Here is a 57671-nt window from a genome sequence, read left to right as displayed (position 1 = left end):
TTAGCATTTTCTAATAGTGGTGAAACAGGAGAAATCATTAGTATTTTGCCGTCTCTGCGCCGCATAGGAGCTAAATTAATCTGTGTTGTAGGGAAACCAGAGTCTACATTAGCAAAAAATTCTGATATTGTATTGTTGGCAGAGGTAGAACGAGAAGCTTGTCCATTGGGTTTAGCACCTACTACAAGTACTACTGTTGCTCTAGCACTAGGTGATGCATTAGCAGTATGTTTATTGGAACGCCATCATTTTACTCCAGAAAACTTTGCTGTATTCCATCCAGGTGGTTCCTTAGGTCGCAAATTATTGTTGACTGTAGAAAATATCATGCATGGTGGCGATGATAATCCAACAGTATTTAGAGGGGCTACCGTTCGTGATGCACTCTTTGTAATGACAGAAAAAGGGTTAGGTGCTACAAATGTTATTGATGAAGAAGGACATTTGTTAGGTCTAGTGACTGATGGTGATGTTCGACGTGGACTTGATTCTGGCAGCAATTTTTTAGAATGGCCCGTAGAGGATATGATGACGTCTATGCCGCGTACGATTACAAAGGATAAATTGGCCGCAGAAGCGCTTCATTTGATGGAGAAAAATCAACCTCGCCCTATCACCGTATTACCTGTGGTTGATACTAATAATGTATGTCTTGGCATTGTTCACATTACGGATTTATTGCGTAGAGGCATTGTATAATGAATATTCAATGGATTGTTCTCGATGTTGATGGAGTTTTATCAGATGGCACTCTAATTTATACATCGACTGGAGAAGAGCTCAAAGCCTTTTCTGTAAAAGATGGTTTAGGCTTGACTGCGGCTCGTAAATCAGGGATAAAGTTAGCAATTATTACGGCTCGTGTATCTCCTATGGTAGAGCGCCGTGCAAAGGAATTGCATTTTGATGAACTTCTTATGGGGCATGCTAATAAAACTGAAGTATTAAGAGCTCTTTGTAAAAAACATCAAATCGACTTAGCTTCGGTTGCTTACATGGGTGATGATCTTAATGATTTAGGAGCTCTTCAACTCGTAGGTTTGCCGATGGCACCAAATAATGCGGTATTAGAGGTTAAATCAATAGCTAAATTTATTTCTACCGTCAATGGTGGACATGGTGCTGTTAGAGAGGCTGTAGAATATATCCTGAAGAATCAAGGTTTATGGGATTCTGTTGTTGCAGATTATGCGCGAGAGGCCCATGCTCATGGACAATAAAGGAGGTGGGCAGAATGAATAACGAATGGCAATACCATTTAGTTAAAGGCATTAGTTGGCTTGTTTGTCGACTACCATACAAGCTCATTTTGCTCATAGGCGCTTGTTTAGGTCCTGTATATGGGCTAATAGCGAAGAAGCAAAAGCTTAGAGGCATAAATAATATTAAAATTGGCATGAATATGAACGATCAAGAGGCGGAACAATTAATTAATAAGTTGTTCAAAAATCTTGGTCGCAGTGTTATGGAAGTATTATACATGCCAAACCTGACGAAATCCTTTATCAATAAACACATAGAGATGCGTGGTGTTGAACATTTAGAAAAGGCCATTGCTGAAGATAAGGGAGTTATCGTTCTTACTGGCCATGTAGGCAACTGGGAATGGATGGGGGCTGCTATGGCGGCTCATGGATATCCTTCCACTACAATTGTTAAGAAACAACCTAATGCTCAATTCACACGCCTTATGAATGAATATCGTGAGATGGTGGGGCTTGACGTATTTGCTAGTGGTGGCAACGAAATCGTTTCTGCTGCTAAGGCTTTAAAAAAGAAAAAACTTCTTGGATTCTTAGCTGACCAAGATGGATATATAAATGGTTTACCAGTTCCGTTTTTGGGACAAGATTCATCAGCTGTTATGGGACCAGCAACATTTGCAAAGAAATTTGGCTCTCCTGTAGTACCTATTTTTGCATCTCGTAAGCCTGAAGGAGGACATATCGTTCATATCTTGCCGGCATTACATTATGAGGAAACTGGCGATGAAGATGTTGATATGTATCGTCTAACTGAAGCCTGTGTACGTGTTACGGAAGAATTTATTCGTGAACATCCAGATGAGTGGCTTTGGTTCCAACATCGTTGGATGACTAAGATGGATCAAATTATTGATTACGATAAGAAGATAGCTATACGGGAGAGAGCGCATGAAAAACAATAAAAAGTTAATTGCCATTGTGGTCGCTATAGTATTAGCTCTAATCGGTCTTATTGTATTTATTATGAAAGACTCTAATGAGGCTAATTCCACTCAAAATCAAAGTGGACAACTCGTTAATTTCCAAGGTGCGGACTTGCAAGAGGAAAAGGATGGCAAGTTAGTATGGGCATTATCGGCTGAGAAGATTGAATATGACCCGCGTACAAAAGCTATCGTTCTGACCAATTTGAAAGGTCTGTTCTATCAAGATGATGTGACTACTACGATTACAGCTCCTCATGCTGTACTGACGGGTGATCGAAACTCTCTTGATATTGATCAAGGCGTTACTGCTACCAATACGGAAGGTGCAGAATTTAAAACTGAGGCCCTTCACTTTGATAATAAAACGAAAACATTGACATCTAAAACGGCTTTCACTTATAACAGCAAGGATGTAACCCTCACAGGTGACAAACTTGAGGGCAATATGTCCTTAAAAATTATTAAAGCCATTGGACATGCGAAATTAACAAAGAAGTAATTGAGAGGAAATATGATGAATAAGAAAAAACAGATTGGTATGGCTATATTAGCTGTACTCATGACCGCATCTGTTACAGTTTGGGCAGCAAATGATCCGTTGACTATCAGCGCTGATACATTGTCTTATGATGGCAATTCAGGTCGTGCAGATGCAACAGGTAATGTTGTTATTACCCAAGCGGATAAAACTATGACTGGTGCCAAGGGTTGGTACAATACAAAAACTCAAGAAGCAAATCTTGATGGTGGTGTATCTATGATTGGTTCTGATATGGCCATGTCTGCTCAAACGGTTCACAGTTACAATAATAATAAATTCACTGCTAATGGTAGCGTTCATTTACAACGTGCTGATCGCCAAATCTTTGGCGACAGTGTTGAGTATAGTACTGACTCTGAATACGGTCTTGTTACAGGCAATGCCCGTTTGATTGCTGAAGGGACAACCTTAACCGGTGATAAGGTAGAAGGATGGATGAAGGAAGTTCGTGCTGTAGCGCAAGGTAATGTTACCTTCTCTAATCCTGAACGAAACGTGTCTGGTTCTGCTGACCGAGCTACATATACACAAACGCCAAACCAAAATGATGGAGTGGTACTCTTATCGGGTTCTGCGCATGCCGTTCAAAATGGTAATGTACTGAATGCACCGGAACTGAAAATTCGTTTAGCTGATGATTCTGCTGAAACATTAGGTGGACGTAGTACACTCGTCATTGTTCCGAATAAATAAGGATAATATATGTATATAGAAACCAAAAACTTAGTTAAAACCTTTAGCGGACGCAATGTGGTAGATGGTGTAAGTCTACGCGTTGATAAAGGCCAAGTTGTAGGTCTATTAGGGCCTAATGGGGCCGGTAAAACTACGTCATTTTATATGATTGTAGGCATTGAAAGACCAAGTTCTGGTATCATTACCGTTGATGGCAAGGATATAACAAATATTCCTATGTATAAGCGGGCGGCTGAAGGGATTGGATACTTACCGCAAGAGGCATCAATCTTTCGTTCCATGTCTGTAGAGGACAATATTCGTGCCATGCTACAGATTACGGCAAAAAAATCTGATGAGATTGAAGCTATCGTGGAATCATTGATTGAAGAATTTCATATTGGACATGTCCGTGACCGTATGGGGCTGCAATTATCTGGTGGTGAACGACGCCGTGTAGAAATTGCGCGTTGCCTCGCCTTAGAACCTAATTTCATCCTTCTTGATGAACCTTTTGCAGGTGTCGATCCAATTGCGGTTGCTGATATTCAGCAAATTATCTTACACGTTAAGAACCGAGGTATTGGTATCTTGATTACAGACCATAATGTTCGCGAAACATTGGGGATTGTAGATAAGGCTTATATTTTGAGTAATGGTAAAATCCTCCTAGAGGGTACCCCTGATGAAATTGCGAATGATCCAATCGCTCGTGAACATTATTTAGGGGATAACTTTAAATTATAGGAGGGGCTATGCGATTATTAGATAAATATATTTTAAAAGCTTTTGTAGGCCCATTCCTATTTGGGGTTTTTGCTTTTACTAGTATTTTTATTGGTACAGGCACATTGTTTAGGATTGCTCAATATATTACTGAATATGGAGCACCATTGTTGCTTGTTATGCAAGCATTTGTCTTGGCTTTACCAAGTATTGTTATTTTAACATTCCCAATGTCAGTACTATTGGCTTCTCTTATGACTTTTAGTCGTTTGAGTAGCACTAGTGAAATCGTTGTTATGCGTGCTGGAGGTCTAAGCTTTTTACGCTTGGCCATGCCTGTATATATTATTGCCCTCATCATTTCCATTGGGGCAGTAGCATTTAATGAATTTGTTGTACCTCGTACAAATCATATGTATCAAACGATTGTGCGCGAACAAATTATGAAAAATGCATCACCTCAAACACAAAATCATATTGTGTTAAAAACGATGAATGGTGACGAGCTAGGCACATTGCTCTATGCTAAGAGCTATGATGCTGAAACCAAACAGTTGTCCATGATTACGGTTCAACAATTTGGGGAGGGCGGCAAGTTACAACAAGTTGAAAATGCTGATACAGCTATCTGGAATGGTCAATATTGGGTGATGCAGAATGGTATCATCTATGATCTATCAGCTGGTAATGGTGTTGAACGTACCGTGAAATTTAAGGAGCAATCCTTGCCGATTAAGTCTGCCCCAAAAGATATTCAACAAGATCAACGTAAACCTGAGGAATTAACGATTAAGGAGTTACGTCATCAAATCAGAGCTTATAAGGCTGCTTATACTAATGCTAATAAACTTGAAATGGAAATGTACCAACGTTTTACAATTCCGTTGGCAAGTTTTGTATTTGCTCTTGTAGGTGCACCTTTAGGCCTTCAAAAACAACGTTCTAGTTCATCTATCGGCTTTGGTATTAGTATTCTCATCATCTTTATTTATTATGGGGTGATGACCTTTGCTGGTGCCTTAGGGAAAGGTGGAGCATTGCCAACCGTATTAGCTGCATTAATACCGGATACATTAGGTATTATTGCAGGGTTGTATTTGAATTGGCGCGTATCGAAATAACAGATTGTATTCTTAGGAGAAAGGAGGGACATGATGTTAGTAGGTGTCAAAATCTTAATAATTATCGCTCTTATGGGTGGTCTCATTGCTTACATGGGGGATAAGCTAGGCACTAAAATTGGTAAACGTCGTATGTCCCTCTTTGGATTACGACCTAAGCACACATCTATTATAGTTACTATTGTGACAGGCCTTTTGGTTGCAGCAGCTACAGTTGGGGTATTAACCTTTACGTCTCAAAGTGTGCGAACCGCATTGTTCGGTATGGATCAGTTGCGAGCTGATATAAAGCAGCTGAATAATGAGGTTGCTGCAAAGACGCAAGAACTGATTCGTGGGCAGGCTTTGTTAGAACAAAATAAACAAGAGCTTGAAGAACGGATGGCTGAGATCGAACAAATTCGCCGTGAAGTAGAGGCTACTAAAGCTGAATTGGCGAGTGCACAAGCTGCTAAAGACGCAACAGAAGCCGAATTGGCATCTTTACAAGCCTCTTATGCAGAGGTGTCTCAAAAGGTAGCTGAGCTTGAAGCAACACGTGCTAAGATGGAAGCGCATATTAAGAATCTACAAAATACACAAGAACAATTGCAGAATGGCATCATTCATTTACGGGAAGGAACCATTCTCTTCCAAGTAGATCAGCTATTAGCACAAGCTGTTGTACGACCTGGTTTAAGTGAAGAAGATAGTAATAATGCTATTAAACATATTATCGATGATACAAATAAACTTGTTTTACGTCGCTTAGGTATAGAAGATAATGGTCAATCCGTTGTATATGTAGATCGACAAAATGTTGAGGTAGCTACTCAAAAGCTAATCAATTCCAAGACTCCTATGGTGGTTCAAGTTGTGGCAGCCGGAAATATTATTTCAGGTGAACCTGCAGTTGCAGTTATTCAAGTATATCCACAACAATTTATCTATAAAAATGGAGAGGTAATTCACTCTACGGTAATTGATGGGGGGACTAATGCTCAATCGTCTATGCTTCAATTCTTGAAACAAGTAAATGAGCGTGCTAAGGCAAAGGGGATTATTCCTGATTCCTTATCAGGTGATATTGGAACGATACCTGGTGATGATTTGTTTACAGCTATTAAAAGAATAAGTACTATGCGTGGCAAGGTTCATGTAGAAGCTTATACTGATGGAGATACATATTCATCTGGTCCTGTTCACCTCAAGTTGCGTATTACTCAAATGCCAGATTTCAATGATAAGGCAAAAATGTAAGCTAATTAATATGATGAAGATATGCTGTTTTCATACATTATAAAAGAAGGTCTTATGTAATTTTCAACATAAGACCTTCTTTTTATGTTAAAATATAACTACTGTACTTACAAAGGGGATAATCAAATGACTGAAAATACATATATTTTAGCAGTGGATCCAGGAAATGAGAAAACTGGCGTAGCTATACTTTCACCTTCCGGTGAGATGATATGCCGTAAAATTATTTCTTCAAATACTTTCAATAAAGATATTGAGCGTATTTTAACTGAATATTATGGTATTGTTCATATTGTTTGTGGAAATGGTACAAATCATAAACACTTGTATCCTTCTCTTCAACAAATTGGACGTAATCATAAAATTACAACTAGTTTAATCGACGAATCTCACAGTACAGAGGAGGCCCGTAAATTATATTGGCAATATAATCCTCCTACAGGGTGGCGCAAGATTATTCCTACATCTATGCAATTTCCACCAGAACCTGTAGATGATTTGACGGCGCTCGTTATTGGCTTACGCTATACGAAGCAATTAGCTCAGAACGAAGCGGCAATCAAAGAAGAAACTATGAGTTCAAGTGAGTTAGAAGAGAAAAGATTACATGCTATGGAGCAGTTATACGGAAAAGGAGATAATCATGACGAATGAAACTTCAACGCGTAACTGGTCAAACCTTATTATGCGTTGTGTAATGATGATTTTAGGGGCCTTCATCTATACGGTGGGCTTAGATTTATTTTTAGTACCCAACAGCATTATCGATGGTGGTGTAGTTGGTATTTCATTGATGGCTGCGGAACTATCTGGTATATCTTTTAGTATTTTCGTAGTACTTATCAATTTACCATTTTTGTATTTAGGCTATAGAGCAATCGGTAAAGGCTTTACCTTATCTACATTGTTCTCCATTGTCTGGATGGCTATATTTTCTAACTTTGCTCATGATTTTACACCGATTACGACAGATCCATTCTTAGGATCTATCTTTGGTGGTATAATCTTAGGTATTGGGGTAGGTCTTATCATTCGTAATGGCGGTTCATTAGACGGTTCTGAAATTGTAGCTATTATTTGGGATAAGAAGTCTACCTTCTCCGTAGGTGAAATCGTAATGGCTATGAACTTGGTCATTCTTGGGGCGGCAGGCTTTGTCTATAGTTGGAATAGTGCAATGTATTCATTAATTGCTTATTTCATTGCTTATAAGATGATTGACGTAACAATTACAGGTCTTGAAGAATCTAAAGGGGTTATGATTATTACTGATGCGGATAACTCTAAAGATATTGCAGATGCCTTAAATGCTAATCTTAATCGTGGTGTTACTATTATGTACGGCGAAGGCGGGTATTTAAAACAACCAAAACATGTATTGTATTCTGTAGTAACGCGGCTAGAAATTACAAGATTAAAGGATACCGTTTATGAAGTAGATCCTACAGCATTTATTACGATCCAAGACGTACATGATGTCTTTGGTGGGAGATTTACGAAAGGTGGTCATTAAGAGGAAACTATGAGTAATAAGTTAGGTAATACAATAGTAAAAGAAATATTAGATTGGATTTATGCTATTGCATTGGCATTAATCATTGCTATGGTAATTCATATTTTCTTGATTCAACCTACTAGAGTATCTGGGGAATCAATGGATGATACATTACACAATGGACAATATTTGATTGTTACCAAATGGCATCACATAATGAATGATATGCCTGAATATGGACAAATTGTTATTATTGATAGTCGTGTTAATCGTGTTCGTACATGGGTGGATGATGTAAAAGAACCATTGATGAACTATGCATCTGTTTTCAATAAATCAGCTCAAACAAATGATGTATGGGTAAAACGTGTAATAGGTAGACCTGGTGATGTACTAGAGTTTAAAGATGGGTATGTATGGCGTAACGGAGAGAAATTACAAGAACCATATACAAAAGATACAAAAATGAATTATACTCGTTCTACACCTGTAACAGTTCCTGAAGGTCATGTATTTGTGATGGGGGATAATCGCAATCATTCTAGTGATAGTCGTTTTATCGGCCCAGTTCCCGTTGATCATATTTTAGGATTTGTTTCTTACGCAATTTAATAATCGTGAAAGCCTATCTATGATGTTTTTCATCGTAGATAGGCTTTTTTTATAAGTTAAGAAGGATTAAGTTACGTTGTATCTTGTGAAATGTATACTAAATAAAATATACCGAGACGGCTAGGTTGAATCTAAATATATCACTTAGTAATCTTATAGAAAATAAACAATTCAAATATATAAATTAACTATAATTTATTAAATGATTTATATTTAATAAGTAATAATTATTAAATTTATGGATGTAGATAAGAAAATTATCTATTTTTTTAGTCTATAAAATGAAATTTTGTAAAATTAAATTTTCAAAAATACAGTAAAAATCTATGTTTTTAGGATAATTTTTATTCATGAAAGAAATTTCATAAGATTTAGTTGTGTAAAATGCTTTACAAAGTTTTGGGGTGGTGGTATATTCACATCAACAGAAAGGCTACGCTACAAAGAAGTGGAGCTAAGATAGATAATTTAGTTGAGGAAACATGGACACTCCTAATACATCTTTCATAGTGATACTACTTATGTAGTGAACGTCTTCTGCAAATATAAATTCTTATTTATAAGAAAGAAGGAATTCATTATGAAAAAACAATTCGCAACAATGTTAGCAGCAACAGCAGTGTTAGGTGTAACAACAGCATTTGCTGCAAATCCATTCTCCGATGTAACTCCAGACAGCTGGGCATACCAAGCAGTATCCCAATTGGCACAAGCTGGTATCGTTAATGGTTATCCAGATGGCACTTTCAAAGGCCAAAACAACATCACTCGTTATGAAATGGCTCAAATGGTAGCTAAAGCTATGGCTAACCAAGACCGTGCTAACGCTGAACAACAAGCTATGATTAACCGCTTGGCAGATGAGTTCTCTAACGAGTTGAACAACCTCGGCGTTCGAGTATCTCGCTTGGAAGACCGTGTAGGTAATGTAAAGGTAACTGGCGATGCTCGTATCCGTTACCAAGGTTCTGAAGACAAAGGTGTTTACAAAGCTAATAGTAAATCCTTAACTGACGGCCGTGCACGTGTACAATTCAATGCTAATGTAAATGATAAAACACAAGCAGTTGTTCGTGTAAAAGGTAATTACGAATTTGGTGACTCTACTAAAGGTTCTCAAGCAACAATTGATCGTGCTTACGTAGATCACAAATTTGGTAGTAACGTATCTGCTAAAGCTGGTCGTTTCCAACAAACAATTGGTGGCGGTTTGATGTACGATGATACATTTGACGGTGCACAATTGAATGTAGGTAATGATAAAGTTCAAGTACAAGGCGCGTATGGTTATATGATTGATGGTGCTGCTGATGGCAACTCCAAATCTGATAACCCATCTGTATCCTATGTAGGCTTAAAAGGTAAAGTTGGTAAAGAATCCTCCGTTGGTGGTTTCTACTCCAGATTATCTAGCGGCAACTTGAACCACAATGGTGTAACAGTTAATTCCGATAAACAAGATGTTTACGGTTTCAATGCGGACTTCCGTAAAAATAAATTGTGGGCTGGCGGTGAATGGTTGAAAGCTTCCAACGTAGATAATTCTCAAGCTTGGACAGCAGGTCTTGGCTATGGTAACTACGACATCGCTAAAAAAGGTACATGGGATGTGAAAGGTCAATACTTCAACCAAAAAGCTAATGCACCAATCGTAAGTTCCACTTGGGATCAAGCATATGATTTAACAAATACATCTAATGGTTACAAAGGTTACATGGCTAGCGTAGACTACGCAGTACAAGATAACGTAGGTTTATCCGCAGGTTATGGTTTCAACTCTAAAGACCAAAGCGGTAATGATCTTTCCGATTTCTACCGTGCAGAATTAAATTACAAATTCTAATTCCCTCACAAACAAAAAAAGACTTCTTCGGAAGTCTTTTTTTTGTTGCATAAAAGTATTATGAATTATTTTATATATAATAGTATATATAATAAAATGTTTTATAAATACATAATATTAAAAGTAATCGAATAATTTAGTGGTTATCAAGAATTATATCCCTTATATTGTAGGATATATTTATAAAATCTTTCTGTATAGAATGATAAATTTCTTATTAATTATATATATATTAATAAGTTTAACTTAATAAAAAATATAATAAAAATTCTCAATTAATAAAAAGGGATATAAAATTAAATTTTTTTATGAAAAAAGTTATACCCTATAAAACTAGATACAATCTAATCTTGAAGATATTTTAAGTTATAAAAACAAAATATTGAGAATACAATTGAGAAAAAAGGGTTTACATGAAAAAATGGTTGTGCTAATATCACCGTACAAGAAGTAGCAAACATATGAAACGAAGAACTTCGATGTAGAATATAGCGAGGAAACATGGACACTCCTAAAATTCTTAATCTGAAGAACGAGTAGAATGTGAATGTTATGACTTGTAACATTTTATTTTCTATTTTTTTCAGAAAGAAGGAATTCAACTATGAAAAAACAATTCGCAGCAATCTTTGCAGCAACAGCAGTTTTGGGTGTAACTACAGCTTTTGCAGCTAACCCATTCTCCGACGTAACTCCAGATTCTTGGGCATACCAAGCAGTTTCTCAATTGGCTAACGCTGGTGTTATCAATGGTTACCCAGATGGCACTTTCAAAGGTCAAAACAACATCACTCGTTACGAAATGGCTCAAATGGTAGCTAAAGCTATGGCTAACCAAGACCGCGCTAACGCTGAACAACAAGCTATGATTAACCGTTTGGCTGATGAATTCTCCAACGAATTGAACAACTTGGGCGTTCGTGTAGCTCGCTTGGAAGACCGCGTTGGTAATGTAAAAGTTACTGGTGATGCTCGTCTTCGTTACCGTGATGCTGAACACGCTAAATCTAAATTTGATGCTCGTGCACGTGTACAATTCAACGCAAAAGTTAACGATCGTACAGACGCTGTAGTTCGTTTGACATCTGGTAATTTCGAATTGGGTAATTCCAAAGATGGCGGTAATGCAAACGCTACAATCGATCGCGCATATGTTAACCATAAATTCGGCGAACGCGTATCCTTGAAAGCTGGTCGTTTTGGACAAGTATTTGGTGGCGGCTTGATGTTCGACGGCACATTCGACGGTGCTCAATTGAACGTTGGCAACGACAAAATCCAAGCTCAAGCAGCTTATGGTTACATGGTATCCGGTGAAGCGGCTGGCTTGACTAAAGAAGAAAACGTAACTGATACTTACCTTGGCTTAACTGGTAAAGTTGGTAAACACACTACAGTAGGCGGTTTCTATGATCGTGTAAACCAATCCGATGATGTTAAAAATATCTATGGCTTCAATGCTGATGCTAACTTTGACAAAGTTTGGGTTGGCGGTGAATGGTTGAAAGCTTCCAACCTTGAAAAATCTCAAGCTTGGACTGCAGGCGTAGGTTATGGTAACTACGATATCAAAAAAGCTGGTACATGGGATGTGAAAGGCCAATACTTTAACCAAAAAGAAAATGCACCTATCGTAGATACTACTTATAATCATCTTTACACTCAAGATGCTAAAGGTTGGATGGCAACTGTTAACTATGCATTGCAAAACAACGTTGGCTTGTCCGCTAACTATGGTTTCGACTGGAAAACTCAAAGCGGTTCCGATCTTAGCGATTTCTACCGTGCAGAACTTAACTACAAATTCTAATTTGATAGTTAATCATACAAAAGAGACTCCTTCGGGAGTCTCTTTTTTTTTGTAGTTTGAAAATTAATATACACGGTGAATAGCCTAGAATATTATCAATTTAACATAGAGAGCAAGTAGGGTATTCTTTTTTAGCATATAAATATAATGATAATATAGCCTTATATTCATTCTATATATTAATAAATAAATTATCATTTAATTAGTAGTGTTAATTAAAATTAGGATTTTAAATTTGCTAAAAAATTTTTTGTGTATAAAATTATAAAATGAAAAAATATTCATGAAGTTAGAAAATTACTGGGTTCATGAAACTTTTAAAATAGAAAATATTCATTGATAAGACTGAACATAGGTGTTAAGGCTTTACACAGAAAAAAGGTTGTGATACTATCACCGTACAGGTCATGATACATACATGAAACGAAGATCTTCGATGTAGAATATGGTGAGGAAACATGGACACTCCTATACATTCTTAATCTGAAGAACGAGTAGAATGTGAATGTTATGACTTGTAACATTTTATTTTCTATTTTTTTCAGAAAGAAGGAATTCAACTATGAAAAAACAATTCGCAGCAATCTTTGCAGCAACAGCAGTTTTGGGTGTAACTACAGCTTTTGCAGCTAACCCATTCTCCGACGTAACTCCAGATTCTTGGGCATACCAAGCAGTTTCTCAATTGGCGAACGCTGGTATCGTTAACGGTTATCCTGATGGTACTTTCAAAGGCCAAAATAACATCACTCGTTATGAAATGGCTCAAATGGTAGCTAAAGCTATGGCTAACCAAGATCGTGCTAACGCTGAACAACAAGCTATGATCAACCGTTTGGCTGATGAATTCTCCAACGAATTGAACAACTTGGGCGTTCGTGTAGCTCGTTTGGAAGACCGCGTTGGTAACGTAAAAGTTACTGGTGATGCTCGTCTTCGTTATAAAGATGCTGAACACGCTAAATCCAAATTCGACGCTCGTGCACGTGTACAATTCAACGCAAAAGTAAACGATCGCACTGATGCAGTTGTTCGTTTGACATCTGGTAACTTCGAATTGGGTGACTCCAGAACTGAAGGTAAAGCAAATGCTACAATCGATCGCGCATATGTTAACCATAAATTCGGTGAACGCGTATCCTTGAAAGCTGGCCGTTTTGGTCAAGTTGTTGGTGGTGGCTTAGCATTTGATGGTACTTTCGATGGTGCTCAATTCAATGCTGGTAATAACAAAGTTAATGCACAAGTAGCTTATGGTTACATGGTATCTGGCGATGCAGCTGGCTTGACTAAAGAGGAAAATGTTACTGATCTTATCGTAAATGTTAATGGTAAAGTTGGTAAACATGCTATGGTTGGTGGTTTCTATGACCGTATCAACCAAGATGACGATGTTAGAAACGTATATGGTTTCAATACTGACGTTAACTTCGATAAAATTTGGGTTGGTGGCGAATGGTTGAAAGCTTCTAGCCTTGAAGAATCTCAAGCTTGGACTGCAGGCGTAGGTTATGGTAACTACGACATCAAAAAACAAGGTACTTGGGGCGTAAAAGGTCAATACTTCAACGCAAAAGAAAATGCTCCTATCATTGATACTACTTACAACCACATCTACACTACAGATGCTAAAGGTTGGATGGCAACTGTTGACTATGCATTGCAAAACAACGTAGGCTTAACAGCTAACTACGGTTTTGATTGGAAAGATCAAAACGGTAATGATAAAGCTGACTTCTACCGTGCAGACCTTAACTACAAATTCTAATTTGATAGTTACTCATATGAAAGAGACTCCTTCGGGAGTCTTTTTTTTGTGTTTAATATAAAATTATATGAGGCTTTTTATTATAGTGTTTTATTAATGCTGTCTAATCAATTAATATAGAATGATTTGTCGATAATAGAGGATTTTGCATTTAATGAAAGTTTCATGAGTAAACTTTCTTATCATTATTAGGCTTATTACTGCTTATTTCTATCTATAGTGCCACTATTAATGGTATAATAAAGAGTATTTAAAATTTCTATAAAGGCGGCGAACATGAATCCTTCTTTTTCTCATATCAAAATGATTGCCATCGATTGTGATGAAACTTTGGTGCGTAGCGATAATTCTATATCTGACTATACAGTAGATGTATTACATCGGTTGCAGCAAAAGGGTGTTGCTATTACGATTGCTACGGGGCGTATGTACCAAACGGCTAAGCCCATTGGTCAGGCGTTAAAGCTTGGTAATGTGCCGCTGATTTTATTTTCTGGTGGTCTCATTCAAGAATTAGAAACAGGATATAAGCTATTTGAACAGACTGTTCCTATTGTAGCAGTACGTCGTATCTATGAATTAGCAAAACAATATGATTGGCATATACAATCGTATGTGGATGATCATTTATTATGCCATCATAAGACGTGGCAGTCCGCTCTCTATGAAAAACAGACTGGTGCTACGGCAGAATTTTTAGGTGATACGTTATATAGTTTAAACTCTGAACCGAATAAGTTAATTGCTATAGATACAGTAGAAGGAATTGACCGAATTATTGAAATTTTAACTCCTAGAGTTGGTGATTTGGTGACTCTAGTTCGTAGCCAGAAAGATTTTTTAGAAATCATTGCCCCTAATGTGTCAAAGGGGCGTGCTTTGACACAACTAGCTTTAGATAATCATATTAGTTTAGAACATATTATTTCTTTTGGTAATGCAGAAAATGATATTTCTATGCTACGTAAAACAGGTTACTCTGTAGCTGTTGATAATGCTACAGATCATGTTAAATCTGTGGCTCATACAATTTGTGGCCATCATAATGACGATGGAGTAGCCCATTGGATTGAAGATAATCTTTTATAATGGAGTAAAACTATGGAAGCATTTCGTTTGTTAATAGTTACAGGTATGTCAGGTGCCGGCAAAACTCAAGTATTGCAAGCTTTAGAAGATATGGGGTATTTATGTATTGATAATATTCCCCCTGTGCTGATTCCTAAATTAAGTGAAATTTGCCGACAAGGTGGAGAACGGACCAATCGCGTTGCTCTTGTTGTAGATATTCGGGGTGGCGAATTTTTTGAAGCTCTTTCTTCATCTTTAGATACATTAAAAGATATGAAGGTAGATTTTGAAATTGTATTTATGGATGCTACAGATGAGACTTTGATTCGTCGATATAAGGAAAGCCGACGAAGTCATCCATTGGCTCCTAATGGGCTGATTACAACAGGGCTAAAGAAGGAACGCCAAATTCTTAACTCTGTGCGCCATAAAGCAGATTTTATTATTGATACCACTAATATGAAAACAGCCAGCTTGAAAGAGTATTTAAAAACGCGCTTTGCTCAAGTTGATGAAGCTCATGGTATGGCTATTACTGTAGTGAGCTTTGGTTTTAAATATGGTATTCCTCTCGATGCAGATATGGTATGGGATGTTCGTTTTCTACCAAATCCATTTTATATTCCCGAGTTTCGTCATAAAACAGGTCGTGTAAAAGCAGTAAATGAATATATTCATTCCTTTGAAGTAACAGAGGAATTTAAAAGACGTTACTTTGATACTATGGATTTTCTTGTGCCAAATTATGAACAAGAAGGAAAATCTCAATTTATTGTGGCAGTAGGCTGTACAGGTGGTATGCATAGATCTGTAGCTATGGCAGAGGCTCTATATTCCCATTTATTAGAAAAAGGATATCGTGTCACTGTTGAACATAGAGATATGATGAAAAATAATGTAGAAGAAGATTATAATCCTCATGAAATTATAACACTTGATAACTAGATAGGGGGGATTATGTTGCGAAAAGGATGGTTCCGGTGGCTAATTCCGGGTCTAAATATAAAACGTTGGCTTGCCTTATTTAGTTGTGGTGTAGGTCTTTTAATTATTGGCATTTCCTTGATGTTTAACTATCAATGGCTTGCGGTTCTTGAAGATATTGTACTTGCCTTTTCTTATAATATGACGGGCTTTTACAATTATAATGTACTCATTGCTGTAGGGGCTGTAGTATTATCGATTGGCGCTGTATTAATGCTCATCGGTACAAGCAAAGTTATAAAAACGATTATTCGTGCGGTACTACCTAATCCTGACAGTAAGGTATCAGATATTATCTTTCAAAATATCCGACTCGATAAGGGCCCTAAAATTGTAGTAATCGGTGGGGGTACGGGCTTATCAAATTTATTGCGTGGTTTGAAATCACATACATCAAACCTATCTGCGATTGTAACAGTTGCTGATGATGGAGGTTCTTCTGGCCGCTTGCGAGAAGACTTTCAAATGATAGCACCTGGTGATTTGAGAAACTGTTTAGTATCACTAGCTGAACAAGAAGGGGTAATGGAGAACTTATTCCGTTACCGCTTCGAAGGGGAAAATGAGCTTTCTGGACACAGCTTTGGTAATCTCTTTATCACTGCGCTTGCTCAAGTTTACGATGGAGATATTGAAGAAGCTCTTGAAGCGGCTAGTAAATTGTTGCGTGTCCGTGGTCGTGTAATTCCTTCCTCTACAGAGTTCATTAAATTGCGTGCAGAGATGACAGATGGCACTATTGTAGAAGGTGAAAGTAATATACCACACTCGGGTAAACGAATTCGTCATATCTATAGTGATCCAGCATTGCCTAAGCCAGAGGGGGCTGCATTACGTGCCATTGATGAAGCAGATGTGATTATTTTAGGTCCTGGTAGTTTATATACAAGCATTATCCCAAATTTACTAACTGATAAGTTGGCCTCTCATGTACGTGCTAGTAAGGCTAATAAAATCTATATTGCTAATGTTATGACACAACCAGGTGAAACCACAGGCTACACATTAAATGACCATGTAGAGGCTTTAATTGCTCATGGCGGAGAAGGAATTATAGATACTGTTCTTGCCAATGATGGTCCGTTGCCAATTCAAATGGTTGAACAATATAGTGCTGTAGGATCTGAACCATTGGTATTAGATACTAAAAAGTTACAAGCCAAAGGAATCCGCACTATACGAGCTACCTTAATTAGCCCTCAAAAACCAGCTGTTCACGATCCTGAACGGCTAGGTAAAGTTATTATGGATATTATTCATGCTATGCAATCTAACACTGAACCGCATATCTTAGAGTATTATCTTCAACGAGATGATCATTAATGAGAAGGGATGCCCATGTCATTTGCAGAAGATGTGAAAAATGAATTATGCCAATATGAAGCCTCTAGTGATGCGGATGTGGCCATGAAAATTGAAGCGTCTTGCTTATTGCGTATGGGCGGATCTATCATTTTGGGGATGAAAGGTGCCGTCGGTATTCGTTTAGCTACGGCTAATAATGCAGTAGCTCGTCGTTTGCTTGGTATTTTGAAAAAGCAATACGAATTACCTACAAATGTTTTAGTACGACAAGGTTTAAACTTGCGTAAAAAAAATATGTATACGCTATCTGTAGAACCCTCTGTAGAGGGTAGACAGGCTCTAGAGGATCTTGCTTTATGGCCTGTGAGCGAACAAATTCCTCGTAGTTGGCTCAAATCAATGGAAGCGCGACGCGCCTTTTTAAGGGGAGCTTTTTTAGGGGGAGGCTCTGTTAATAAACCACAAAGTGATTATCATCTTGAGTTTATGACGGGAAACGAGACCTTTGCGAGGGAAATTATCCATGTATTACGGCTCTTTCACATTCATGCGGGCTTAACGGAGCGGAAGGAAGAGTATGTAGTATATCTTAAAGAAGGGGACGCAGTAACAAACTGTTTGCAAATCATGGGAGCTCAATCGGCTCTTATGGAATTTGAAAACGTGCGGATTATGAAAACTGTACGAAATCAAATTAATCGACAAGTCAACTGTGAGACTGCAAATTTACAGAAGGTTGTGGATGCAGCAGTTCGTCAGGTAAAAGCAATCCGGATTATTGATAGAGAAATCGGCATTGAAGAATTACCAGAAAAGTTGCGCGTCGTTGCAAGACTTCGGTGGGAGAATCCTGAAGCGAGTTTAAAAGAACTTGAAGAGTTGATGGAGGGGAAACTATCTAAATCTGGAATTGGCCATCGACTAAAGAAGATTGAAGCATTAGCACTTACGTATGACCCGTTGGGGCTCGAAGAAGTATAGAGGTAATAATATATGTTTTCCTATAAATCAAGATATTGTGTAGCTGCGGCTATGGCCGCCATGGCTGCCCTTACAGGCCATGTAGAAGCTCGTGATATAGATTTACAATCAATTGGATATTTTCAGTTTTCTCCGTTGCCACCATCGTTGGTGTCTCAAACGGATACATTGCTCCTATCGGATAGTCCTGAATATGTAGGACCTGTAGGAGGTACGTTAAGTGCAGGTACAATTAATGGCAATGGTCGTATCTATTTCTATCATGTCAATGAAATGGATTTACCTCACAAGATTGCTATCGTCTTAGAAAACCAAACGGCTTATCCAACTTCAGTACATGTCATGAGACAATTAAAATCTGTAGCTACACCTGACTATTTTGCAGCAGGTCGTAATTTGTCGCGAAAGGATTTGGAGCAACCTCTTAATGAAAGCCCAGATGCAAGACCGTTATACTCTCTTAGCATCCCACCACAAGGGCGTCAATTAATCTTTAGTGACTTAGAAAATACACCGGTAAATCGAGATGCATTATTTACGGGTATTGTAGATATTAAAACAGAAGGGCCTATATTTGCGCGTGTCATGATGTTGCCTATGGGGATGGACCCTGTAGATGCGTCACATTGGGTGAAAAACCTTCCTATTGATGAAATACAATTACGCGGTACTTATACTGGTGCTAAACGTAATATGGAGGTTACTACACCATTCGACACCGCTTTAGGTGGTGCCTTTGTAGAAATTGGTAATGATCGAGAGGATACGTTTATCAATGGTGTAGACGAAATGCAAAATAAAGCATTTGTTCGTGACCGTGGTAACTATGGCGTATCGTATACGTTAAAAATTCCAACAAAGGGGAATGAACCGTTTAGACTGTATTTTAACCCTCTTGGGGGACCTTATTCTGGTTCCTTTATGGTAAAAGCATTGCATCAACAAGGTGCTAGACGGGGACAGACCGATACACGAACTTATCACATTGGTGGTGAAGATGGTATTTCCGCATTAGGGGAAGGTACTATATTAGATAGTCGTCTATTAGGGAATTATAATGCGGGCGATTTATTAACATTAAACTTTATGCCAGCCGGTGCATCGAATTTGCCAATTCGTTTCTTGTTGATTCCTGAATCTCTTGCAAATCCACAAAAACATCAAACTATTGCTGTTAATGTGCCGAAAGATGTTAAAGATATTTTAGGGCATCCAACTCAAGGGGGCACACAAATACCTGTAGGCCCTGTAGGTGGTAAAGATGGAGATAAAGAAGCAGTAGATACTAAAAAATCTACTATTGAAAGTCCAGCTAAGCGGGCAGAAACAATTGCTCATGAAGAAACTAAAAAGTTGAGCGATAAAGCTGTAGCAGATGTAAAAAAAGAAGCACAACTTAAAAAGGCAAAAGATGAGAGAGAAGCATTAGCTCGTAAAAAAGCTGAAGAGGCTCGACTAGCTGCAGAAAAAGCCGAAATGTTGCGAAAGGCTGCAGAAGCCAAGCATGCTGAAATTGAGCGTAAGATGGCTGAAAAAGCCGAAGCAGAGCGTAAAGCAGAGGAAGCTCGCAAGGCGGAAGCGGCTCGTAAAGCTGAAATGGCACGTATCGAGGCAGCGAGAAAAGCGGAAGCAGATCGGCTAGAGGCGGCTCGTAAAGCAGAAGAAGCTCGACTAGCAGCGGAAGCAAAACGTCTTGAAGAAGAACGTAGAATTGAAGCTGCTCGTATTGAGGCCGCACGCAAAGCGGAGGAAGAAAGAAAAGCGGCCGAAGCTAAGGCACGCTTTGAAGCGCAAAGAGCAGCAGAAAAAGCTGCTTTAGAGGCCAAAAAGGCCGAAGAGGAACGCTTGGCTGCTGAGGCTAGAGCTCGTTTAGAAGCACAACGTAAAGCCGAGCAGGAAGCATTGGAAGCAAAACGTGCCGAAGAAGCTCGTAAAGCAGCAGAAGCGAAAGCTGCTTTAGAAGCACAACGTGCTGCTGAGCAAGCCGCTCTTGAAGCGAAGCGTCAAGAAGATGCTCGTAGAGCGGCAGAGGCTAAGGCTGCTTTGGAAGCACAACAAATGGAAGCAGCAAGAAAAGCAGAAGAGGCTCGTCGTGCGGAGGAAGCGCGTAGAGCAGAAGAAGCTCGAATTGAAGCGGAACGTAAAGCTGAGGCCGCTCGCGTAGCAGCAGAAGCAAAACGAGCAGAGGAAGCACGCAAAGCTGAAGCTGCGAGAATTGAAGCGGCGCGTAAAGCTGAACAAGCTCGTTTAGAAGCAGAAGCACGTAGAGCAGAAGAAGCTCGTAAAGCAGAAGCAGCTAGACTTGAGGCACAACGTAGAGCTGAACAGGAACGACTCGAAGCAGCGCGCCGTGCTGAAGAAGCTCGTATTGCTGCAGAGGCTAAACGTGCCGAAGAAGTGCGTAGAGCCGAAGAAGCTCGTCGCATAGAAGAAGCAAGACGTGCCGAAGAGGCTCGTAAAGCAGAGGCGGCTCGCATAGCGGCGGAAGCTCGTAAGGCAGAGCAAGAGCGACTTGCTGCAGAACGAGCTGAAGCAGAACGTCAAGCAGCCGAGGCACGACGCCTTGCTGAGGAACGATATAAAGCGCAACTAGAGGCAGAACGTAAAGCTGAAGCTGCCCGTCAACAAGCGTTGGCTCAAGCTGAAATAGAGCGTAAAGCAAAAGAGCGTGCTGAAGCGATTCAACGTGTTCGAGATCAACAAGAAAGCGCTCGTCGTCGTGCAGAACTTGCCCGTCAACAACTTGAAGCCGAACGTAAGGCTGCTCAAGCTTCTAAGAGGACTCCTTCCTTCAGTGAACTTGATGATGTTCATGGGGATACATCAAATGTAACTATTCCAAATGCTGTATCCATTGATGAGTTAACAAAACCTAGACCGACGGCATCCCAAAATACACGTCGTCGTGAGCAACGTCAGCCTCAATTGTTGCCAAATCAGCAAAATGTGCAGATAAATCCTGTAGCGAATGAGTCGCAACAAGATCAAATGCCGTATACTACACAAAATGAACAGCAAAATGATGAAGAAAATCCACCAAGACTATATCCACTAGGTTAAGGTTCTTAATTTCTAAAAAAGAAATGTTAGATTAAAGTTTAAGATATGGTAGTGGCTTAATAGCTGTTTAAATATAGAGAGGATAAGCAATTTTATATGCTTGTCCTCTTTTTAAAATCCATATGAATTTTGTGTTTTACATTGACTTTCAAAGGTGGATTCAGTACAATAAATAAAGAAATGCATACATGGTACGAGAGACCATTGCATAATACAATACCTTTTAATTTAGTCCAGAGAGGCTGAGAAAGGAATATAGTTGAAGTGCCCATAGGGGCTTCTTTGTGCAAACTATTTGACCTTTTGCCCTGGGCAAAAGGTCTTTTTTGTTACGTGAGTTAGGAGGAAATCATGGGACAAGTTAGCCTAAAAGGCAAAGATTTATTGGGTTTGCAAAATGTGTCACCTGAAGAAATCAAATTGATTTTAGATGTGGCAAAGAAAATGAAGAAGATTGTTCTTTCTGATGACAAGAAGGTTCCACTTTTAAAGGGGAAATCCATTATCAACCTTTTTATGGAACCAAGTACTCGTACTCGTAGTTCCTTTGAGTTAGCCGGAAAATATTTAGGGGCTGACGTAATCAATCTTTCTCCTAGTGGATCTTCCATGGGTAAAGGTGAAAGCTTCCGCGATACATTATTAACTATGTCCTACATGGGTACAGATGCTATCGTAATGCGCCACAGCGCAGAAGGTGCACCTTTATACGCTACGAAAGCCGTAGATCCGATTATCATTAACGCAGGTGATGGCGCTCATGAGCATCCAACACAAGCATTACTAGACATGTATTCTATCTTAGAGAAAAAGGAATTTATTGAAGGATTAAAGGTGGTTATCCTTGGCGATATAATGCATAGTCGCGTAGCACGCTCCAACATTTATGGACTTACAAAAATGGGGGCTGATGTACATCTGGCTGGTCCTCGTACAATGGTATATCCAGAACTTGAAAAATTAGGTGTTACCGTACACCACGATATTCGTGAAGCCGTTGTTGATGCAGATGTTGTAAACGTACTTCGCATTCAATTAGAACGCATTCACTCTGCACTATATCCTACAAACAGAGAATATGCACGTATCTTTGGTATTAATAACGATGTATTGAAATTAGCTAAAGACGATGTAATGGTCATGCATCCAGGTCCAATGAACCGTGGTCTAGAAATCGCACCAGATGTGGCGTATTCTGATCAATCAGTAATTCAAGAACAAGTGCGTAATGGCGTAGCTATACGTATGGCTGTATTGTACTTAACTATTATCGGAGGTGACGGTAGTGAGCTTGCTTATTAAAAATGGTACGGTAGTAAATCCGGCGAAAAAACAAAACGAAGTAGCAGACATTCTCGTAAAAGATGGTAAAATTGCAGCCATCGGTCAAAACTTAAATGCTGAAGGTGCTGAGATATATGATGCAACAGGTCTTATTGTAGCACCAGGCCTTATCGATATTCACACACATTTGCGTGAGCCAGGTCAAGAAGCGAAAGAAGATTTCCACTCCGGTACACAAGCCGCTGCTGCAGGTGGTTTCACACGTGTTGTAACTATGGCTAATACAAATCCTGTGGTAGATAATGCTGCGCTCGTAAGAGGGTTGCAAAAGCAAGCCGAACTTACTGGTGTTGTTAAGGTAGAATTTATTGGTGCTGTATCAAAAGGTCTTGAAGGTAAGGAACTTGCTGAAATGGGGGATATGGCAGAAGCTGGTGTAGTAGCTTTCTCCGATGATGGCCACTATGTAGAAAATGCTGCATTTATGCGTCGTGCTTTAGAATACTCGTCCATGTTTAATAAGATGGTTATCGACCATGCAGAAGATATTACATTGACTAAAAATGGTCATATGCATGAAGGTATTGTTTCTTATGAATTAGGTGTTATTGGTCGTCCTGCAGTAGCTGAAGATTTGGCTGTTGCTCGTGATATCTTGTTATCTGAAATGACAGGTGGTCATATCCATATTGCTCACGTAAGTAGTAAAAATACTGTAGATATGGTGCGCCGTGCGAAGGCTAAAGGTCTTAATGTAACCTGTGAAGTTACAAGCCAACATTTGTCTTTCACAGATGAATACTTACGCGAATATAATCCAGCATTTAAAATGGCTCCTCCAATTCGCTCAGAAGATCATCGCCAAGCATTATTAGAAGGCTTGAAAGATGGCACAATCGATGCGATTATTACAGACCATGCACCACATGCATACGAAGAAAAAGACCATGAATTCTGCTGTGCACCAAATGGTTTCAGCGGCCTCGAAACATCTTTGGCAGCGGTTATTACAAATGCATATGGTCCTGATAAACTTAGCATTGATCAAGTTGTGTACTATATGAGTACTCGACCAGCTGAGTTGATGCACCTTGATGCAGGTGTTCTTGAAGTTGGTAAGCCAGCGGATATTACTGTATTCTCTACAACTGAAAAGTGGACAGTAGATAGAAATAAATTTTATACAAAAGGTAAAGTTAGCCCATTTGATGGTATGACTGTTACAGGTAAAGCTAAACTCACAGTAGTTGATGGCAAAATTGTTATGAAGGAGGGCGTAGTCTTATAATGAAAGGCAAGTTAGTTCTTGAAGATGGTTCCGTGTTTGAAGGTTCCTTATTAGGTGGCGCCCCAACGGTAGGGGAAGTTGTATTTAACACAGGTATGACCGGGTATCAAGAAATCTTGACTGACCCATCCTATGCGGATCAAATTATTACATTAACCTATCCTTTAATTGGTAATTATGGTACTTTAAATTCTATCACTCAAGGTCCTAAACCATATTGTAAAGGTTTTATTGTAGGTGAACTGTGTGACTTCCCATCTAACTGGCAAAATGAGGGGTTATTTAGTGAGTATCTTCGTTTGCACGGCATCCCTTGCCTTTATGATGTAGATACACGTGCGATTACACGTGTTCTTCGTAACCATGGTGTAATGAAGGGCGTACTCGTACGCTCTGATTACCCTATGGAAGATATTCAAAAATTGTTTAAACAAGACTTGCCAACAGATCAAGTTATGCGTGTAACTACAAAATGGCAAGGTATGCGTGGCGATAAAAATGCTGAATTCCACGTAGCGGTAATGGATTATGGTGTAAAGGAAAATATCCTTCGCTCTCTAGAAGCTGCAGGCTGTCGTCTTACTGTATTTCCTGCAGATGCTAAGGCTGAAGATGTGTTGGCAGCAAATCCAGATGGTATTTTTTTATCTAATGGCCCTGGAGACCCTCAAGATCTTGGCTATGCAGTAGAAGAAGTAAAGAAAATGTTTGGTAAGAAACCAATCTTTGGCATCTGTATGGGGCATCAAGTATTGGCACAAGCTTATGGTGGCACCACATTCAAATTGAAATTTGGTCACCGTGGTTCTAACCATCCTGTACAAGATTTACGTACTGGTCGGGTATATATTACATCTCAAAACCATGGTTATGCGGTAGATGATACTTCTTTGCCAGATTTCGTAGAAATTACACATCGTAGCGTAAATGATGGTACCGTAGAAGGTATGCGTCATAAAGAATTGCCAATCTTCTCCGTACAATACCATCCAGAAGCATCCCCAGGACCTACTGATAACCTATATTTATTTGACGAATTTGAAGACTTAATGAGAAAGGGAAAATAATATGACCTCAGAAGCAAAAAAAGTACTTGTAATTGGTTCTGGTCCAATTATTATCGGTCAAGCTGCAGAGTTTGATTATGCTGGTACACAAGCATGCCGTTCCCTTCGAGAAGAGGGTTATAAAGTAGTATTAGTTAACTCCAACCCTGCTACTATTATGACTGATACAGATATTGCAGACCGCGTATATGTAGAACCAATTAGTCTTGAATTCGTAACAGAAGTTATAAAAAAAGAACGCCCTTGGGGTTTGTTGGCTACATTAGGTGGTCAAGTAGGTCTTAATATGGCGGTACAATTGTCTGAAGCTGGCGTATTAGAAGAATATGGTGTAAAACTTCTTGGTACAACTCTTGAAGCCATTAAACAAGCCGAAGACCGTGAACTCTTCAAAGAAGCGATGAAGGAAATCAACCAACCGGTCCCTGAATCCGATATCTTTAACGATCTTGAAGAAGCAGTAGCCTTTGCTAATCGTATTGGGTATCCTATTATCATCCGTCCTGCATACACATTAGGCGGTACTGGTGGAGGTATTGCCCATAATGAAGATGAAATGTATGAAATCACACGTCGTGGTTTGAAACTTTCACCAATTCACCAAATTCTAGCAGAACGTTCCGTTGCAGGCTGGAAAGAGATTGAATACGAAGTAATGCGCGATAGTGCAGATAACTGCATCATCGTATGTAATATGGAAAATATTGACCCTGTTGGTGTGCATACTGGGGATTCTATCGTTGTGGCACCAAGCCAAACCTTGAACGATATTCAATACCAAATGCTGCGTACCGCATCTGTAGAGATTATCCGTTATTTAAAAATCGAAGGCGGTTGTAACGTACAATACGCTTTGAATCCAAATAGCAACGAATATATTGTTATCGAAGTAAACCCTCGCGTATCTCGTTCCTCTGCATTGGCATCTAAAGCAACTGGGTACCCAATTGCGAAGGTAGCAGCAAAAATTGCAGTAGGCATGACATTGGATCAAATTACAAATGCTGTAACAGGCGAAACAAAAGCATGCTTCGAGCCTACACTCGACTATGTAGTAACGAAGTTCCCACGTTGGCCATTTGAAAAATTCAATTTGGCGGACCGCACATTGGGCACTCAAATGAAGGCTACTGGCGAAGTTATGGCTATCGACCGCTCTTTAGAAGGGTCTTTGTTAAAAGCAATTCGTTCCTTGGAGATCGGTTTAGACCATATTGAGCTTAAGAAAATCGCCCATGAATCCATGGAACAGCTTATCGAACGTTTACACTTAGTAGATGATGAACGTATCTATGTTGTGGCAGAAGCTCTTCGCAAGGGGATTAGTGTAGAAAAAATCCACTATATTACAAAAATTGATACATTCTTTATTGAAAAAATCAAAAACATTGTTAATGTAGAAAAAGCATTGGCTGAACAGGGCTTAACAGAAGATGTATTGCGCAAAGCAAAACGCTATTCCTTCACCGATTCTGTTATTGCTCGCTATGCTAATACAACTGTAGAAGAAGTTCGCGCAAAACGTAAAGAATGGAACATTCTACCAACATATAAATACGTAGATACATGTGCGGCAGAATTTGAATCTAAAACGCCGTACTATTATAGTGCTTATGCGCAAGAAGATGAAGTTAAACCACTAGGTGAAAAATCCGTAGTAGTACTTGGTTCTGGGCCAATTCGTATCGGTCAAGGCGTAGAGTTTGACTATTGTTCCGTACACTCCTCTTGGGCACTCCGTAAAGCGGGTTACCAATCTATTATGATTAATAACAATCCAGAAACAGTGTCTACAGACTTTGATATTTCTGATTCTTTATACTTTGAGCCATTGACTGTGGACGATGTTATGGAAATCATCGATAAAGAACAGCCAGCTGGCGTTATTGCTCAATTTGGTGGCCAAACAGCGATTAACTTGGCAGGTCCATTAGCTAAGCGCGGTGTAAAAATTCTTGGTACATCCGTAGATAGCATCGACATGGCAGAAGACCGTGAACGCTTTGATGAATTGTTGGCGAAACTTGGTATTCCTCGCCCAGTAGGCGCTTTGGTAACCTCTGATGAAGAAGCACAAGAAGCAGCTAAAAAGTTAAAATACCCATTAATCGTTCGTCCTTCTTATGTATTGGGCGGCCGTGCGATGGAAATCGTATACAATGATAAAGAGCTCGATGTATACATGAAGGAAGCCGTAGTAGCATCTAAGGCGCATCCTGTTCTTATTGACCGTTACATGGTTGGTATGGAGGTAGAGGTTGATGCTATTTCCGACGGTACCGATGTATGTATCCCTGGTATTATGGAACAAATCGAACGTGCCGGTGTTCACTCTGGTGATTCCATGGCCGTTTACCCAGCTCAACATTTGAGCCAAGAATTGATTGATCAAATTGTTGACTATACACGTCGTATTGCAGTAGGTCTTAATGTTAAAGGTGTGCTTAATATTCAATACATCGTGGCTGATGGTGAACTTAATGTAATCGAAGTTAACCCTCGTTCTAGCCGTACCGTGCCATTCATTTCTAAGGTAACAGGTATCAATATGGTAGAATGTGCAACACGCATTGCGCTTGGTGAAAGCTTAAAAGACTTAGGCTTGCCACTTGGTCTTGTACCTAATAAACCTTATGTAGCTGTAAAAGCACCTGTATTCTCCTTCTCCAAAATGGGGCTTGTGGAAATCGCTCTTGGACCTGAAATGAAATCTACTGGCGAAGTTATGGGGATTGGTCGTACATATTCTGAAGCTTTATTCAAAGCCATCAATGGTGCGAATATGCGTATTCCAGAGGATGGTACAATTCTCATGACAGTAGCAGACCGTGATAAAGCAGAAGCTTGTGAACTTGCAAAAGGGTTCATCGATCTTGGTTATCATATTGAAGCAACTGGTGGTACAGGTAAATACTTTATCGAACACGGTGTTGATTGTAAGGTGGTTAATAAAATCTCTGAAGGGGATGACAACTGTGCTGACCACATTCGTCAAGACAAGGTCGATCTTGTACTTAATACATTGACTGCAGGTAAACGTCCTGAACGCGAAGGCTTCCAATTACGTCGTCTCGCTGTAGAAATGGGTACACCTTGCTTAACAAGTCTTGATACAGCACGGGAAGTATTGCGTGTTGTGGCGAATCGTAAAGATGATGCTAACTACTCTGTAGAAGCGTTACAAGATTTTGAATTGGAGTAATAACCATGAGTGGCTATGTAGAACAGGGCGAAGTCGTTCGCAATGAGCAAATAGGCTCTGATGTGTGGATTATGGATATTCACGCACCAAAACAAGCAGTAGAAGCAAAGGTAGGACAGTTTTGTAATGTTCGCGTAGCGGACTCTACGGCGCCATTATTGCGCCGCCCTATTAGCTATGCTGGATTTGATGCCCGAAAGGGTACGATTACCCTTTTGTATCGCGTCGTAGGTAAGGGGACTGAGATTATGACACATCTCGTACCTGGCGATACATTAGATTGTTTAGGCCCTTTGGGCGAACCGTTTGTAACATCTAATAATATGCTTCTCATTGGCGGTGGCGTTGGTATTGCACCGATGCTATGTATCGCATCTCATTTGAAAGAAGGTGAAGAAGCACAAGTTATTTTGGGCTTTAGAAATGAAAGCGAAACCTTCTGGGCAGATTTATTTAAAGATACACCTGTTCAAGTCCACATCACTACTGATGATGGTAGTGTGGGCACAAAAGGTTTCCCTACGGCTATTATGCCTGACCTAATTAATGCTAATTCCTTTACTTCTGTCATGACTTGTGGTCCTACGCCGATGATGAAAGGCGTAGCTCAAGTGGCTAAAGAACTGAATGTGCCTTGCCAAGTTTCTCTTGAGGAGCGTATGGGCTGTGGTACTGGAGGTTGTTTAGGCTGTGCTTGTGATGGTGCAGAAGGTAAACGCTATAAAGTTTGTAAGGATGGTCCTGTATTCCCCGCTGAGGAGGTGTTCTTTTAATGCATGAACGCGATTTAAATAACACCGTTACGCCAAATCCAAAGCTTGCCATTGATTATTGCGGGATTAAGATGAAAAATCCTATTATCGCCGCATCTGGCACCTTTGGCAATGGCCCTGAGTATGCTGGGTATTTAGATCTTAGCAATGAGATAGGAGCTATCTCCGTAAAAGGTTTAACACCTAAGGGGCGTCACGGAAACCCTGGAACTCGTATTGCAGAAACACCATCTGGCGTATTGAACTGCATTGGCCTTGAAAATCCTGGAGCTGAACATTTTGTTAGAGAAATTCTACCAGAGCTTAAGAAATATGATGTACCATTGCTAGCGAATATGTCTGCGGGCACAATTGATGAGTTTGCTTGGATGGCAGAGACATTATCTGTATATGGCATTGCAGGGTTAGAAGTCAACGTATCTTGCCCAAATGTAGAATGTGAAGGCATGGCTTTTGGTGTAGATCCAAAGGTTGTTGAATCGGTAACTAAAGCGGTTCGTAAGGTAACGGATAAACCTGTTATCGTTAAGCTTTCACCAAATGTAACAGACATTGTAGAAATCGCAAAGGCTGTTGAAGCAGGCGGTGGTAATGGAGTAAGTCTAATTAATACCTTGTTGGGCATGGCTATAGATATTCACCGTCGCAAGCCTGTATTGGGGAACACTTATGGTGGATTATCCGGCCCAGCCGTAAAACCCGTGGCTCTTCGCATGGTGCACCAAGTTTATAAAGGGGTAACTATTCCTATTATTGGTCTTGGTGGTATCATGACTGGCACAGATGCTATCGAATTTATGATGGCAGGGGCGCAAGCCGTTCAAGTTGGTACAGCTACGATGGTAGATCCAACAGCAATTTCACGTATTGCCCGTGAAATGAGCGAATATGTAGAACAATATAATCTTAACAGCATCACTGATATTGTAGGTGCTGTTCATCAAGTATAACAGAATCATATATACGGCGAGCTTAAACAACCATAAGAATTGTCGTTATATAGGATATGATACAAAAAGACCTAGTACATTTAGTACTAGGTCTTTTCTTATGTATTGAATTGGGGTCTATAATTACATAGATGCCAATTATATAGACTGTTAATGTCATAGTATGGTAATAATATGTATAATTATGATTATACATATGCTTTGTAGAAGTCAATAAATTGCTGTGCTACTGGAGAAAGTGCATGGCCTTTAAGTGTGATAAAGGCTTTTTTGAAATCCCCCGAAAATTCTGGCAATTTGATGCGGGCCATTTTGCGATGATTGATGAGTTCCTTAGCGTCCATTGGGACTAAAGAAACTGTACGACCAGAAGAGGCCCATTCAATAGCTGAGCTTTTTGTGGTGGTGATAGCTACCGCATTAAGTTGCTCCATATCTGTTAAGCTAGATTGCATAATCATTCGAACAGAGCCACCAGAAAGGGATAGAGGACATTTTTTTATGTCTTCCCACGTGATGGTATCATGCTCACGATCTGTCCAGAATACATCACGACGGAAAATAGCGTATAAATGCTCTTCTTGGGTAAGCAGGATATCGAATTTATCGATATCTACCATTTGAATATTGGCGATACCTAATTCGGCGCTACCGTTGATGAGTTGGGTCACTACATTTGTCATAAGTCCTTCATAAATTTCAAAATGGACAGATGGATATTTCATGGAAAAAGCTGGTAAATATTGCTGTACGATTGGCGTTGAACGAGATGCAGACGTCGCAATACGTAAAGTACCTTCAATGCGTGAATTCAATTGTTGTACAGCATTATATGTAGATTCTTCAATAGAGCAGAGTTGTTGCGCTTTTTCGTAGAAGATTTTACCAGCATCTGTTAATTGCAAGTTTGATCCTCGTTGGCCGCGTTTAATGTTGATTAATTGAGCCCCAAATTCAGCCTCTAAATATTTCAACTGCTTACTTAACGCTGGTTGTGTAATATGAAGAATCTCTGCGGCCTGTGTCATATTGCCCGTTTGAACAAGGGTAATAAAATTGTGGTAGTAAGATGTATCCATAGAATCTCCCTATTATACACATAATATGATAAATAAAAATTATAACGAACTAAGTAACGGTCATTTCACATTTAATAAAATGCTATATATACTAAATTCAACAAAGTAATAGAAAGTAAATTGAGTTTTAAATTATCTTTCTATACTTATCACAAATTTTGATATACAACAAGAGTTAAGAAAGTAGGTACTACTATGGGCGTGGTAAAAAGAACCTTAGGTCAAGCAATTCGTAATTGGGAAGCACGTAGATTAATGACGGCTCGTAATAAAATTAGCCGGAAAAAACAATTAGAACGAGTATGGCCTTATCCTATGACTAAGGAAAAACGTCGTGAACTCGGTCAAGGCATAGCCGGTTTAGTTAATAACGGCAATTAAAAGTTTGGAATCTACTAACTAGATTAGTTATCTAGTGGTAGTACCACCTCAATAGAATCTAATACAGTACAAGTAGCAGCTCCATGACTTATGTCTTGGAGCGCTTTTTGTATGCGCTCTACATCAGTAGGTGGTATTAGAATTGTAATGTCTACATATTCACCAAAGCTTGCTTCATAATGTAAATTTTCGTCCTGTAAATATCTTTCTACTGCTCCATACAGCGAATAGTCAATCTTTGCTTGTAGTCGGGTTCGTGTTGTATGTAGTTCTTTAGGCGCAAGACGTAAGGTTTCCGCAACAGAGTGTGAATAGGCCCGAATCAAGCCACCAGCGCCCAATTTAATACCTCCAAAATAACGCGTTACGACGACGGCTACATTGGTAATGCCAGTCTTTTTGAGTACTTCTAGCATTGGTTTACCTGCTGTACCTGATGGTTCTCCATTATCGGAAGATCGTTGTTGTTCTTGCTGTGGTCCTAATGTATAGGCTGTGCAGTTATGACGTGCATCCCAGAATTCTTTATTGATGCGGCTTATAAAGGTTTGGGCTTCCTCTTCAGTCTTGCAAGGATATACAGTTGTTATAAACCGTGATTTTTCAACAACATATTCATGGCGAAATTCTTTCGCTACCGAAGTAAATTCTACCGTAGGGCTTATTGATTCAGACATATATTCACCTCCTTTGGAATCAAAGTTTATGTTTATTCATCATCACTTTATTATAATCTATTTATGAATGCTATGTATAGGTAAAAGAGGTTAATTCCCTTATAAAAAAGAAATAACCCTCTATATTTGGTAGGATATTGACGTAATGAGAATTTATGTTATCATTAAATATAGATATATGAGTAGTTAGTCATGTAATATGTTCATATATTGAAGTTTTAGAATATATTGAAACATTCTTAGTGAACGTGTTTATTGCTATTTTATTTACAATAGGATATATAGCTTTTTATAGATAGATGTTTAGACGTATATTTAAGTACATAAATACAAAATATAGTACGAATTTGTAATAATATAGTAAGTTGTAAGATAAGATATATCTACAGAGTAGAAAGGCCTGTGAATATGAGCGTAAAAAAACAAGAATTTGATATTACAGGTATGCACTGTGCAGCCTGTGTAAAACGTGTTGAAAACGTTGTTTCTAAAGTTGATGGCGTAGAATCTGTTAAGGTTAACCTCTTAACTCGAAAGGGGAGCGTTGAATATAAAGACGGGGCTACTGTAGACTCACAACAGATTATTGATGCCATTACGAATATCGGCTTTGGTGCTGCAGAAGCAGACGAAACAAAGCAAGAAATAGAAAAGGTTAACTTAAAACCTCATATTACACGCCTTATTATTGCCGCTTGTATGGCAGTACCGATGATGATTAATATGACCTTACATCGATTTGGTATTCAGGCATTGCCTGTATGGGTAGAGTTTGTTCTTGCTACTATTGCTCAGTTTGGTCCTGGTCTCATGTTCTATAAGAGCGCCTGGAGTGCAGTGAAAAATGGGGCGCTTACGATGGATGTACTCGTAGTAATGGGCACGACGGTAGCTTATCTATTCAGTATCTATAACTGGCAATTTCACCCTGAATTAGGCCCTCATGGAATATATTTTGAAACCTCTGCGTGGCTCATTACCTTTATCCTTCTTGGTAAACTCTTAGAAGAGATTGCAAAAGGCCGTACCTCCGAAGCACTTCAAAAATTGATTGCCTTACAACCTGCAACGGCTCATGTGTTGCGTGATGGAGAATTTATTGATATCCCTACATCTAAGGTGGTAGCCGGTGATATTTTACAAGTTCGTGTAGGTGAAAAGATCCCCGTTGATGGCACGATTACTGAGGGATATTCCACAGTAGATGAGGCTATGCTGACCGGTGAAAGCTTACCGGTAGAAAAACAAGTTGGTTCTGAAGTTATTGGTGCTACTATAAACCTAAGTGGTGCTTTTACCATGGAAGCCAAGCGTATCGGTTCCGATACGATGTTGTCTCAAATTATCAAGGTTGTAGAAGAGGCACAAACCTCCAAGGCTAGTATTCAACGTATTGCAGATATCGTGGCTCAATATTTTGTACCGACCGTTATTGGCCTTGCTGTTTTGACAGGTCTTGTGTGGTACTTCATTATGGGAGATTCTATTAACGTTGCTCTCATTAATGCAACAGCGGTACTGGTTATCGCATGTCCTTGTGCGCTTGGCCTTGCTACACCAACATCTATCATGGTTGGGTCTGGCCTTGGTGCGGAACACGGTGTGCTCATCAAGAGTGCAGAATATCTTGAAAAAGCGGGTAAACTCGATGCCATTGTTATGGATAAAACCGGTACCCTTACACAGGGTGTATTGGATGTGACGGCTTTCAAAAATTATAATGGTGATGAAAGTACTAATATGTCTATTATGATGGCTCTTGAAAGTGGTACATCTCATCCGATTGCAAAGGCCATGGTTTACTATGGTGAAGATCATGGCTATAAAGGTAAAGCTGTTGAACTTGAAAGTTTTGCTGATGTACCAGGTAAAGGGTTACAAGGTGCATACCAAGGCGTATCCGTACAACTTGGGCACAGTCGTTGGATGAATGAACTAGGTTATGATTTAACAGCGGTTCAAGAAGATATTTTACAATTTGAAGAACAAGGTGCTTCCGTATCTGTTCTAGCTGTAGATGGCGTTGTTAGTGCTTTGTGGGCTGTAGAAGACGAATTACGTCCAGAAACTATTGAGGTTGTAAAAGAGTTACATGCTCAAGGTATTGATGTATGGATGCTTACAGGTGATAATCGTCGAACTGCTCAATATATTGCTAAGCAAGCAGGTATTACTCATGTTATAGCTGAAGTATTGCCTCAAGACAAGGCTAGTAAGGTAAAAGAATTACAAGATAAAGGTCTTGTAGTGGGGATGGTTGGTGACGGTATCAATGATGCTCCTGCTCTCGTTACGGCAGATATTGGTTTTGCTATTGGCAGTGGTACAGATATTGCGGTAGAAGCAGCCGACATCGTCCTTGTACGAAATGATTTACATACCTTGGTACAAGCAGTACGACTCAGCCGTAAGACAATGACCAATATTAAACAAAACCTATTTTGGGCATTGATCTTTAACTGTATTGGCATTCCTTTGGCCGCTATTGGTGCGTTAAATCCTATGATTGCTGGTACAGCGATGGCATTTAGCTCTGTTACAGTTGTAAGTAATTCACTTCGTTTGAAACGAGCTAAAATTTAAGATTATATATATAATTGAATACTATAAAGCACCTATACAGAGGTATAGGTGCTTTATTATATCTACAGACATATAGTTAAGTATATATTTATATCTTATATTGAGACGTGAAATGAATATTTAATTCCTACGATAATGGTGTTTTTAGACGGCTTATGATTTGTTATACTGAATATAGTAATTGATTTAAAAGAGAGGTTCATGATTATGAAATTAAGTACTCGAGACATTGTCTATATTGGTTTTATTGCCGCGTTATGTGCAGTGGCTACTACAATTCGCATTGAAATACCAGGTGGCGCTATGGTTCATTTAGGATCGGCTGCACTCTTTACAACATCTATACTTTTTGGTGGATTATATGGAGGCTTGGGTGCGGCAATTGGATCTGCACTATTTGATCTCTTTGGTGGTCATACACAGTACATCGTATTCTCTTTCTTTATTAAAGGAATTGCAGGACTTATCGTAGGTGGTATGACTGCAGGCTATTTGCCACCCTCTATTACAAAACCAACTGCATCCTTTGGTCGTATTTTAGTAGCCCTTATTATTGGTGCTGTTTGGACCGCTTTTGGCTACTTCCTTGCGTGGTGGTTCGTTCTTGAAAGTGCGGTCGTGGCGGCTAGTAAAATTCAATACTCTTTGATTACAAGTGCCGCAGGAATTGTGGTTGCTATTGTATTAACCCCTAAATTACAAACGATAGTGCGCAGATTGTTTACTAAAAATTAATTGCTACAATGTCTTAGCATGTTTTAGTTAGGCACTGCTAAAAAAGCTATAATAATCTGATACATTGATAAATAAACTATCATATCGATAAATACAAAAGCCTTTAGTTGCTAAATTAGTTTAGCGTCTAAAGGCTTTTTGGTTAGGTTATTATTTTATAATTAGTGATTGTATTAGCTATTAAATTATTAGAAATTACAAAGGTCGTTTAAGTTTTCTGCCATTGTAGGGTGTGTGAAGATTTGATTTTTGAAATATGTATATGGAATGTTATTATCCATAGCCATTTTAATTAAGTTAATCAATTCTTCTGCGCCTTGGGAATAGAGTGTAGCGCCCAGGATTAAGTCGTTATCCGCATCCACAACAATTTTAAAGGCGCCTTTTAAATAGTCGTTTACATGTGCTCTAGGCATGGTAGCTACGAGCATTTCTTTCGTTTTAACCGTATATCCTTGGTTGATTGCATCTTCTTCTGTAAGACCTACACGAGAAAGTGGAGGTGTTAAGAAGGTAGTATAAGGAATATTTTTACGATCTTTTAAGGTATACTGGCTGTTACCAGTAAGTGCGCCAAATACGATACGGAAGTCATCAAGAGATATATATGTGAATTGAGGACCACCGTTTACATCACCGACTGCGTATACACCAGGGACGGAGCTTTCACAAGTATCATTAACTACAATAGCACCGCGTTCGTTAGTAGCGATGTCCGTATGTTCTAAACCAATATTAGCCGTATTGGCTTTGCGACCTGTAGCGTATAGAACAGCATCAAAAGTGTAGTTTTGATTATTAGCGGTGATAACTGGTTTGTCTCCATCATTGGATACAGATTCTAATGTTACATTATTAAGAATGGTAATGCCTTGTTCAGTTAAGTACTCGTTAGCTAGTTCTTGAACGATAGGTTCTTCGCGTTTTAAGATGCTAGATTCGATGTTGAATACAGTTACCTTAGCACCAAGTTTTGCATATAGGCTGGCAAATTCAAGACCGATAGGACCAGCGCCGATAACACCTAATGTACTAGGTTGAGTAGGTAATTGTTGAATTTCTGTACTATTATAGAAACCTATAGCCGTATCAATGCCAGAAATATTAGGTTTAATCGCTACAGCACCAGTGTTTATAACGATAGTGTCAGCAGATAATATAATCTTATCCTCGCCAGCGGTAACGGCGATTTCTTTATTGCTAATAAATGCACCATGCCCAGTATAGACATCGACATGTTCATTTGTATCTAACATACCGAAGTTTTTATTGCGTAAGCGAGATGTAACAACTTCACGTTGGTTTAATACTTGATCGTATGATAAGCCTTTTGATGCGGCAATGATCATCGTCTTAGTAGGGATACATGCGATATTAATACATGTACCACCGTACATTAGAGGATTTTCTTCAATCATGGCTACAGATTTGCCCATAGAGCCAAATTTTGCGGCTAAGGTTTTACCAGCTTTGCCGAAACCTAAGACGATAATGTCATATTGTTTGGTATTCATACAATACCTCCTATCTTTTATATTGAAAATATTAGATATTGATATTATAGCATATTATTATAAATATAAAAGTAGAAATTAGAATTAATTAGCATTGATTATGAATTAAATTTGTCTAGAATGATTATGTTAAGGTAGTCAATTAGTTTATTGGTTTTTTGTTAAAGGGGATGAGATAGCTTGTATATCTGTGATTATATCAATAAATTAAGTGTGTTAAGTATTTCTACTTGACACATTTCTTTATGTACGGTAGTATATGTAAAGTAATATGACTTGACAGTGATGGAGGTGGCGAAATGGAAGAACGAGTGCTCATAAGTTTGCTCTTAGATTTCTATGGGCCATTGTTGACGGACAAGCAACGCATGTCCTTACAACTTCACCACGAAGATGATATGTCCCTTGGCGAGATTGCTGAGGAATTAGGCGTATCACGACAGGCTGTACACGATAATTTACAGCGTGCTCGACACATTTTAAATGATTACGAATCAAAATTGCACTTGGTGGCACAATATGAACAACGGGAAGGCTTGCTTTCACAGTTGAAAGCAACATTGCCTAAAGAGGTGTTGTCCGAAACTAAGGTGCAACAAGTATTGGCGCAAATGGAGGGATATTATGGCATTTGATAGCTTGTCAGAAAAACTGCAAGAAGCCTTTCAATCCTTAAAGGGGAAGGGCAAAATTACAGAAGATGATGTCAATCTTGCGTTGCGTCAGGTACGTACGGCTCTATTAGAAGCGGACGTTAATTTTATGGTAGCGAAGGACTTTGTTAAGTCCATTAAGGAAAAGGCCCTTGGTGAAGAGGTGTTCGGTTCCTTGAATCCAGCTCAAACGGTTATTAAAATCGTAAATGATGAGTTAACGGCTCTCTTAGGTGGTACACAAAGTCGTATCATGATTTCTAGCAAGCCACCAACAATTATTATGCTCGTTGGTTTGCAAGGTGCTGGTAAAACCACAACAGCTGGTAAACTAGCTGTATACTTACGCAAACAAGGTAAACGTCCGATGCTTGTCGCTGCCGACGTATATCGTCCAGCTGCGATTACTCAGTTGCAAGTTGTAGGTAAGCAAATTGATATTCCAGTATTTTCGGATGAAACACCTGGTGCAAATCCAGTAGATATTGCGCGTCGTGCCGTAGAGCAAAGCACGCATATGTTGAAAGATGTTGTTATTATCGATACAGCAGGTCGTTTGGCAATTGATGAAGTCCTCATGGATGAGTTGTCCAATATCAAAGCTGCTGTTCGACCTCATGAAATTCTACTCGTTGTAGATTCTATGATCGGTCAAGATGCGGTAACAACAGCGCAAACATTTAATGAAAAATTAGGTGTTGATGGTGTTATCCTTACTAAACTTGATGGTGATGCGCGCGGTGGTGCTGCATTATCTATCAAAGCTGTAACAGGCTTGCCAATCAAGTTCACTGGTGTGAGCGAAAAAATGGATGGTTTCGATGTATTCTATCCAGATCGCATGGCTTCTCGTATCCTAGATTTGGGCGACTTTAAAACGTTGATTGAAAATGTTCAAGGTGCCATCGATGAAGAAGAAGCTCGTGAAATGGCAAAGAAAATGGCTAAAAACAATTTCACTTTGGATGACTTCTTAAAACAGATGAACCAGGTGAGAAAGTTAGGGCCATTACAAAATATTATTGGCATGTTGCCAGGTATGGGGCAAATTAAGGACCAATTAAAGGACCTTGATTTGAATAGTAAAGAGGTGCGTCGTATTGAGGCTATCATTACATCCATGACGGCGGCAGAGCGAGAAAATCCAAGTATTCTTAATGGTTCTCGCCGCAAGCGTATTGCATTAGGTTCTGGTACACAGGTTCAAGATGTAAATCGCTTGTTGAAACAATTTGAAGAAGCGCGGAAGATGATGAAGCGCATGCAAGGTTTACGTGGCGGTAAGGGCGGTTTCCCTGGAATGCCTAAATTGCCGTTTATGTAATACATGGGCAGGGGCGCTGAACTTGTCCATCCACATCAGTATAAGGAGGTGAATTTCACAATGTTAAAAATTCGTTTGACTCGTTTAGGTGCTAAAAAAGCTCCTTTCTACCGTATCGTAGTTGCTGACGCACGTGCTCCACGTGAAGGTCGTCCTGTTGACACAATTGGTCAATATGATGCTACTAAACAACCAGCTATCGTTAATGTAGACGAAGAAAAAGCTTTGGCTTGGTTAGCTAAAGGTGCTCAGCCTACTGACACTGTTCGCTCCTTGTTCAAAAAACAAGGCGTTATGCAAAAATTTGCAGACGCTAAAAAGTAATTAATAGAGAGGCATACTGTGATGATAGAATTAATTTCATTAATTGCGAAATCATTAGTGAAGCAGCCTGATGCCGTTTCTGTTACCATGGTCCAAAAGGGGAATGTGGAAGTTTACGAACTTCATGTAGCCCCAGAGGATATGGGTAAAGTCATCGGAAAGCAAGGTAGAATTGCTAAAGCGATTCGCTCTGTGGTGAAAGCGGCGGCTATTAAAGAGAACAAAAAGATATCTGTTGATATTGTCTAAAAGGGAGTATTCCAATGGAAGAAATGACATTACGTGTCCCTGTAGCAGTAAAAGCAAAAGTAACAGACGACTTGAAAGCGAAAATTGTATCCGATCTTGAAACTCGCCTTGATATGGTAAATAAAGATTTGGAAGCAATTGAGTTTCAAGCCCAACGTATTTTGGCTGATGCAGCTAAAGTTGATGCTACAAGTCTTACTGCTATTCGTCAACAAATCGACGAAGAAAAAAATAAACGCTTGGCTTTCAAAGAAGAAGTAACAGCTAAATTGAAGGATGCTAAGGAGTTGTCTTTAGGAACTGAAATTCCTCAAGGTACATTAGAGCAAACAGTTACCGTTAAAATCGGGGATAATTTGGATGCCTTGATGGGCGCTGAAATCCTATTAGAAGACGGTAAGATCGTTGCGTTTCGTCAATAATGAAGCATAACGATTTCATCACAATAGGTGTTATCATCGCCCCGCACGGTGTGCGGGGTGATCTTCGTATTATGCCTCAAACCGATTTTCCAGAACGGTTTATGCATATGGATGCCTGTTACATCGATGGTAAAGAATACCACGTTGCATCCGCACGATTTCACAAGCAATTTGTTTTAGCATCTTTTAAGGAAATTCCTGATCGCAATACGGCTGAACTATTCAGTAAGAAAGCAATTCAAGTTCGTCGTGAAGATTTAGTGGAATTGCCAGAAGGTCGTTACTATATTTTTGATATCATTGGTCTTGAGGTACAAGATATTATGGGTAACGTGCTTGGCACAGTTACTGATGTATTACAACCTGGTGCTAATGATGTATATGTGGTCTCCAAAGATGGGGAACCAGATCAATTATTTGCAGCCATTGAAGAGGTCGTTAAAGACATCGATGTGGAAAATAAATTGATGATCGTAGATCCGCCTGAATGGATATAATCCTTTGGGCGGTTTTGTTTTATCTACATATAGGTATATTAGCGTAAAAGTTATATAATATAGCTATATATAGATAATACTAATGGGTTAATGTGAGTTAATAAGTACAGGGGACGGTTTATGCGTATTGATATTGTATCTTTATTTCCAGATTTTTTTGATGCGTTTTTTAATCATTCCATCATAAAACGAGCTATTGAGACAGAACGTCTATCTGTGGGTGTAACGAATCCTCGAGATTTTAGCCATAATAAGCATGGCCAAGTAGATGATACACCATATGGTGGTGGGGCTGGTATGCTTATGATGGCACCTCCTATTTTTGAAGCCGTAGAATCCGTTATTGCTCAATATGATAGTGATATTAATGATATTTATACCACAGATGAGATGTGTGATGAAATGAGTCTTATTGGTAATCCTAATGAAAGTATACGACGTCGTATTATCTTTATGGGACCTACAGGACAGCCTTTCACACAGGAGAAGGCTCGTGAATTGGCTAGCTATGATCAAGTGGTTCTTATTTGTGGTCATTATGAAGGTGTAGATTATCGCGTAGAGAAACATCTTGTAGATGAAACGATTTCTATTGGTGATTATGTATTGACCGGTGGTGAGTTGCCAGCTATGGTAGTTACTGATGCAGTGGCTCGCATGATTCCCGGTGTATTAGGCTCAGCTAGTGGGGCACAAGAGGATTCTTTTTATGAGTCACTTTTAGAATGCCCACAATATACAAAACCACCAGAATTTAGAGGTTGGACTGTTCCAGATGTATTGCGTAGTGGTCATCATAAAAACATTGCCACTTGGCGTCAAAAAGAAGCACTTAAAAGAACTCGGTTGTTACGTCCAGATTTATTAGAGCGTCCATTAACAAAAGAAGAAATTAAGCTTTTAAAAGAGATAGTTGAGGAAGAGTCTGTAAGACATAAAGGTGAAGAATGAAACTATTCATGAACGGATAGGTTACTTTAAAGCTTAATTTCATTAAATTCCGTTTTTGAGAGGGAATAGAGCAAGACACGTATGATTTTGCCTATTCGAGCGAGGTTATTTATGGAGTTTAATTGTTATGATGTCCTTGAGGTTCAGGGCAGTCGTTATGTAATAACTGAAAAAATTAAATATAACGAGATTATTCCAAAAGCAGATCAAGAACAGGCCTATAAAGCTAAGCCGTCAATGCAAAAGTCGCCTGGTGATTATTGGCATGAATATGGCCTCGAGGATGTTGAGGGGTCTGATAATATATGGGTCACCATTGAATACAATGATAATGAATGGTGCACTGTATCTAGAACATCCTATCGCAAACGAGCACCGAAGGGCTTTACGTTACATCAAATTGGCTTAGAAAAGGTTGTGGCTGTAGATGGTGATAGTGGTGCTTCCGTAGGTGACAGGGCTGGCTATAAGGAATATCAATTGCCTTGTGAAGGCGGTGCTAGTGTATTCTTTGAAGAAAACTGGTTTAAAGGTGAGAAGATGTTCGCCGAAGGGGCACGTGTTCCTTTGAGGAATATTCGTCTCTGTAATGATACGGCAGCTAACGCTATTAGTAAAAAGAAACGGAATCAACGTTTGAAAAAACGCTTTGAAGGAGTTGCTAGTGCTATAGGGGTCGGTGCATTATTTTTTATGTGCCTTATTAGCTGGGAGGGCGATATGTCTTGGCATGACGTACGTGCTACATTCGGATTCCCATACACTGCAAAGGAGCATATGCACGATACATCCGTGTATTATACTAAGACGGATTCGGAGAATGAATATATATATACTTCCAGTTTAGATCCTGTAAGTACAGCCTTAGATTTAATCGAATCTTTAGACGGAGAGATTAGAAATGAAGGTGATGACCTACAAGAGGGTCGTGAAGTCATTGTATTCTATGATGCTAAGTCCGCCTATATTATTACAAATACGGACGGTCAAACCCGAGTTAAGGTGTGTGAGCCAGGAAAGTTGACACAAGAGGATCTAGATATTATTAATGGCACAATGCGAAAGTCCCATGTACTTGATTCCTATGCCTATATGGTTCGCCAAAAGGATAGTGGGGGACGCGATAAATTCTATAACGGATATAATCATAATGCGGCTAGTCCATATAACCGTTAACTATGAAAATAAAGGAACAATCTTAGGAGGTTTATCATGATTTATATTCCTGATGTATTATTGACGATTTTTTATGCTTGCTTTGGAATTTTCCTAATGTTAACAGCTAATACTGTTATTGATTTCTTTGTACCTGGCAAATTCAGTGAAGAAATTAAACGTGGTAACTGTGCTGTAGCATGGCTCTCAGCAGGTTCATTTATCGGAATTGGTGAGATTTTGCGAGCTGTTATTATGTCTCCTGTAGTGACTACAGCTGATACATCTTTATTGCACGGTGTTGTGGCCAGTATCGTATATGCTATTTTAGGTATTATATTGTTTGTAACCGGCTATATGTTTATTAATTTATGGCATCGAAAATATAATTTATCTGAAGAGATTATGCGTGGTAATACGGCAGCGGGTATCCTCGTATTTGGTATCTTTGTAGGTCTTGCTCTCGTTGTTAGTGGTGCTGTGCACTAAGGGAGTGTCCTATGTATAAGCCAAGTAAGAAAACTATATACATAACGAGTGCCTTTGCCGCTGTGGCGGGACTTGTTGGTGTGTCCTCATACTGGAATGACATTGCTTATGTTGTATGTGATAAAATCTATCCCAAAGCAAATGATGGGGAAGTCCGATTAAAGGATAATCAAGGTAATCGTTATTCTCTATTAAACCATGGAGATGGTAAAGAGACGGCTTTATATGACGACAATCGGTCTGTTACCTTTCACCGCGATACCAGTGGAAATTTAGTATGGGATGCTGGTTTAGCAGGGCTTTTACCTAGTATTGCAGCAGGCTACTATATGTTTTATGGATTTAATCCACCTACAGCGCGTATGGATGGACGAACCATGACATATCGTGTGGCAGCCCCATTAAAACCGTATGAAGAAACGACACCATATACGGCATCTGGTTCAAATGTGCATAGTTCTTTGGGCCGAAGGACTTATTTAGATTATGAAAAGCGTAGAAGTAGTAAAGCGTCCTCCATAGGTCAAAAGTCTGGATTTGGTAGTGTTGGAGTGCGTTCTAGTAGTTCCTAATGGAGGCCGATATTATGAAATCGTATATAGATGAACTTGATACGAATATATTGCTTTTTGTGGATTATGAGGGCTATGCTGATAGGTATCCTGCGCTTTCTGCACAATCTTTTTCAGCTGATTTTTATGATGAAATACGACATGCGTCGCGCATGTTGTTTCAGATATTTTGTAAAGCCGCCAAGGTATTTCAACAGGCACCTAATGAGTTTGCACTCAATATGGATATGCCAGAAAATTTGATTCCTTATTTACATCGTGGGAATCCATTGGGCTTACCTACATGGTTATCTCGATTTGACTTTGTCCTTGATGATAGAAGGCAATTGCGCATGGTAGAGATTAATGCGGATACACCCTGCTTTCTGATTGAAAGCTATTATGCTAATGGTGTAGCGGCACGATATTTCGATAAAGTAGATCCTAATATAGATGCTTATAATGAACTTGAGCGTTTTTTGAAACGCGTATATGAAGGAACGTCTCGTAAAAAATATAGTGTGACTAATAAACATCATAATATGATGACTGATAATGAAATAGAACCCTTTGTTTTCGGGTGCTTTCATGATTATTTAGAGGACTATGGAACTACACAGTTTCTCTTACATGCTATGAAATCAGCATGTCCAGAAGCAGATATTCGATTCTTATCCTTTTATGATATGGTCATTGATGATGATGGTATTCTGTTATCTGATGGTAGTCATGCAGCAAACCTGTATCGTTTACATCCTATGGAACTATTGATTGATGAAACTACAGCAGATGGTGAACCATTAGGTGAAATGTTTTTAGATTTATATAATGAATACCGCTTTAATCTATTTAATCCACCAGAGGCGATTATTCTGCAGAATAAATCGTTTATGTCCTTGGTATATGCCTTATACTTAACAAACCAGTTCTTTACAGGACCTGAGCGAGATATTATTAAACGCTATTTGACGCCTTCTTATTTTGAAAGTGATTTCCCAAACCTTGATGATGGGCTATATATTCAAAAAGAAATTTGGGGACGTGAAGGGCGAAATATTCAGGTTGTTCAAAAACGTGGAAATCAAGGTGAACTATACATGGAGAAATTTGTAGATAACTATGATGATATAGTTTGTCGGGACAGCCAAAAGGTTATGTATCAGGAGTTCATCAAGCAGAAACACTTTACTCATACCGTAGATAGCGGTACTAAAGAAGGCTGTTTGACATTATCTTGTTTTATGCTTGGAGATCAAGCTTCTGCAGTCGGTTGTCGTTTTTCTCCAGAAGAAATTGCCGGTACTGAAGCTTATTTTGTGCCACTCTTAGTGGAATAATTTTACGTTGTTATTTTAATTTTAGTTTTAGTATCTTAATCTGAAAGATTACTAGTCGTTTATACTGATTATCTTATCAGTTAAGTATCATTTATTTTTTTGGAGATTTTAGGCTTTGGCTAATTTATATATTGGACTTGTTCATTATCCTATTATGAATAAACATAAAGAGGTCATTACGACGGCTATTACAAATTATGATATACATGATATTGCACGAGCATCTATTACCTATGATGTGTCTAAATATTTTGTCATTCATAATATTCCAGCTCAACGTGAGTTGGTAAGTACGATTATGGAACATTGGAAATCTGGATTTGGCTCTACTTACAATCCAGATCGCAAGGATGCTTTCACCGGCGTGGAATTGGTAAACTCAATTGCGGTAGCGGTGCGAACAATTGAAGACATAGAAGGTATAAAACCTATAGTAGCTACAACAGATGCTCGCACCTATGATAATACGATTTCCTATGCACGGATGCGTGAACATCTTGAAAATGAGGGGCGCCCTGTGTTAGTATTATTTGGTACCGGTTATGGTATGACAAAAGAAACGATGGAAAGCTTTGACTATATTTTAGAACCTATATATGGCCATGGTGAATACAATCATTTATCCGTGCGTAGTGCCGTATCAATCATCTTAGATCGGCTGCGGGGCGAAGCATGGTGGAATAAATAGGAGGCGTCTATGTCAGGACATTCTAAATGGGCAAATATTAAACATAAAAAAGGTAAAACCGATGCATTAAAAGCTAAATTGGCTACAAAAATCGGTCGTGAAATTACCGTTGCAGCACGCATGGGTGGTGCAGATCCAACTGGTAATATGCGTTTGAAATTGGCTTTGCAAAAAGCTCGTGAAAATAATATCCCTAAGGATAACATTCAACGTGCTATCGACAAAGGTATCGGTGCTACGGACATGAATGCATATGAAGAAATCGTATACGAAGGTTATGGTCCTGCCGGTGTTGCCGTTACTGTTGAGGTGATGACCGATAATCGTAATCGTGCTGCTGCAGACGTGCGCCATGCATTCTCTAAACAAGGTGGTAACCTTGGTGAAAGCGGCTGTGTAGGCTGGATGTTCAAATCTAAAGGCGTATTTGTTATCGATAAAGAAGGTCATGATGAAGATGAGGTAACTATGCTAGCTCTTGAAGCTGGAGCAGAAGACCTTAAGTCTGAAGATGATGTATTTGAAATTTATACAACACCAGAGGATTTTGATGCGGTAGAAGCAGCGCTTGCTGATGCGGGTATCGAAACTGTAGTAGCTAAAATCACGATGATTCCAGATACAACGATTGAGTTGACTGGTGATGATGCTGTGAAAATGCAGAAAATGCTTGACGTATTGGATGATCTTGATGATGTACAAAACGTATATCATAATGGTATTTTGCCGGACGATGAAGAAGAATAATAATAAACGGGGCACTCTATGGGGTGCTCCTTTTCTATTGAAATTAAACTCGGATATTTATTAAAGTTAAGAAAATTAATATGTCTCATATATAATTCATAGGGGAATTCATGAACTTCGATGTGAAATTATGCTATAATAAAATAGATTATGTAATGGAGGTAGGCGGTAGCTTATCTCATTTTTAAACTAAGGGGGTTGGGGTGCGAATTATAGGAATTGACCCAGGCACGGCTATATGCGGATACGGCATTATTGACGTGAAGGGTAGCAAACTAACACCAGTAGCCTATGGGGCTATTACAACTCCTAAGGAATTAACTGATTCACAGCGACTGGAAATTCTATTTAATGATCTTAGTGATTTATTGGAGGAATATAGGCCTGATAAGTTCGGTGTGGAGGAATTATTTTTTAACCGCAATGTAACAACAGCCATTAAGGTAGGGCAAGCACGTGGTGTTATTTTATTGGCTGCTGAACAGCAACGGATTCCTATTTATGAATATACACCATTACAAATTAAACAAGCTGTCACAGGTTATGGTAAAGCTGATAAGAATCAGGTCATTTATATGACGATGAATATTTTGGGGATTCGTGAGAAAATTAAGCCTGATGATACGGCAGATGCATTAGCTGTTGCTATCTGTACGGCTCATAGTTCTCACAATGATAGATTAAAGAGGTTGGTATAATGATAGGGTATGTGCGAGGTATCGTAACACATCTTTTTAAAGAATCGTGCTATGTTGATGTACATGGCGTAGGGTATCGCGTATATGTGCCGACCACTACGCGTCAACAGCTGACAGAGGGCCATGAGGCGACGCTATTCACGTATCTTAATGTACGAGAAGATGCGATGCAACTTTATGGCTTTTGGACGGAAGAAGAATATGAGTTGTTTATACTCCTCATTTCTGTTTCTGGTATCGGGCCCAAGGTGGGGCTTGGCATCTTGTCAGGCATGACACCTGAGGCTTTCAAATTAGCGATTATCAATGGACAGGTACAGCAATTAACTAAGTTACCTGGCATTGGTAAGAAGTCTGCGGAGCGACTTGTTTTAGAGTTAAAGGATAAAATCGCTAAGATGACACATATTTCTTCGGAATCGTCTGCGACTATTCAGCCTATTGGCGTTGCTGCAAACGGTGTTGCAGGAGAAGCCATTGAAGCCCTCGTATCTTTAGGATACTTGGAACGGGATGTAGCAGATATTGTAGAGTCTTTAGATGATGGTAAGCGTGATGTATCTGAGTTGATAAAAGTCAGCTTAATTGAGCTTGGGAAAGGACGATAAGGATGAATGAGGAAGTACGCCTTGTCGGCAATGGCGAGCACGAAGAGGATATATGGCAATATAGCCTTCGACCTAAGCTTTTTAATGAGTATGTAGGTCAAGAAGAGGCTAAAGGTAATCTAAATGTGTATATTCAAGCTGCAAAACAGCGTGGGGAAGCATTGGATCACGTGCTGCTCTATGGACCTCCAGGTCTTGGCAAGACAACATTAGCAGGGATTATTGCAAATGAATTGGGTGTTAATTTTCGTATAACTTCTGGTCCAGCTATTGAAAAGTCTGGTGACTTAGCTGCAATATTAACAAATTTGGACGACCATGATGTATTATTTATCGATGAAATTCATCGCTTGTCTCGTAGTGTAGAGGAAGTGTTGTACTCTGCTATGGAAGACTATGCTATTGATATTATCATCGGTAAGGGTCCAAGTGCTCGAACTGTGCGCATTGACTTGCCAAAATTTACTTTGGTAGGCGCCACGACTCGAGCGGGTGCTTTGGCAGCTCCATTACGAGATCGATTTGGTATTATTAATCGGTTGGAATATTATAAACAACCAGAGTTAGAGTTTATTGTGTCTCGCGCCGCAGAGATACTTAATATTGGTATTGTGCCAACTGGGGCAAGCGAAATTGCGCGTCGTTCACGAGGAACACCGCGTATCGCAAATCGTCTGCTTAAACGGGTACGCGACTTTGCACAAGTCATTGGTGATGGGGTTATCACTCAAGAAATTGCAGATGAAGCATTACAACGTTTATATGTAGATAAAATGGGACTTGATCGAATTGATCGACGTGTGTTGGAATGTATTATTGAAAAATATGATGGTGGTCCTGTAGGGATTGATACCATTGCGGCGGCCATCAGCGAAGAGAGAGATACCATCGAAGATGTGTATGAACCATATTTGATGCAATTAGGATTTTTAGGACGCACACCGCGTGGGAGGGTAGCTACTAAATTAGCCTATGAGCATTTAGGTATTTCACAGACAGGGAAATAACAATGAAAACAAAACGATTACAATTGATGATAATGGCCACTTTGTTTTTAGGTGTAAACATTGGCGGTGTTTCTATAGCACATGGAGCGACGCTGCAAAATAAAGGTACAGTGGTAACGAAAAAGCCAACGCCAAAATCAACAGTATCTAATACAACTGTATCGAAAGTAAATACGACGAAGAAATCTAGTTTTCGTCCACTTGCTACTAAACCAGCTGCAAAGCCGGTTACAATAACTAAAACGGTTTCTAAGTCAACTGCTGCATCTACGGTGGCTAAACCTAGTGCAAAACCGGTTAGTGTAGCAAAGCCTGCTACATCTACAAAACCGGTAACGCCGGCTAAACCAGTTAGTGCAACAAAATCAACTAGTACTGCGAAATCTAGTACTAATGCAACAGCTGCGAAATCAGCCACTACAGGTAAAGCTACAATGGCTACAAAACCTGCGGCTTCTGGTACTTCGAAGCCAACTGCTAAACCTGCAGTTACTGATGAAAAGCCTGTAGTACAAAAGAGAGCTACTGAAAAAACTGCTACTAAAAAGGTAGTAAAAACAATGGATGCGAATAGCATTCAAGCCAATACAGCAGTTATTACTCGCAACAAAGTGGGCTCCGTAGTGACGCCTGCTACAGAACGCAAAGAAAACATGCCAAATGTACGTGTTCTACTAGGTAGTCGTAGCTCCGATGCTACTGTTACATCTACAGCTAATATGGTTGTGTTGAACAGCGGTAATGGTCAAGTTAGCACAATCAGTGCTAATCGTGGTACATCTATTGGCGTTCGCGGCGGCAAGATTGCTGTAAATGGAAAGACTATTGATAGTGTAGTTACATTGAAGCCTGCGAATAGTGATGCACCATTTTTGTTCGAAGGTAAAGGTTATCGTGGTGGGCTCACATTACGTGCCAATAATGGAACCATGATGGTCATTAACGCTGTGCCTCTTGAGGATTACCTGTATGGTGTTGTTCCACAAGAGGTAGTACCGTCTTGGCCGGCTGCTGCATTAGAAGCGCAAGCCGTAGCAGCTCGTACTTATGCTCTTCATACGATGGAACAAAATAAAGGTAAATTCTACGATGTGAGTAATTCCACGGATCATCAAGTTTATAGTGGTGTGAGTGGTGAATCTCAAGCTACCACAAATGCAGTAAATAAAACTAAAGGCGTAGTTATGCTTTATGATCAACGTCCTATTAATGCCTTATTCCATTCTGATGGCGGTGGCTATACAGAGGATAGTGTAAATGTTTGGGGAAGTGATGTGCCATACTTGAAAGGGGTAAAAGACTTTAGTACTGGTACATCTACATCGAATTGGACTGTTACTACCTCTCGTCAAGCTCTTGAAAGTAAACTTAATGCGGCAAGTAAAGGGGTAGGTAAATTGAAGAGCATTCAGTTGACTCCTCTTGGTAAGCCTGGGCAACAAACATCGGACCGCGGTGTATCAGGTCGTATAAAGAGTGCTACTTTCATAGGTACCTCTGGAAAAACTACTGTAGATGGCGATGCATTGCGTAGTATTTTAGGTTTAAAATCTACACTATTTGATTTCTATGTAAATCACAACCCTGCTAAAGGCACGGGAAAGGCATATCATAGCTTTACTGGCAAGAATGATACTGTTTATATTAAAGGCCACGGTTGGGGTCATGGCCTTGGTATGTCTCAATGGGGCGCTGCGGAAATGGCAAAGCGTGCTAATCCTGGAGATATAAATTATTACCAAACTATTTTGCGTCACTACTATAGTGGCATTACATTGAAGAAAATGTACTAATAAGGATTACGATGAAAGTTACAGATTTTGATTATGAATTGCCAGAGGAACTGATTGCTCAGCATCCTGTAGAACCTCGTGATACAGCACGGCTTTTAACCTTAGATAAGGTAAGTGGTGAAGTTAAACATAAAGGGCATTTTTATGATTTGCTAGAAGAACTCTATGAAGGAGATGTGCTTGTATTTAATAATACGAAGGTTATCCCTGCGAGATTATATGGACATCGTCAAGGTTCTGGTGGCAAGGTGGAGGTACTTCTACTCACACCATGTGGTGAAAATCGATGGGAATGCCTTGTTAAACCGGGGAAAAAATGTCCTATCGGGCAAGTTATAGAGTTTGATGACCGCCTAAGTGGAGTTATTATAGATAAAACAAATTTTGGAGGCCGTATCATTCAGTTCACATGCAACGGTGTGTTTGATGATGTGATTCAAGAAATTGGTGAAATGCCATTACCTCCATACATTCATGAAAAGTTAGAAGATAAAGACCGTTATCAAACGGTATATGCTAAGGAGAAAGGCTCTGCTGCGGCACCAACTGCAGGACTTCACTTTACACCTGACCTCTTAGAAAAGATTAAAGCTAAAGGTGTAGAGCTTGAGTTTGTAACCTTACATGTTGGACTTGGCACCTTTAGACCTGTATCGGCAGAGACTATTGAAGACCACGAAATGCATAGTGAGTTCTTTGTTGTACCTCAAGATACGGCGAATCGAATCAATGCAGCCAAACAAAAAGGGTCTCGTATCATTGCCGTAGGTACTACATCGGTGCGTACTCTTGAGTCTGCTACGAATGATGATGGTGTATTACAAGGTATGAGTGGTTGGACTCAAATTTTTATCTATCCTGGCTATAAATTTAAGATGATTGATGCGTTGGTAACGAATTTTCACTTGCCTCAATCTACATTGTTAATGTTGATTAGTGCACTAGCTAGTCGTGAACACTGTTTGGCGGCCTACGAAGAAGCTGTACGTGAACGTTATCGTTTCTTTAGCTTCGGCGATGCTATGTTTATACGTTAGGAGGGACTATGCCGAGTATTATTTATGAATTACAAAAGACATGTCCTCATACGGGGGCACGGGCAGGTTTATTGCATACGCCACATGGTACCTTCCAAACACCGATGTTTATGCCTGTAGGCACGCAAGCGACAGTTAAAACTATGACACCAGAAGAACTAAAGGCTATGGGTTCTCAAGTTATTTTGAGTAATACCTATCATTTATTTCTTCGCCCAGGGCCGGAGCTTGTAGAAGAGGCTGGGGGCTTACATAAATTTATGAATTGGGATCAAGCGATTCTTACTGATAGTGGTGGATTCCAAGTATTTAGTTTAGGCGATATGCGCAAAATTACTGAGGATGGTGTTACATTTAGATCCCACATTGATGGATCAAAACAGTTTCTATCTCCTGAAGTGGCTACAAAGGTACAAGAGCAATTAGGTTCTGATATTGCGATGGCTTTTGACGAATGTATTCCGTATCCCGCGGATCATGATTATGCGAAACGCTCTACGGCGCGTACAACACGTTGGGCGCATCGTTGCCAAGAGGCTCGTAAAGCTCATGACCGCCAAGGCATGTTTGGTATCGTTCAAGGTGGCATGTACAAAGACTTGCGCAAGCAAAGTGCGGAAGAACTTGTAGCTATGGATTTTGAAGGTTATAGCATCGGCGGTTTATCCGTTGGGGAACCTCATGATTTAATGAATGAAATCTTAGAATATACTACGCCATTATTGCCAACTAACAAGGCTCGTTATTTGATGGGCGTTGGCACCGCAGATTGTCTGGTAGAAGGTGTAGCACGTGGAGTTGATATGTTTGATTGTGTATATCCAACTCGTGTTGCTCGAAATGGGATGGCCATGACCTGGAATGGTCGTCTTAATATTCGAAATGCTCAATTTGCTCATGATTGGGGTCCTTTAGAAGAAGGTTGCCAATGTTATACATGTAAAAATTATTCCCGTGCATATATTCGTCACTTATATAAGGCAGAAGAGATTTTGGCATTACGCCTTGTAACGTATCATAATCTCTATTTCTTATTAGAGTTTATGCGTCAAATGAGACAAGCTATCTTAGAAGATCGGTTCCCACAATTTAGAATGCAATTTTGGGATAGCTTTAAAAAATAGTAATTAAGTCTAGTCAAATTTATATTAGGTGGCTATACTAGAAAAGAAATACATATTTATTAACCTAGGAGGATAACATGGGAGATATTCAACAAATCTTGCAAACTAGCTGGCCTATTTTGTTAATGGTAGTAATTTTTTACTTTCTATTGTGGCGTCCACAAAAGAAACAACAAAAAGAGCGTGCTAGCTTGTTAGGTAGTTTAAAAAAAGGCCAAAAAATCGTTACTATTGGTGGTATTTATGGCGAAATTGTTGAACTTGATGATGAAAAAGTCAAGGTACAGGTATCTGAAAAAGTTGAATTAACATTTGCTCGTACAGCAGTTGCTAATGTACTGTCTAAGAAAAACAAGGAAGAAAAATAATGAATACAAAGGAAGCAGTGCGCCAGGCGTGTAAGTCTCAGCGCGCTGCTTTATCCGTTGCTGATTGTAGGTCGTGGACGCCGATGTTGACGAATCAAATCGTTAATAGTCCTGAGTATATATCGGCAAAAAACATTATGGCCTATTTGGCGATGCCTAAAGAGGCCAATTTAGACGATGTGATTCGTCATGCTTTAGAACATGGTAAATCTGTATACGTTCCAGTATGTACTGATAAGACGACTATGATTGCAGTTCGCCTTAAGTCTCTAGAATCTATCACTCGGGGTGTGTTAAATATACGTATTCCCGCTGAGCCATACGATATTATTGATCCGTGTGACTTGGATTTGATTTTAGTGCCTGGTGCTGGCTTTGACCGTCAAGGTGGTCGCATGGGAATGGGGAATGGGTATTATGATCGATTTCTCAAGGAACTTTCACCGAGTACATTTATGGGCGTATGTTGGACTATACAATTATGGGAGACACCAATCCCAATGGAAGCATTAGACCAACGAATGAGTAAAATTGTGACAGAGCAAGGCATTATACATTGTGTATAGCAGAAGGGAGCAACTATTTTGAACGGTAAAGCTATTATCAAGTTTTTAGTAGTCATTGCTGCCATCATTGGATTATTTGCGTATTTTATTCAACCATTAGCAGGCTCTTTGAAACAAGGCCTAGACTTGCAAGGTGGTACGCATATCGTATTGGAAGCAGAGGACTCTGCGACTGGTACAGCTGACAATGATGCAGTGGAACGGGCGAAGCAAATCTTAGAACGTCGTATTAATGAAATGGGTTTATCTGAACCATTGGTACAACGTGAAGGTGCTCGTCGCATTATCATTGAATTGCCAGGTGTAAAAGATCCTGACGAAGCAATTAAACGTATCGGTAAAACAGCGGTCTTGGAATTTAAAAACGACCAAGGTCAAACCGTTATGACTGGTGATGACTTAAAAGATGCTAAAGAAGAGTTAGGTCAAAATAAACAACCACTCGTTGCTATTGAATTAAGTGATGAAGGGGCTAAGAAGTTTGCTGATTTAACATCTAAAAATATTGGTCGTCGTATTGCCATTACATTGGATGGTAAAGAATTGACTAATCCTGTAGTACAACAAGCAATTACAGGTGGTAAAGCCACTATTTCTGGTAGTCAAAGTTTAGAAGAAGCTAAAGACTTAGCTATTTTATTACGTTCCGGTGCATTGCCTGTTAAAATTAATGTATTGGAAGTGCGTACAGTAGGTCCTTCTTTGGGGCAAGACTCCAAGGATAAATCTGTTGTAGCCTTCAGTGCTGGTATTGCAATGATCATGATTTTCTTGGTTATCTTATATCGTTTTTCTGGCATCGTAGCTAATATAGCATTACTTGTATATGTTATGCTCTTATTACTCGTGTTGGGCAAGGGCTTTAATGCGACTATGACATTGCCAGGTATTGCTGGTATTATCTTATCCATGGGTGTTGCGGTAGATGCGAATATTCTTATCTTTGAACGTTTTAAGGAAGAGGTATTTTCCGGCAAATCTATGCGTGTTGCTATGGAAGCAGGCTTTAGCCGTGCGTTAGCCACAATTACTGATGCAAACGTATCCGTTATCATTACAGCTGGTATCTTAACTATTTTAGGCTCTGGTCCTGTAAAAGGCTTCGCTATCAGCTTAGGCGTAGGTGTTGTGGTAAGTATGTTCACTGCGATTACTGTGAGCCATTTCTTATTGCGCTTATTAATCGATTGTAACTTTACAAACCATCCATTCTGGTTTGGTGCGAATATTTCTCCGAGCACAAGTGCTGACGCATTTGCACCTAAATCTTTGAAAGGAGGTAAACGCAAATGACATTAGACGTAATTAAACATCATCGTTGGTGGTTTGCTATTTCCTCCACACTTGTTATAATCAGCTTAATTTCCATATTTACTAAAGGGTTTAACTTTGGTATTGATTATACTGGTGGTACGATTGTTGAAGTTGTATTTGATCAACCTGTAGAGGTTAGTCAAGTTCGTGACGTTCTAAAAGAATATAATCTTGAAAATGCACAAATTCAGCTTTCCGGTGATACTACTGGTGATACAGCGGGCGAAGACGTAATGATTCGTACACGTAATCTCGAGTCTAGTGAAAGTGCCGCTGTTGTTGATTCTTTGACTAAATCTATTGGTAACAATACAGTTAAACGTATTGAAACTGTAGGTGCTGTAATTGGTTCTGAAGTTACAGAACATGCGTTATTGAATCTTGTTATAGCATTCGCAGCATTAGCTCTATATATTTCTTATCGTTTTGAATATAAGGTTGCCATTTCTGCGTTAGTTGCCATTTTCCATGACTTGATTATGGTTCTTGGTGTTTTCTCTTATTTCCAACTAGAAATTGATGCATCCTTCTTGGCTGCCATTCTTACGGTTGTAGGTTACTCCATGAATGAATCTGTAGTTATTTTTGACCGTGTTCGTGAAAATACGCATACACATAAACGTTCTGATACATTTGCAGATTTGGCGAATGCGTCTATTACACAAAGTATTCACCGTAGTTTCTATACATTGGCTACCGTTATGTTTGCTTGTGTATCCCTTTATCTATTCGGTGGGGACACTACAAAGAACTTTGCCCTTTGCATGATCATCGGTTTTGCTAGTGGTGCGTACTCCTCTATCTGTGTAGCTACATCCTTGTGGGTTATGTGGAAGAGCCGTAATAAAAATGACGTACGTAATCAATAATAAGTTATAAATTATTATTATTGTGTTAATGATTAAAGTATAAGAACCTCTCTGGATTTATTTTTTAGAGAGGTTCTTTTATTTTGCTATCTTTTATTATGTAAAACGGTATAGGTATTTTACAGATAACAGTCATTTTTAACTATATAAAATTTAAAAAGGCTTGTTCTTGAATTCTATAAGATAGAGGCGTAAAATGGCTAGGTGACACGATACAAAAGGAGATACAAATATGGATTCAAATAGATTGTGGAGCCCTGCTTTTACTAATTATGGTATTAGTAGTGGTATTTTATATATGACTCAATATGTTCTCGTAGCGGCATTGCCAATTGTAATCACGTCTGAGCTGGCTGGCAGTGATCTTGATGCGGGCTTAGCGATGACATATTTCCAAATTGGTACAATTTTATGTAGGATTTTTGCAGGACGATTAATAGATGGTTTTAATAAGCGTATTGTTCTATTAATATCAACAGCCTTGTTTTTCATTATTATGGGATTATTTAATTTTACTACATCCTTAGAGGCTGTTTTCGTACTACGTGGGTTACATGGTGTTGTGTTTGCCCTTGGAACAACTGTAATGGCTACTCTAGCAGTATTAGTATTACCTCCTAGTCGAAAAGGTGAGGGAGTTAATATGTTTGCTATCTTTTCAAATATAGCAATGGTATTAGGGCCTGCTATCGGCCTATATGCTTTATCGTCATACGGTAGTATGGCATTGTACATATTTTTAACGGTTATGACTGGATTGGCTATGGTCTTAAGTAATATTATTCCCCTATCAAAGGAGTTAGCATTACCTAAACAATCAAAATATAAAGGTTGGCATATTTCCCAGTTTATAGAAAATAAAAGTTTACCTTGGGCTTTAATGGGCTTATTTATTGGTTTTACTTACTCTGGTGTTTTAGTTTTTATACCTATAGAACTTAATAGCATGGGGGCAGGAATATGGGGAAGTGCTTTCTTTGCTATTTTTGCGTTGATGATTATTATTAGTCGGCCTATAGTAGGAAAAATATATGCTCGATATGGTTCAAAAATTATTATCTATACATGATTAGGATTATTTATATTAGGCTTATTTGGATTGGGATTAGCTATAACACCATTAGCTATTCTATTCACCGCTCCATTGTTGGGGTTAGGTTATGGTGCAGCACAACCTGCATTCCAAGCGCTGGCTATACAATCAGCTCCTATTGAGCGTGCGGGTGTATCAACAGCAACTTATTTTCTAGCCTTAGATATAAGTGTCGGTGCTGGATCGGTTATACTTGCAGTATTAGCTAGTGCGTGGGGCTATCAATATTTATATATGTTCACTGCATTGGTTATGGTGATAGCGCTTGCTTTGTATCATATATGGGTAAAAAGATATACTCCTTTAGAACTATAGTTGTTTAAGGTAAAAATTGGGTAAATAAATATTAAACAAGTTAAAATGGCTTCTAATGAGATATTATGTATAGGATGCAATAAAAATAATGAAAGAAAGATGAATTTTTTAGGATAACAATTTTATATATTGACGTTTATTATATTTATGCTATACTTATACAAGTCATTAGGACACAGCTCAAATGATAAGTATGAAAAACTTCTTAGAAGTTAAAAAAAGCACTTGACGGAATGAGCTGGACTTGATACAATAATCAAGTCGCCAGTTGATGAAACACTTTGAAGAAAGAGTGTGTAGACTGGTACAGATCTTTGAAAACTGAACAATGATAGGTAATCAATCATAACGATTGAACATATGCCAGAGTGCGGGTTTTGACAAAGTCAAAACCAACCATAATTCAAAGTTACTTCAATGTAACGACAACAAATAATGAGCTATTCAAATAGCTTCAAGATATCTTGGAGAGTTTGATCCTGGCTCAGGACGAACGCTGGCGGCGTGCTTAACACATGCAAGTCGAACGAAGAGCGA

At 39.2% G+C, this 57671-nt stretch carries 54 protein-coding genes, 1 rRNA gene and 1 pseudogene (1 of these 56 running past the window's edge); 53 read left to right on the top strand and 3 right to left on the bottom strand.

Annotated features, from left to right (window positions below; all coding sequences use genetic code 11):
• The 25 genes from AAAT26_RS08085 to AAAT26_RS07965 form a co-directional block, all read left to right on the top strand.
• Positions 1 to 699: the 3' portion of a KpsF/GutQ family sugar-phosphate isomerase gene (locus AAAT26_RS08085; protein WP_058948513.1), read on the top strand. Its footprint begins 273 nt before the window's first position; only the last 699 of its 972 coding nucleotides appear in the window; the start codon falls outside the window, past its left edge; it ends in the stop codon at positions 697 to 699.
• A complete protein-coding gene (locus AAAT26_RS08080; RefSeq protein WP_004698460.1) occupies positions 699 to 1220 on the top strand; it encodes a KdsC family phosphatase in 522 nt (173 codons plus the stop codon). The genes AAAT26_RS08085 and AAAT26_RS08080 overlap by 1 nt, the downstream gene beginning before the upstream one ends.
• 14 nt (positions 1221 to 1234) lie before the next feature.
• On the top strand, positions 1235 to 2167 hold the full coding sequence (locus tag AAAT26_RS08075) for a lysophospholipid acyltransferase family protein (RefSeq protein ID WP_004698446.1): 933 nt from the start codon (positions 1235 to 1237) through the stop codon (positions 2165 to 2167).
• The gene (lptC, locus tag AAAT26_RS08070) at positions 2154 to 2690 is read left to right on the top strand and encodes an LPS export ABC transporter periplasmic protein LptC (RefSeq protein ID WP_004698432.1); all 537 of its coding nucleotides are present in this window, start codon (positions 2154 to 2156) and stop codon (positions 2688 to 2690) included. The genes AAAT26_RS08075 and lptC overlap by 14 nt, the downstream gene beginning before the upstream one ends.
• Before the next feature lie 12 nt (positions 2691 to 2702).
• A complete protein-coding gene (locus AAAT26_RS08065) occupies positions 2703 to 3425 on the top strand; it encodes an LptA/OstA family protein (RefSeq protein WP_004695505.1) in 723 nt (240 codons plus the stop codon).
• 9 nt (positions 3426 to 3434) lie between these two features.
• Positions 3435 to 4154, top strand: a complete 720-nt coding sequence (lptB, locus tag AAAT26_RS08060; protein ID WP_101929011.1) for an LPS export ABC transporter ATP-binding protein — start codon at positions 3435 to 3437, stop codon at positions 4152 to 4154.
• 8 nt (positions 4155 to 4162) lie between these two features.
• Positions 4163 to 5254, top strand: coding sequence for an LptF/LptG family permease (locus AAAT26_RS08055; RefSeq protein ID WP_101929012.1), 1092 nt, complete (start codon positions 4163 to 4165; stop codon positions 5252 to 5254).
• 33 nt (positions 5255 to 5287) lie between these two features.
• Positions 5288 to 6493, top strand: coding sequence for a DUF3084 family protein (locus AAAT26_RS08050; protein ID WP_101929013.1), 1206 nt, complete (start codon positions 5288 to 5290; stop codon positions 6491 to 6493).
• 126 nt (positions 6494 to 6619) lie between these two features.
• Positions 6620 to 7147 (top strand): RuvC family protein, encoded by a 528-nt coding sequence (locus AAAT26_RS08045; protein ID WP_012864079.1) that lies wholly within the window; start codon positions 6620 to 6622, stop codon positions 7145 to 7147.
• On the top strand, positions 7137 to 8006 hold the full coding sequence (locus AAAT26_RS08040) for a YitT family protein (protein WP_004695514.1): 870 nt from the start codon (positions 7137 to 7139) through the stop codon (positions 8004 to 8006). Before AAAT26_RS08045 ends, AAAT26_RS08040 begins: the two co-directional genes overlap by 11 nt.
• A gap of 9 nt (positions 8007 to 8015) precedes the next feature.
• Positions 8016 to 8600 (top strand): signal peptidase I, encoded by a 585-nt coding sequence (lepB, locus tag AAAT26_RS08035; RefSeq protein ID WP_004695516.1) that lies wholly within the window; start codon positions 8016 to 8018, stop codon positions 8598 to 8600.
• A 580-nt stretch (positions 8601 to 9180) separates the two neighbouring features.
• Positions 9181 to 10443, top strand: a complete 1263-nt coding sequence (locus AAAT26_RS08030) for an S-layer homology domain-containing protein (protein ID WP_004695518.1) — start codon at positions 9181 to 9183, stop codon at positions 10441 to 10443.
• Positions 10444 to 11047: 604 nt separating this feature from the next.
• The gene (locus AAAT26_RS08025) at positions 11048 to 12253 is read left to right on the top strand and encodes a putative porin (RefSeq protein WP_316073018.1); all 1206 of its coding nucleotides are present in this window, start codon (positions 11048 to 11050) and stop codon (positions 12251 to 12253) included.
• 562 nt (positions 12254 to 12815) lie between these two features.
• Positions 12816 to 14021, top strand: a complete 1206-nt coding sequence (locus tag AAAT26_RS08020; RefSeq protein ID WP_349209084.1) for a putative porin — start codon at positions 12816 to 12818, stop codon at positions 14019 to 14021.
• A 276-nt stretch (positions 14022 to 14297) separates the two neighbouring features.
• Positions 14298 to 15110: an HAD family hydrolase gene (locus AAAT26_RS08015; protein WP_349209083.1), complete on the top strand. Its 813-nt coding sequence runs from the start codon at positions 14298 to 14300 to the stop codon at positions 15108 to 15110.
• A gap of 12 nt (positions 15111 to 15122) precedes the next feature.
• Positions 15123 to 16037 carry an RNase adapter RapZ gene (gene rapZ, locus AAAT26_RS08010; protein WP_021147899.1) on the top strand — a complete coding sequence of 305 codons (915 nt, stop codon included), beginning with the start codon at positions 15123 to 15125 and terminating at the stop codon, positions 16035 to 16037.
• A gap of 12 nt (positions 16038 to 16049) precedes the next feature.
• On the top strand, positions 16050 to 17399 hold the full coding sequence (locus tag AAAT26_RS08005; RefSeq protein ID WP_024061003.1) for a gluconeogenesis factor YvcK family protein: 1350 nt from the start codon (positions 16050 to 16052) through the stop codon (positions 17397 to 17399).
• A 15-nt stretch (positions 17400 to 17414) separates the two neighbouring features.
• Complete coding sequence (gene whiA, locus AAAT26_RS08000; protein ID WP_060919900.1) at positions 17415 to 18362, top strand: DNA-binding protein WhiA; 948 nt, start codon at positions 17415 to 17417, stop codon at positions 18360 to 18362.
• A gap of 12 nt (positions 18363 to 18374) precedes the next feature.
• Positions 18375 to 21422 carry an ATPase gene (locus AAAT26_RS07995; protein ID WP_349209082.1) on the top strand — a complete coding sequence of 1016 codons (3048 nt, stop codon included), beginning with the start codon at positions 18375 to 18377 and terminating at the stop codon, positions 21420 to 21422.
• Positions 21423 to 21773: 351 nt separating this feature from the next.
• Positions 21774 to 22724, top strand: coding sequence for an aspartate carbamoyltransferase catalytic subunit (locus AAAT26_RS07990; protein WP_349209081.1), 951 nt, complete (start codon positions 21774 to 21776; stop codon positions 22722 to 22724).
• On the top strand, positions 22708 to 23994 hold the full coding sequence (locus AAAT26_RS07985) for a dihydroorotase (protein ID WP_123138508.1): 1287 nt from the start codon (positions 22708 to 22710) through the stop codon (positions 23992 to 23994). The genes AAAT26_RS07990 and AAAT26_RS07985 overlap by 17 nt, the downstream gene beginning before the upstream one ends.
• The gene (carA, locus tag AAAT26_RS07980) at positions 23994 to 25061 is read left to right on the top strand and encodes a glutamine-hydrolyzing carbamoyl-phosphate synthase small subunit (RefSeq protein WP_008715755.1); all 1068 of its coding nucleotides are present in this window, start codon (positions 23994 to 23996) and stop codon (positions 25059 to 25061) included. The genes AAAT26_RS07985 and carA overlap by 1 nt, the downstream gene beginning before the upstream one ends.
• A 1-nt stretch (position 25062) precedes the next feature.
• Entirely contained in the window at positions 25063 to 28263 is a 3201-nt protein-coding gene (gene carB, locus AAAT26_RS07975; RefSeq protein WP_316581208.1) for a carbamoyl-phosphate synthase large subunit, read from the top strand.
• A gap of 5 nt (positions 28264 to 28268) precedes the next feature.
• The gene (locus AAAT26_RS07970; protein WP_004698480.1) at positions 28269 to 29036 is read left to right on the top strand and encodes a dihydroorotate dehydrogenase electron transfer subunit; all 768 of its coding nucleotides are present in this window, start codon (positions 28269 to 28271) and stop codon (positions 29034 to 29036) included.
• On the top strand, positions 29036 to 29986 hold the full coding sequence (locus AAAT26_RS07965; RefSeq protein WP_349209080.1) for a dihydroorotate dehydrogenase: 951 nt from the start codon (positions 29036 to 29038) through the stop codon (positions 29984 to 29986). The genes AAAT26_RS07970 and AAAT26_RS07965 overlap by 1 nt, the downstream gene beginning before the upstream one ends.
• A 188-nt stretch (positions 29987 to 30174) precedes the next feature.
• Here AAAT26_RS07965 and AAAT26_RS07960 read toward each other — a convergent pair whose 3' ends face one another.
• Positions 30175 to 31065, bottom strand: coding sequence for a LysR family transcriptional regulator (locus AAAT26_RS07960; protein ID WP_004695545.1), 891 nt, complete (start codon positions 31063 to 31065; stop codon positions 30175 to 30177).
• A gap of 195 nt (positions 31066 to 31260) precedes the next feature.
• Between AAAT26_RS07960 and AAAT26_RS07955 the strand changes: the two genes are divergently transcribed.
• Positions 31261 to 31446 (top strand): hypothetical protein, encoded by a 186-nt coding sequence (locus AAAT26_RS07955; protein ID WP_004695548.1) that lies wholly within the window; start codon positions 31261 to 31263, stop codon positions 31444 to 31446.
• A gap of 23 nt (positions 31447 to 31469) precedes the next feature.
• Here AAAT26_RS07955 and AAAT26_RS07950 read toward each other — a convergent pair whose 3' ends face one another.
• Positions 31470 to 32123 (bottom strand): YigZ family protein, encoded by a 654-nt coding sequence (locus AAAT26_RS07950; RefSeq protein WP_004695549.1) that lies wholly within the window; start codon positions 32121 to 32123, stop codon positions 31470 to 31472.
• 408 nt (positions 32124 to 32531) lie between these two features.
• Here AAAT26_RS07950 and AAAT26_RS07945 point away from each other — a divergent pair, with 408 nt between their 5' ends.
• Both AAAT26_RS07945 and AAAT26_RS07940 read left to right on the top strand, forming a co-directional pair.
• Positions 32532 to 34706, top strand: a complete 2175-nt coding sequence (locus AAAT26_RS07945; RefSeq protein WP_349209079.1) for a heavy metal translocating P-type ATPase — start codon at positions 32532 to 32534, stop codon at positions 34704 to 34706.
• Positions 34707 to 34913: 207 nt separating this feature from the next.
• Complete coding sequence (locus AAAT26_RS07940; protein WP_008603416.1) at positions 34914 to 35441, top strand: ECF transporter S component; 528 nt, start codon at positions 34914 to 34916, stop codon at positions 35439 to 35441.
• Positions 35442 to 35629: 188 nt separating this feature from the next.
• On the opposite strand, the gene AAAT26_RS07935 is transcribed toward AAAT26_RS07940, so the two are convergent.
• Entirely contained in the window at positions 35630 to 36955 is a 1326-nt protein-coding gene (locus AAAT26_RS07935; protein WP_060919895.1) for an FAD-containing oxidoreductase, read from the bottom strand.
• Between the two features lie 299 nt (positions 36956 to 37254).
• On the opposite strand from AAAT26_RS07935, the gene ylxM reads away from it, so the two are divergent.
• From ylxM to AAAT26_RS07810, 25 genes and pseudogenes are all read left to right on the top strand, one after another.
• Positions 37255 to 37590, top strand: a complete 336-nt coding sequence (ylxM, locus tag AAAT26_RS07930) for a YlxM family DNA-binding protein (protein WP_004698456.1) — start codon at positions 37255 to 37257, stop codon at positions 37588 to 37590.
• A complete protein-coding gene (gene ffh / locus AAAT26_RS07925) occupies positions 37580 to 38932 on the top strand; it encodes a signal recognition particle protein (protein ID WP_012864101.1) in 1353 nt (450 codons plus the stop codon). The genes ylxM and ffh overlap by 11 nt, the downstream gene beginning before the upstream one ends.
• Before the next feature lie 60 nt (positions 38933 to 38992).
• Positions 38993 to 39256 carry a 30S ribosomal protein S16 gene (gene rpsP, locus AAAT26_RS07920; protein WP_004695565.1) on the top strand — a complete coding sequence of 88 codons (264 nt, stop codon included), beginning with the start codon at positions 38993 to 38995 and terminating at the stop codon, positions 39254 to 39256.
• Between the two features lie 21 nt (positions 39257 to 39277).
• Positions 39278 to 39505: a KH domain-containing protein gene (locus tag AAAT26_RS07915; protein WP_004695567.1), complete on the top strand. Its 228-nt coding sequence runs from the start codon at positions 39278 to 39280 to the stop codon at positions 39503 to 39505.
• A gap of 14 nt (positions 39506 to 39519) precedes the next feature.
• A complete protein-coding gene (locus AAAT26_RS07910; RefSeq protein WP_004695569.1) occupies positions 39520 to 39927 on the top strand; it encodes a YlqD family protein in 408 nt (135 codons plus the stop codon).
• Entirely contained in the window at positions 39927 to 40424 is a 498-nt protein-coding gene (gene rimM, locus AAAT26_RS07905) for a ribosome maturation factor RimM (protein WP_287501589.1), read from the top strand. Before AAAT26_RS07910 ends, rimM begins: the two co-directional genes overlap by 1 nt.
• Positions 40425 to 40544: 120 nt before the next feature.
• On the top strand, positions 40545 to 41375 hold the full coding sequence (gene trmD / locus AAAT26_RS07900) for a tRNA (guanosine(37)-N1)-methyltransferase TrmD (protein ID WP_349209078.1): 831 nt from the start codon (positions 40545 to 40547) through the stop codon (positions 41373 to 41375).
• A 111-nt stretch (positions 41376 to 41486) separates the two neighbouring features.
• Positions 41487 to 42551: a hypothetical protein gene (locus AAAT26_RS07895; RefSeq protein WP_004695575.1), complete on the top strand. Its 1065-nt coding sequence runs from the start codon at positions 41487 to 41489 to the stop codon at positions 42549 to 42551.
• Positions 42552 to 42587: 36 nt separating this feature from the next.
• Positions 42588 to 43019, top strand: a complete 432-nt coding sequence (locus AAAT26_RS07890) for a DUF350 domain-containing protein (protein ID WP_004695577.1) — start codon at positions 42588 to 42590, stop codon at positions 43017 to 43019.
• Between the two features lie 11 nt (positions 43020 to 43030).
• A complete protein-coding gene (locus AAAT26_RS07885) occupies positions 43031 to 43591 on the top strand; it encodes a hypothetical protein (RefSeq protein WP_349209077.1) in 561 nt (186 codons plus the stop codon).
• Positions 43592 to 43605: 14 nt separating this feature from the next.
• Positions 43606 to 44907, top strand: a complete 1302-nt coding sequence (locus AAAT26_RS07880; RefSeq protein ID WP_349209076.1) for a glutathionylspermidine synthase family protein — start codon at positions 43606 to 43608, stop codon at positions 44905 to 44907.
• 115 nt (positions 44908 to 45022) lie between these two features.
• Positions 45023 to 45595, top strand: a complete 573-nt coding sequence (locus AAAT26_RS07875; RefSeq protein WP_004695583.1) for an RNA methyltransferase — start codon at positions 45023 to 45025, stop codon at positions 45593 to 45595.
• Between the two features lie 9 nt (positions 45596 to 45604).
• Positions 45605 to 46342 carry a YebC/PmpR family DNA-binding transcriptional regulator gene (locus tag AAAT26_RS07870; RefSeq protein WP_004695585.1) on the top strand — a complete coding sequence of 246 codons (738 nt, stop codon included), beginning with the start codon at positions 45605 to 45607 and terminating at the stop codon, positions 46340 to 46342.
• A gap of 203 nt (positions 46343 to 46545) precedes the next feature.
• Positions 46546 to 47040: a crossover junction endodeoxyribonuclease RuvC gene (ruvC, locus tag AAAT26_RS07865; protein ID WP_004695586.1), complete on the top strand. Its 495-nt coding sequence runs from the start codon at positions 46546 to 46548 to the stop codon at positions 47038 to 47040.
• A complete protein-coding gene (gene ruvA / locus AAAT26_RS07860; protein WP_004695588.1) occupies positions 47040 to 47648 on the top strand; it encodes a Holliday junction branch migration protein RuvA in 609 nt (202 codons plus the stop codon). Before ruvC ends, ruvA begins: the two co-directional genes overlap by 1 nt.
• Before the next feature lie 2 nt (positions 47649 to 47650).
• Positions 47651 to 48655 carry a Holliday junction branch migration DNA helicase RuvB gene (gene ruvB, locus AAAT26_RS07855; protein ID WP_004695590.1) on the top strand — a complete coding sequence of 335 codons (1005 nt, stop codon included), beginning with the start codon at positions 47651 to 47653 and terminating at the stop codon, positions 48653 to 48655.
• Positions 48656 to 48657: 2 nt separating this feature from the next.
• Positions 48658 to 50448, top strand: coding sequence for a SpoIID/LytB domain-containing protein (locus tag AAAT26_RS07850; protein ID WP_004695591.1), 1791 nt, complete (start codon positions 48658 to 48660; stop codon positions 50446 to 50448).
• Positions 50449 to 50459: 11 nt separating this feature from the next.
• Positions 50460 to 51485 carry a tRNA preQ1(34) S-adenosylmethionine ribosyltransferase-isomerase QueA gene (queA, locus tag AAAT26_RS07845; protein ID WP_349209075.1) on the top strand — a complete coding sequence of 342 codons (1026 nt, stop codon included), beginning with the start codon at positions 50460 to 50462 and terminating at the stop codon, positions 51483 to 51485.
• Between the two features lie 8 nt (positions 51486 to 51493).
• Positions 51494 to 52609: a tRNA guanosine(34) transglycosylase Tgt gene (gene tgt, locus AAAT26_RS07840; RefSeq protein WP_004695595.1), complete on the top strand. Its 1116-nt coding sequence runs from the start codon at positions 51494 to 51496 to the stop codon at positions 52607 to 52609.
• Between the two features lie 77 nt (positions 52610 to 52686).
• Positions 52687 to 52977, top strand: coding sequence for a preprotein translocase subunit YajC (gene yajC / locus AAAT26_RS07835; protein ID WP_004695596.1), 291 nt, complete (start codon positions 52687 to 52689; stop codon positions 52975 to 52977).
• Positions 52977 to 53543, top strand: a complete 567-nt coding sequence (locus AAAT26_RS07830; RefSeq protein ID WP_004695599.1) for a 5-formyltetrahydrofolate cyclo-ligase — start codon at positions 52977 to 52979, stop codon at positions 53541 to 53543. The genes yajC and AAAT26_RS07830 overlap by 1 nt, the downstream gene beginning before the upstream one ends.
• A gap of 18 nt (positions 53544 to 53561) precedes the next feature.
• A complete protein-coding gene (gene secD, locus AAAT26_RS07825; protein ID WP_004695600.1) occupies positions 53562 to 54836 on the top strand; it encodes a protein translocase subunit SecD in 1275 nt (424 codons plus the stop codon).
• Entirely contained in the window at positions 54833 to 55726 is an 894-nt protein-coding gene (gene secF / locus AAAT26_RS07820; protein ID WP_004695602.1) for a protein translocase subunit SecF, read from the top strand. The genes secD and secF overlap by 4 nt, the downstream gene beginning before the upstream one ends.
• A gap of 232 nt (positions 55727 to 55958) precedes the next feature.
• Positions 55959 to 57134, top strand: a pseudogene (locus tag AAAT26_RS07815) (MFS transporter).
• Positions 57135 to 57595: 461 nt separating this feature from the next.
• Positions 57596 to 57671: ribosomal RNA gene (locus AAAT26_RS07810) — 16S ribosomal RNA — on the top strand; the annotation flags it as partial.

Source organism: Veillonella parvula (assembly GCF_040094895.1).
Taxonomy (GTDB): domain Bacteria; phylum Bacillota; class Negativicutes; order Veillonellales; family Veillonellaceae; genus Veillonella; species Veillonella parvula_L.
The sequence above is the reverse complement of the archived record's forward strand: the minus strand, read 5'-3'. Positions and strand labels throughout refer to the sequence as shown.

Excerpts from the sequence above, each read along its gene's own strand:
- AAAT26_RS08080 (WP_004698460.1), top strand. The coding sequence starts at position 699 with ATGAATATTCAATGGATTGTTCTCGATGTTGATGGAGTTTTATCAGAT.
- AAAT26_RS08075 (WP_004698446.1), top strand. The coding sequence starts at position 1,235 with ATGAATAACGAATGGCAATACCATTTAGTTAAAGGCATTAGTTGGCTT.
- lptC (WP_004698432.1), top strand. The coding sequence starts at position 2,154 with ATGAAAAACAATAAAAAGTTAATTGCCATTGTGGTCGCTATAGTATTA.
- AAAT26_RS08065 (WP_004695505.1), top strand. The coding sequence starts at position 2,703 with ATGATGAATAAGAAAAAACAGATTGGTATGGCTATATTAGCTGTACTC.
- lptB (WP_101929011.1), top strand. The coding sequence starts at position 3,435 with ATGTATATAGAAACCAAAAACTTAGTTAAAACCTTTAGCGGACGCAAT.
- AAAT26_RS08055 (WP_101929012.1), top strand. The coding sequence starts at position 4,163 with ATGCGATTATTAGATAAATATATTTTAAAAGCTTTTGTAGGCCCATTC.
- AAAT26_RS08050 (WP_101929013.1), top strand. The coding sequence starts at position 5,288 with ATGTTAGTAGGTGTCAAAATCTTAATAATTATCGCTCTTATGGGTGGT.
- AAAT26_RS08045 (WP_012864079.1), top strand. The coding sequence starts at position 6,620 with ATGACTGAAAATACATATATTTTAGCAGTGGATCCAGGAAATGAGAAA.
- AAAT26_RS08040 (WP_004695514.1), top strand. The coding sequence starts at position 7,137 with ATGACGAATGAAACTTCAACGCGTAACTGGTCAAACCTTATTATGCGT.
- lepB (WP_004695516.1), top strand. The coding sequence starts at position 8,016 with ATGAGTAATAAGTTAGGTAATACAATAGTAAAAGAAATATTAGATTGG.
- AAAT26_RS08030 (WP_004695518.1), top strand. The coding sequence starts at position 9,181 with ATGAAAAAACAATTCGCAACAATGTTAGCAGCAACAGCAGTGTTAGGT.
- AAAT26_RS08025 (WP_316073018.1), top strand. The coding sequence starts at position 11,048 with ATGAAAAAACAATTCGCAGCAATCTTTGCAGCAACAGCAGTTTTGGGT.
- AAAT26_RS08020 (WP_349209084.1), top strand. The coding sequence starts at position 12,816 with ATGAAAAAACAATTCGCAGCAATCTTTGCAGCAACAGCAGTTTTGGGT.
- AAAT26_RS08015 (WP_349209083.1), top strand. The coding sequence starts at position 14,298 with ATGAATCCTTCTTTTTCTCATATCAAAATGATTGCCATCGATTGTGAT.
- rapZ (WP_021147899.1), top strand. The coding sequence starts at position 15,123 with ATGGAAGCATTTCGTTTGTTAATAGTTACAGGTATGTCAGGTGCCGGC.
- AAAT26_RS08005 (WP_024061003.1), top strand. The coding sequence starts at position 16,050 with ATGTTGCGAAAAGGATGGTTCCGGTGGCTAATTCCGGGTCTAAATATA.
- whiA (WP_060919900.1), top strand. The coding sequence starts at position 17,415 with ATGTCATTTGCAGAAGATGTGAAAAATGAATTATGCCAATATGAAGCC.
- AAAT26_RS07995 (WP_349209082.1), top strand. The coding sequence starts at position 18,375 with ATGTTTTCCTATAAATCAAGATATTGTGTAGCTGCGGCTATGGCCGCC.
- AAAT26_RS07990 (WP_349209081.1), top strand. The coding sequence starts at position 21,774 with ATGGGACAAGTTAGCCTAAAAGGCAAAGATTTATTGGGTTTGCAAAAT.
- carA (WP_008715755.1), top strand. The coding sequence starts at position 23,994 with ATGAAAGGCAAGTTAGTTCTTGAAGATGGTTCCGTGTTTGAAGGTTCC.
- carB (WP_316581208.1), top strand. The coding sequence starts at position 25,063 with ATGACCTCAGAAGCAAAAAAAGTACTTGTAATTGGTTCTGGTCCAATT.
- AAAT26_RS07970 (WP_004698480.1), top strand. The coding sequence starts at position 28,269 with ATGAGTGGCTATGTAGAACAGGGCGAAGTCGTTCGCAATGAGCAAATA.
- AAAT26_RS07965 (WP_349209080.1), top strand. The coding sequence starts at position 29,036 with ATGCATGAACGCGATTTAAATAACACCGTTACGCCAAATCCAAAGCTT.
- AAAT26_RS07960 (WP_004695545.1), bottom strand. The coding sequence starts at position 31,065 with ATGGATACATCTTACTACCACAATTTTATTACCCTTGTTCAAACGGGC.
- AAAT26_RS07955 (WP_004695548.1), top strand. The coding sequence starts at position 31,261 with ATGGGCGTGGTAAAAAGAACCTTAGGTCAAGCAATTCGTAATTGGGAA.
- AAAT26_RS07950 (WP_004695549.1), bottom strand. The coding sequence starts at position 32,123 with ATGTCTGAATCAATAAGCCCTACGGTAGAATTTACTTCGGTAGCGAAA.
- AAAT26_RS07945 (WP_349209079.1), top strand. The coding sequence starts at position 32,532 with ATGAGCGTAAAAAAACAAGAATTTGATATTACAGGTATGCACTGTGCA.
- AAAT26_RS07940 (WP_008603416.1), top strand. The coding sequence starts at position 34,914 with ATGAAATTAAGTACTCGAGACATTGTCTATATTGGTTTTATTGCCGCG.
- AAAT26_RS07935 (WP_060919895.1), bottom strand. The coding sequence starts at position 36,955 with ATGAATACCAAACAATATGACATTATCGTCTTAGGTTTCGGCAAAGCT.
- ylxM (WP_004698456.1), top strand. The coding sequence starts at position 37,255 with ATGGAAGAACGAGTGCTCATAAGTTTGCTCTTAGATTTCTATGGGCCA.
- ffh (WP_012864101.1), top strand. The coding sequence starts at position 37,580 with ATGGCATTTGATAGCTTGTCAGAAAAACTGCAAGAAGCCTTTCAATCC.
- rpsP (WP_004695565.1), top strand. The coding sequence starts at position 38,993 with ATGTTAAAAATTCGTTTGACTCGTTTAGGTGCTAAAAAAGCTCCTTTC.
- AAAT26_RS07915 (WP_004695567.1), top strand. The coding sequence starts at position 39,278 with ATGATAGAATTAATTTCATTAATTGCGAAATCATTAGTGAAGCAGCCT.
- AAAT26_RS07910 (WP_004695569.1), top strand. The coding sequence starts at position 39,520 with ATGGAAGAAATGACATTACGTGTCCCTGTAGCAGTAAAAGCAAAAGTA.
- rimM (WP_287501589.1), top strand. The coding sequence starts at position 39,927 with ATGAAGCATAACGATTTCATCACAATAGGTGTTATCATCGCCCCGCAC.
- trmD (WP_349209078.1), top strand. The coding sequence starts at position 40,545 with ATGCGTATTGATATTGTATCTTTATTTCCAGATTTTTTTGATGCGTTT.
- AAAT26_RS07895 (WP_004695575.1), top strand. The coding sequence starts at position 41,487 with ATGGAGTTTAATTGTTATGATGTCCTTGAGGTTCAGGGCAGTCGTTAT.
- AAAT26_RS07890 (WP_004695577.1), top strand. The coding sequence starts at position 42,588 with ATGATTTATATTCCTGATGTATTATTGACGATTTTTTATGCTTGCTTT.
- AAAT26_RS07885 (WP_349209077.1), top strand. The coding sequence starts at position 43,031 with ATGTATAAGCCAAGTAAGAAAACTATATACATAACGAGTGCCTTTGCC.
- AAAT26_RS07880 (WP_349209076.1), top strand. The coding sequence starts at position 43,606 with ATGAAATCGTATATAGATGAACTTGATACGAATATATTGCTTTTTGTG.
- AAAT26_RS07870 (WP_004695585.1), top strand. The coding sequence starts at position 45,605 with ATGTCAGGACATTCTAAATGGGCAAATATTAAACATAAAAAAGGTAAA.
- ruvA (WP_004695588.1), top strand. The coding sequence starts at position 47,040 with ATGATAGGGTATGTGCGAGGTATCGTAACACATCTTTTTAAAGAATCG.
- ruvB (WP_004695590.1), top strand. The coding sequence starts at position 47,651 with ATGAATGAGGAAGTACGCCTTGTCGGCAATGGCGAGCACGAAGAGGAT.
- AAAT26_RS07850 (WP_004695591.1), top strand. The coding sequence starts at position 48,658 with ATGAAAACAAAACGATTACAATTGATGATAATGGCCACTTTGTTTTTA.
- queA (WP_349209075.1), top strand. The coding sequence starts at position 50,460 with ATGAAAGTTACAGATTTTGATTATGAATTGCCAGAGGAACTGATTGCT.
- tgt (WP_004695595.1), top strand. The coding sequence starts at position 51,494 with ATGCCGAGTATTATTTATGAATTACAAAAGACATGTCCTCATACGGGG.
- yajC (WP_004695596.1), top strand. The coding sequence starts at position 52,687 with ATGGGAGATATTCAACAAATCTTGCAAACTAGCTGGCCTATTTTGTTA.
- AAAT26_RS07830 (WP_004695599.1), top strand. The coding sequence starts at position 52,977 with ATGAATACAAAGGAAGCAGTGCGCCAGGCGTGTAAGTCTCAGCGCGCT.
- secF (WP_004695602.1), top strand. The coding sequence starts at position 54,833 with ATGACATTAGACGTAATTAAACATCATCGTTGGTGGTTTGCTATTTCC.